The following is a 44039-nucleotide window of genomic DNA, read 5'->3' on the forward strand; positions in this document are numbered from 1 at the left end:
CTGCCCTGTGCCGACTCATTCCTGCCCGATTGCGCGATCACCCCATCGGGCGACACTATGCTCGCCTCTTCCTCCTGCGATACACGTCAATGCGCTGGCGCGGCGCTTCGCAATCCGCATCGACGGTTGCGGCCGAACGCGTCGCTTGTTAGCTTCGATCTTGTGAGCCATTGCCGACTGCGTCTGAAGATGTCATGCGCTTCCTGTCCGCTAGACGCCTACTGGCATCGGCACTAACGGTTCTCCTGCTCGCAGGCGGAGGTGTCCTGACCTCCACTTCGTCAGCCCTGGCCCAGCAATGCGTGGGGGTGAACGAAAGAGTTCCGCTGGATCAGATGCTGGTGACGTACTCCGTCAAGGTTGACTCCTGCAAGGTCGAGGAACTGGTCGGCGCGTACGGCCAGGTCATGAACGCATCCGGACTGGCGGGCCTGCTCGGAGCACGATGGTGGCGGTCGGAGTAGGCGCCGGGGCCTTCTTCGGATGGGCCTGGGACAATCAGAACAGAGTGCGCGAATGTGCGGCCGCTGGGTCGGGTATCGAATTCATTGAGACCCAGGGCTTCGTCAACGGTTGTTCGGCCCAGTAGTAGTCGGTTCGGCATACGAGGTCTCCCTGACAGCCAAAGGTTCCCGGCTCGAGGCGACGATGATCGAACACGCGAGCCGCGATGCGCCGTCGATTCTCGCTCTGACCAATTCGATTGTCATGTGGAAGGATCCGCGCCGACAGCCCGCATTCTCCGGGACGTCTGCGAGCGTCCCGGATGCAGTTCAGCCTTGAGTTCGAGCATCGCGTGTCCCGGCCACCGGCTGGAGCGCGCATGACGGGTATACGGCACGGTGGCACCATCGCCACTGTGCCGCAGACCGCGCTGGAACTGCTGCGCCTGCTCGCCCAGGATGCGTCCGCGGACCGCATCGCCGAGCAGGCGCAGCAGCATCCCGAGGCCGTCGAGCTCGCGCTGCGGGTCCGGGCCGGGATCGACGCGCACCGCCGCCGCGAGGCGGAGCTGTCGGCGCTCGTTGACACCGCCCGTGACCTGGCCTCGGCGGCCGACCCCCGCGGCGTCCTCGACGCGATCGTGCGGCGGGCCCGCACCCTGCTCGGCACCGACGTGGCCTACCTGACTCTGCACGACCCCGAGCGCGGCGACACGTTCATGCGGGCCACCGCGGGGTCGGTGTCGGCGCGGTTCCAGGCCCTGCGGCTGCCGCTGGGGGCCGGGTTGGGCGGGCTCGTCGCGCAGACCCGACGGCCGTACTGGACGCCCGACTACCCCGCCGACGAGCGCTACGACCACACCGCCGAGATCGACGGCGCCGTCGCGGAGGAGGGGCTGGTGGCGATCTGCGGCACCCCCCTGCTGGTCGACGGCGAGTTCGTCGGGGTGCTGTTCGCCTCGCACCGCACGCGGCGGGAGTTCCGGCGCGACGAGGTGGCGCTGCTGGGCTCGCTCGCGGCGCTGGCGGCGGTGTCCCTGGTGCAGGCCCGCCGCGTCGCCGAGACCGCCGACGCGCTCGCCGCCCTGTCGGCGGCGCACGCCGGGATCGAGCAGGCGGCCACGGCGCACGACCGGTTCTCCCAGGTCGTGCTCTCCGGTGGCGGGGTCGACGACATTGCAGCGGCCCTCGGCGAGCTGCTGGACTGCTGGGTCGCCGTGCTCGACGTCGACGACCACTGCCTCGCGACCCACGGCGACGCCCCGGTCCCGCGGTCCGTCGCCGTCGAGGACTCCGGGCGACTGACGCGCGTCGGCGACGGGTGGGCGGTCGCCGTCAGCGCGGCCGGGCAACGGCTGGGCACCCTCGCACTGGGCGGGATCGACGAGCTCGACCGCGGGCAGGGCCGGACCGTCGAGCGGGCCGCGATGGTCACCGCGCTGGTGCTGCTGTTCCGGCTGCGCGCCGCCGAGTCCGACCAGCGGGTGCGCAGCGACCTGCTCACCGAGCTGCTGGCCCGCACGGGCGGCGATCCGGAGCCGGCGCTGGTGGAGCGCGGTCGGCTGCTCGGGCTGCGGCTGGGCGTCCCGCACGTCGTCGCGGTGTGCCGGGGCCGGGTGCGCGGCCTCGCGGTCGCCGCGGGAGACGGCGGCGGGCTGGCCGGGCCGCACGGCGACGACCTGGTCGCCGTCGTGCCCGGCACCGACCCGTCGGCGGTGGCCGCGGCGCTGTCGCGGCGGCTCGGCGACGGCCTGACGGTCGGCGCCGCCGGGCCCGTCGTGCCGGGCGGGGGCCTGCGGGAGGTCCACGCGCAGGCCCGGCGCACCACCGACGCGCTGGTGGCACTCGGCCGGCCCGCCGGCTCGGCCCGCGAGCTGGGCTTCGCCGGGCTCGTCGGGGGGCCCGGCGACGTCGACACCTACCTGCTCGACGTCCTCGGCCCCGTCGGCGACTACGACGACCGGCGCGGCAGCGACCTGCTCGGCACGCTGGAGGCGTACTTCGCGGCCGGGGCCAGCCCCCGCCGGGCCGCCGCGGCGCTGCACGTGCACGTCAACACCGTCACCCAGCGCCTCGACCGCGTCGCGTCGCTGCTCGGCGAGGACTGGTCGACCCCCTCCCGTGCCCTGGAGCTCCAGCTGGCCCTGCACCTGCGCCGCCTGCGCCGCCCCTGAGACCGCGGTAGCGTGCGGTAGGTGATCGACTCCGACTCCGACGTCCGGCACCGCACCGTCGCCGTCAACGGGATCGAGCTGCACCTGGCCGAGTCCGGCCCCGACGACGGGCCGGTCGTCCTGCTGCTGCACGGTTTCCCCGAGTGCTGGTACTCCTGGCGCCACCAGCTCGACTCCCTGGGCGCGGCGGGTTTCCACGTCGTGGCCCCCGACCAGCGCGGCTACGGCCGCAGCGACGCACCCGCCGCCGTCGAGGACTACACGGTGCTGCACCTCGTCGGCGACGCCGTGGGGGTGCTGGACGCGGTGGGGGCCGAGCGGGCGGTCGTCGTCGGGCACGACTGGGGCGCCCCGGTGGCCTGGCACACCGCGCTGCTGCGGCCCGACCGCGTCCGCGGGGTGGCGGCGCTGTCGGTGCCCCACCTCCCCCGCACCCCGAGCCCTCCGACGCCCCTGCTCGCGCGCCGCTACGGGGAACGCTTCTACCAGCTGTGGTTCCAGGAGCAGGGGCCCGCCGACGCCGAGCTGGCCGCCGACCCGCGGGGCGCGCTCCGGCGGATCCTCACCGGCATCGGCGGGGCGGGGCCGCTGGTCGTCCCGCCCGGCGGCGGGTTCCTCGACACCCTGGCCGACCGGCCCGAGCTGCCCGGCTGGCTCACCGAGCACGACCTCGACGTGTTCGTCGCCGAGTTCGCGTCCCACGGCTTCACCGGCGGCCTGAACTGGTACCGCAACCTCGACCGCAACTGGGCCCTGACCGCCGCCTGGCACGGCGCCCGGATCACCCCGCCCGCGCTGTACCTCGCCGGCGACCGCGACACGGTCGTCGCCGGGGTCGACGTCGACGCGCTGACCGCCACGCTGCGCCGTACCTGCTCCGACCTGCGCGAGGCGCGTCTGCTCCCCGGCTGCGGGCACTGGACGCAGCAGGAACGGCCCGCCGAGGTCGGTGCGGCGCTCGCGGCCTTCGCCACGGATCCGGACCGCTACTCCCCCACGTGAGGGAGTGGCGCGCGGACCGCGCGCCGGTCGGCCGCCGCCGGTCGCTCGGCGGTGACCGTTGACCGCGCAACCGCCGCTCGACCGGTCACCGATCGTGATCAGCCGCTCGACGGAGAGCCAGAAAGCCCCGAATCCTCACGAACCGGGAGCCGTTGAGTTTCATGACCGGTACCGGCGGAACGGGGAGCCTCCGCCGGTGCCGGTCGATCCGTCCGGGCCCGGCCCGAGCGGCCGCGGACGATGCGCCGCACCACCGCGAACGCCCCGGCGGTGAGCACCGCGAGCACCCCGGCACCGAGCACGCAGAGCAGCGGGTTGCCGCCGGTGATCGGCTCCAGCACCCGGCCGACGACGAGCATGTAGGCCGCCCACGCCGCCGAGCTGGCCGCCGACCAGGGCACGAACCGCCGCAGCGGCAGCCCGAACCGGCCCGCCGCCGCCGTGCTGACGAGTCGCCCACCGGGGACGAACCGGGCGCCGACGAGCACCGTCCCGGGCCGTGTCAGCACGTGCCGGCGCACCCACCCCGAGCCGCTGCCCTCCGACGGTGCCGCGATCAGCCGGTTGGACGTGCGACCCAGCGCGTGCAGCAGCAGGTCACCGGCCAGCGACCCGACGACCGCGGCGACGAACAGGCCCGCGAGCAGCGGGACGTCGCCGTCGGTGAAGGCGACCGCGGCGGCCGTCATCAGCAGGGTCTCGCTGGGCAGCATCGGCACGGGGCCGTCGATCGCGATCATCAGGACAAGGACGGGCAGCAGCCATGCGCTGTGCACGACGGCCTGCAGGACAGCCACGACGTCCACTCCGGCCGTCCCTCCCGTGAACCCCCGCGACCCGTGCGGGTCCCAGCGTGACAGACGCCGTCGGCGCCCCACCACCGGTGTCGCCGGCCGGAGTCGCGGCATTACCCACCGGGGGAGGCGGTAGCGTCGGGCCCGTGGAGCAACTCATGACGATCCACCGCACGCAGGTCCGGGGCTTCGTCGTGGTGCAGGTCCGCGGCGAGGTCGAGGCGCTGACGGCCGGCCGCCTCGGCGACGCCGTCACCGAGGCGCTCGGCGACGGGCGGCCCGTGGTCCTGGACCTCACCGACGTCCGGTTCCTCGACTCCGCGGGCCTGGAGACGCTGGTCCGCGTCACGGAGAACAGCGAGCTGCGCCGCGGCGAGCCGCTGCGCATCGCCGTCGACCAGAACCGCCCGGTCGTCCGACCCATCCAGATCACCGGCCTGGAGGAACGGCTCGCGCTCTACGACTCCGTCGAGGACGCCACGTCCACCACGGCCTGACCTCCGTCCGGCGGCCCGCCGCGATCCTTGGCAGACTCCGCGGCGATGGGAGCCGGAGAGGTCGACAGCGCCACCCTGCAGGTCCGCCTGCTCGGGGTGCCCGCCGCCGCGTCGATCGTGCGGGAACGGCTCCGGGCCTGGCTCGACGGGCTCGGCTGGCCCGAGCACGAGGCCGACGACGTGGTGCTGGCCGTGCACGAGGCCGTCTCCAACTCCGTCGAGCACGGCTACGACGCGATGCCCGCGGGCGAGGTCGTCGTCGCGGGCGACCGCCTCGTCGACGGCGACGGGCAGCGGGTCCGGGTCGTCGTCCGCGACGAGGGGCGCTGGCGCACCCCCCGCGACCCCGGCTACCGCGGCCGCGGCCTCGCCGTCATGCGCGGGTGCATGGAGGGGGTCGACGTGCGGCCGGGCGCGGCGGGCACGGAGGTCGTGCTGCTCAGCAGGCCCGTGCCGGCGTCGCGGGCACGGGTGCTGCCGCTCGCCGTCACGACGGTCGAGGTGCACGCCCGCCTCTGAAATCCGGTCGCCCAGGCCGGTGCACGGACCTATCGTCGGGTCGTGCAGGTCAGGTTCACGCGCACCGGCGAACGGCGCTACTCGGTGACGGTGGCCCGCCCGGCGGGCGGTCCCGTGGCCGTCGACCCGGCTCCCGGTTTCCATCCGCAGATCCCGCACGACCTGGCGCACTTCGTCGTCGAGCGGCACCTGGGGCTGCGCGGGGGCATCTACGGCTCGCTCGCCGCCGGGGGCGACGCGGGCATGTTCCGGCCGGTGGACGAGCCGTACACGCGGAAGTGGGGACGCCGCAACGCCCAGCGCACCGACGGGCCGGACATGCTCCGCTCGGAGCGGCTGGCCGGGCTGCTGCAGGCGGCCTGGGAGGTACGCCACGGCGGCCGGCGCACCCCGCCCGGCGTGCGGGCGTGGATGGACGGCGCCGGGGCCGACGTCGACGCGGCGACGCTCCGCGAGCTCGTCGACCGGCTCGACGAGCTCGCCGCCCGGTGGCGCGCCCTTCCCGTCGGCGGGTCGCTCGACCTCGACTGGCCGGACGCTCCCGGCCGCCGGTAGTGGACCGGGGCGGGCGCCGCGGACACAATCGGGCACGTGCCATCCACCGTCCCGGGCGCGGTGCCGAACTCCGTCATCGGCCGGGCGATGACGCTGCTCGCGGCGTTCCGGCCCAGCGACACCGAGCTGACCCTCGCCGAGCTCACCCGGCGCACCGGCATCCCCAAACCCACCGCGCACCGGCTCGTCGCCGAGCTCGCCGAGTGGGACGTCGTCGAGCGCACCGGTACGGGCATCCGGCTGGGCATGCGCCTGTTCGAGCTCGGCGCGCTCGCCCCGCGCCAGCGCGACCTGCGCGACACCGCCGCCCCGTTCCTCGCCGACCTGTTCGAGGCCACCCACGAGACCGTGCACCTCGCCGTGCCCGACGGTGTCGAGGTGGTCTACGTGCAGAAGATCGACAGCCGGCAGGGGCCGTCGGTGCCGTCGCGGCTGGGCGGTCGCATGCCCGCGTACTGCACCGGGGTCGGCAAGGCGCTGCTCGCGTTCGCCCCGGCCGGGCGCGTCGCCGACGTCGTCGCCGCCGGGCTGGTGCGACGCACGCCCCGCACCGTCGTCGCCCCCGGGCACCTCGCCCGCGACCTGGCGCGCATCGCCGAGAGCGGCATCGCCGAGGAGCACGAGGAGTCGACGGTGGGCATCGCGTGCGTCGCGGCGCCGGTGCTGGGCGTCGACGGTGTCGCCGTGGCCGCGGTGTCCATCACCGGGTGGGCCCACCGTCTGGACACCACCCGCCTGGCCCCCGCCGTCCGCACCGCGGCGCTGGGGATCACCCGCATGCTGCGGTGACGGTGCGGGCGGGGCACGTCAGCCCGCGGACAGGATCTGCTGGGCGACGGTGGCGTGCAGCCAGTCCGCCATCTGCGGCTCGGTCCAGCCGCGCTCGTGCACCAGTGCGTGGTGGGTGCCGGGGTCGACGAGCAGCCACAGCAGGTCGGCGGCGGTGTCCGGCCGACCGATCGGCGCACCCCGATCGACCAGGAAGTCGATGACCCGACGGGTGGCCTCGGCCCGCCGCTCCTGGAAGTGCTCGTAGAGCGCGCGGACCCGGTCGTCGCCCGACGCGGCACGCAGAGCGGCGTGGATCGGCCCGACCCTGGCCCCGATGCCCAGGCACATGTCGACGTAGAGATGGAGAGCGGCGACGGGGTCGGGCTCGGCGACGATCCGTGCGACGGCAGGCCGGTCGGCCACGGGGACCTGCTCGTGGTCGCCGGCGAGCGCGGTCTCGTAGGCGAGCTTGAGCAGTTCGGGCTTGCCGCCGATGGCGTAGATGGTCCGGCGGGCGACCTGGGCCGCTGCGGCGATGTCGTCGATCGACGTGGCGGCGTAACCGCGGGCGACGAACTCGGCGCCCGCGGCGTCGATGACGGCGGCCCGGGTCCTGGCGGCCTGGTGCTCACGCACGACCGACCGGTACGGCCTCTTGACGTCACCCGACACGTGACTGCATTCTAAGTGCACTCAACACACTGCAAGTATACCCAGTGGAGGGTTCCCGTGGACGTCATCGCCAGGATCCGCGCGCAGTTCACCGCACTCGAGACCGGCGACGCCGACCTGGCGCGCGCGGCCGTCAGCCCGGACTGGGTCGACCGGGAGGCCTCGTTCGAGCACGGCCTGGGAGAGCTGCGCGGGCCGGCGAGCCTGCTCGCCACCGGCGTCTGGCTGCGCTGGGGGCTTCCCGACCTGCGTTTCGTGGAACAGTCGACGGTCGCCGACGACCGGCGGGCCATCTCCTACGTCCTGTTCACCGGCACGCACACCGGGCCCTTCATCGGCTTCCGCGACGGCAGGGTCGATCGGGTCATCCCGCCGACGGGCCGTCGGGTGGAGGTGCGCCACGCCCACGTGTACGAGCTGCGCGACGGGGAGGTCGTGACCCACGACGCCGTCCGCGACGACCTCGGGACGCTCACCCAGCTCGGCATGATGCCGCCGTCCCCCGCGATGATCGCCCGGATCGCGGCCTGGAAGGTGAGCGGGCGGGCGCGCCGGGTCGCCGACGAGATCGTCGCGGCCCAGCGGGCCGTCGTCGCGAGCCTGGTACCGGCGTGATCGGAGCGTGGAGCGGGCGACGGGAATCGAACCCGCGTAGCTAGTTTGGAAGACTAGGGCTCTACCATTGAGCTACGCCCGCGGTGCCCGGCCGACCGGGCGTCCGCCACTCTAGCGGACACCCCCGCCGCCGCCTCCCGGCGGCGCCCGGCCGGCCGTCCAGGCGGATCAGGCGAGCGGGTCGACCGGGAAGACGGCCGCGTCGGGGCCGGTCACGACCGTCTCCTGGTACCCGTCGCCGTCGGTGTCGATGTGCACCTCGTCGGCCACCACGTCGCCGTCGACGTCCACGGCGGTCACGTCGACCCAGCCGTCGCCGTTCGTGTCGTACTCGGCCACGTCGGCGTAGCCGTCCCCGTCGACGTCGGTGCTGACGGTGTCGACCCAGCCGTCGCCGTCGGAATCGATGACGGCGGTCTCGGCGCAAAGGTCGCCGTCGGTGTCGACGAGGTCGACCGTGACGATGTCGCTCATGATGTTCTCCCTGGTCCGTGGGTGTGTGGGACCAGCCTGGCGTTCCGCGGAACGCGATCGCAGGGCGTCATCATGCCGATCACCGGTGGTGGCAGCACCCGTCACAGGCGGGTGGCGTGCACGACCAGGTTGTCGGTGTAGCTGCGCTCGCCGCGGTCGAAGTCACCGGCACAGGTGACGAGCCGGAGCACGTCGTCGCGGGTGGCGCCGAAGACCTCGAACGTCGGGAACTCGTCCTTCGGCACCTGCTCGACGCGGTCGACGGCGTACCGGGCCACGGACCCGTCGCCCGTCGCGACCTCGATCGCGTCGCCCGGGCTCAGGTCACGGAGCCGGTAGAAGACGGCGGGACCGTCGCGGGAGTCCACGTGCCCGAGGAGCACCGTCGGCCCGCGGCCGCCCGGCCGCCCGCCCTCCCGGAACCAGCCGGCCAGCGCGTAGTCCGCCGGCACCTCGGCCGAGCCGTCGGCGGCGAGGCCGAGGTGCAGAAGGTCGGAGCGCACCCCGATCGACGGGATCGCGACGGCCGCAGGCTCGGCCGGGGCGACGACCGGGGGCGGGGTGAGGGCCGTGGGGGCGGTCGTCACAGGGACCGCCGGGGGCGCGGCCGGAGCCGCCCCGCACCCGGCGACGAACACCAGGGCGGCTACGACGACGCCGCCCGGGAACCCACGGGTCCCCGGGCGGTCGCCGGCCCTCGGATCAGTCCTGCGCACGCCGCCGGGCCACCAGAGTGCCCACGCCCGCGGCACCGACGAGTGCGGCGGCACCGAGCGCGACCGGCGCCCAGTTCTCGCTCGCGGCGCCGCCGGCACCGGTGGCCACCCCGCCCATCGGCACGCTGGTCAGCTGGCCACGGACCGCGCCGGCGGTGAAGTTCGCGGTGTGCGAGTCGGTGAAGAAGCTCGACGGGTCGGCCTCGATCTGGGCGAGCGAGAAGCCCTCCCCGGTGTCGGTGCCCTCGGGCGCCACGCCGGTGGTGAACGGTCCCTGCAGGCACCCCTCGCTGCGCAGGGCGCCGCTTCCGTCGTCCTCGGGGTTCGGGAACGCGATGCGCGGCGGGCCCGCCATCCCGGCCGTGCCCTCGTGGATGTGCGTCGCCGTGCGCGCCGGGCTCTCGTAGGGCGGCGTCACCCCGTTCAGGGTGATGTCGTAGCAGATGATCTCTTCGTCGCTGTTGATCCGGTAGTTGAAGGTGCCGGTGGCGCCCTCCTCACCGGGGGTGGCCACGCCGTCGGCATTCACGACCATGTCGGGTGTCGCCATCGCGGTGAACATGCTGGTGAACGAGCTGGGCTCGGGCACCTCGGTGTCCTGGGCGGAGGCGACGCCGGCGGACAGGGCGACAGAGACGGTGGTGATCGCGCTGAGGATCGCGATCCGACGAACGGTGGGGCGCATGGAGACGGTTCCTCCCGGAGACGGCCCGGCGACTGGTTCATGCCGGTTCACCCGGTGCTACGCGGTGCGCCGCACCGGCGTTCAGACCGGCGGAGAACTTTCCGTGGAGGCGCGCCTACACTCACCCCGACGGGGTGTGGCGCAGCTTGGTAGCGCACTCGCTTTGGGAGCGAGGGGCCGTGGGTTCAAATCCCGCCACCCCGACCAGGTCACAGGCAAGATCGACGATCTTGCCGACCGGTTGACAGCGGTCGTTGACAGCAATGCGGGTCATCGGAGTCCGTCCGTGAGCTGGTCGTCGAGCAGGGCGAGCGCGGCACGCTGGTTGTCCAGCGAGACGTGCGCGTAGACGTTCATGGTCATCTCGATGGCGGAGTGGCCGACGATCTCCATCACCACACGCGGACTGACGCCGAGCGCCAGCAGCAGGCTCACGCACGTGTGCCGCAGGTCGTGCAGCCGGACGCGACGCAGGCCGTGCCGCACGCACAGCGCGTGGAAGGTCCGGGTGAGCGTGCGCGGTTCGAGCGGCGTGCCCACCGACGACGTGAAGACGTACGGAGTGTCCTGCCAGTGCCGGGCGTCTGCCCGCTCTTTGCCCTGGCGCTCCCGGTGCTCGTCGAGGACCTGGACCAGGAAGGGCAGCAGCGGGACGGTCCGGCGAGACCGCTTGGTCTTGGTCGGCAGCTCCTGCAGCGCTCCGCCGGTGCGTTGCAGCCCGCGGGTGATCCGCACCGTGCCCTTGACCAGATCGACGTCCGACCAGTGCAGGCCGCACACCTCCGAGCGCCGCAGGCCGAGCAGGAGGACGGTCGCCCACAGCGCGTACAGGCGATGATCACGGGCCTTGCGGAGGAACTCCCGCGCCTCGTCGACGGTGAACGGCTCGATCACGGTCACCTTCTCGGGCGTCTCGATGCGCACGCCGCGAGCGACGTTGCGCGTCACGAGGTCCTCCGCGAACGCGTGTTGCAGCGCGACCCGCAACGTGGAGTGCACCCACTGCACCATCCGCGGGCTCATCTCCGATCCGCGCATGTCGTCGACCATGATCCGGACGTCCCGGACGGTGAGCCGGCTCAGCTTCTTGGACCCGATGCGCGGCACGAGGTGCAGCCGGACGTTGTTCTCGTAGCCGGCCACGGTCTGCGGGCGCACGCGGTGCGCCATGTGGGCGAGCCATTCGGCGAGGAACTGCTCGACCGTCAGCGTCGTCGAGCCGGCCGCCATGCCGTCGTTGTGGCGCTTCTGCAGCTCGGCCAGCTTCGCCGTGGCCTCCTTGCGCGTTCGTCCGTAGACGTAGCGTCGCTGCACCTTGTTGCCGACGGTCCGGACGTAGGCACCGGCGCACCAGCGGCCGTCCTTGCGCAGCCACACACTGCCCTCGCCGTTGGCGTTCGCCTTCCTCGTCACGCGCTCCTCCGCTCGTCGAGCAGCCGGCGCATGAACGCGTGCACGGCGTCCTCGGGGACGCGGCGGAGACGGCCGATCTTGACGGAGTCCAGCTCCCCGCACCGGATGAGGTCGAAGACCTTGCTCCGCCCGATGCGCAGCGCGTCGGCCGCTTCCTCGACGGTGAGGAGCAGGCGCAGCGGCGTGGTCGTGCGCGGTTCGGGCATCAGCTCTCCTTGGTGGCGGTGACGATCGCGTCCCAGTACTCGGAGTAGTCCGGCATCCACGGCGTGCGCAGGCGCCCCGCCTGGCCGGGCGCGTCGTACAGCGCGACGCCGGGCCGGCCGTTGCGCACGTGGTCCTCGGCGGCCGGGACGGACACGGCCGGGTGCAGCAGCCGGACCGCGTCGACGTTGTCGACGGGCAGCGAGACCCGGTAGGCGAACTGGCCGCGCAGCAGACCGCCGCCGACCTCGTTGGCCTCCGCCCGCTGCGGCAGCATGATCACGCGGATGCCGACCTTGCCGCCCTCGGCCGCGAGCCGGCGCGCGGCGACGGCCAGGCGCTCGCGCAGCTTGCGGTCCGCGCCGGCCATGCCGAGCAGGGCGAGCCATTCCTCGAGGACGACGAACAGCAGGGGCGTACCGGCGTCGAGCGGGAGCACGTCGGCGCGCTGCGGGATGCGCGCGAGTCGGCCGTCCAGCTCGGCCACCAGGGCGTCGAGCATCCGGGCGTGTGCGTCGACGTCGGCGCCCAGCGACTGCCACCGGGCGTGCCGCGAGCCGACGAACGGACGGAGCAGCACCGACGACGGGTCGCAGCCGGCGATGAGCGCGTCCGGCGCGGCCGCGAGCTGCTGCAGAACCGCGTAGGACAGCCGCGACTTCCCCGACCCGGTGCGGCCCTGCACGATCAGGTGCACGCGGTCGGCGAAGGAGATCGTGACCGGCTTGCCGAACTCGTCGGCGCCGAGCAGCACGGGCGCGGTCGCCGACGTCCCCGGCGGCCGGTACGGCAGCGGCATCGGGGTCGTCAGCGGGTCGCGGACGAGCAGTGCGACCCGCACCCAGCCGTGCCGGAAGGGGGTCACGCGGACCATTGGCACGCCCATGCCCTCGGCGAGCCGGTGGGCCTGGGCGCGGTAGTCGTCGACGACCTGGCCCGGCAGCATCCGGACGACGAGCGTCAGCGGCGGGCCGGCCTCGACCGCAACGAGCTGCGGGACCGACGTGTGCGGGATGCGCGCGGCCGTCACCGTGTGGTGGACGAGATGGGCGCCGTCGACGGTGTCGGTCCACTGCCACCCGAGGTAGCGCGCGTACTCGTCGAGCTCGCGGGCCTCGCGGCGACGGCGCCACCAGGCGACGGGTCCCCGACCCTGCTCCGGGACTGCGGATCGGGCGACAACGGCGGCCGTGTGCGGTTCCAGGCTCATCGCTCCGCCCCGCTCTCGACCAGCTCTCCTAGCCAGACCCAGCCGCCGCAGTCGGGACAGCCGGCCCGCACGAGCGCGGCGAACTCCGTCGCGGTCGTGCGGGCCGGCTCCCACACGTGTGGGCAGTCCTGGCACACCAGGACGGCCGCGCGCTCAGGCATCGACTCTCTCCGCCCGGTGCCGGGCCAGCGCACGGAGCCTGGCGAGGGACAAGCGGTGCGTCTCATCGTCGAGCGGGAGGCTCAGGAAGCACGCCGTGTCGTTGAGGTCCGGGCCGCGCAGGTGCGCCCACACCGTGATGCGCACGCCGCCGACGAGGCCGCTGACCTCCAACCGGATGTAGTCCTCGCACTCCCGGCCGGCCGCAGCAGGTTCGGGAAGCGCGTCCGCCCAGGCGATCAGCGCGTCGACCCGGTCGCCGAGGCCGACCATCGACAGCTGCAGGCGGACGGCCAGCCGCTCGGGCCAGCAGGTAATCACCTGCACCGCCGCGATGTCGGGCAATTCGTCCAGTGGCAGTGCCAACAGCCCGGAGCCGATCTCGGCCATCGCCCGGGCCATGTCGGGGATGCGGTGCTCCATCACGCCGCCCCCTCGGTCGCGCGCGGCTTGGGCGCCTGGCCGGTCGCGGCGGTGGAGCGGATCGCCCCGGCTCGGTACCAGACCTGCACGCCAGTCACCTGGCCCTCGCGGTTCTTGCGCTCCATCACCCCGACCTCGAAGTCCAATAGCTCGACCGGCGTGCCGGGGGCGAGCCCCTCCCCCGGGTCCTTCTCGCTCGTGACGCCGACGTTGATCAGCTCGCGCTGCGGGCGCCCGAACGCGCGGAACTCCGCCGCGAGCTGGGCGACCCACTTGGGCGTGCCGTCCTTGGCCGTCTCCTGTCGATAGGGGTCCCCGAACGCCGTCTTCGGCTCGACGCCGAGCAGCAGGACGGAGCTGAACGTGCGGGTCTGGTCGACCTTGAAGTTCTGGATCACGGTAACTGCACTCCTTGACGAGTGAGACTTCTCTGTCCTCGACCGAGGACATCTACGTCCGTAGCGTGGAGGACGTACACGTCCCCTGTCAAGGACAAGTCAGACCTCTAGCTGCGGACGGTAGCGTCCGGCTCGCAGGACACGACCGTCCCCCTGCTCAATGGATGAACAACATGGAGATGAACGAAGTCATCCGGCACCGTCGCAGCGAACTGGGCATGTCCCAGGGCGACCTGGCCGCCAAGGTCGGCGTGGACCGTCGACAGATCCGCCGCTACGAAGCCGGCGAGACACAGCCGACGCTGTCGGTCGCGAAGACCATCGCCCGAGCCCTCGGCATCTCGATCGACGAGCTGGCCGGCGACGAGACACACCGCATCGACCTCACCGGCGACTGGTGGGCGTGCTGGCAGTCCTGGAAGGACGGCGTGGAGGTGCTCAACCCCCACGAGATCCGCATGAGCCAGCGCGGCGACACCGTCGAGTTTGTCGCCGTCACCCGCGGCACCCCCGTCGAGGGCGGCGGCTACACGTGGCAGGGCGAGATGCGCGTGTGGGACAACGAGGTCCTCATGGGCTGGTATGTCGCGAACGAGGGCGCCATCCGCTCGAAGGGCACGGTGTATTTCACCCTCCACCAGCACGGTGTTAACGCTGTGGGTCGCTGGGTCGGACTCAGCTACGACGGGCCGATCATCACCGGGTGGGGAGCCCTCGCGAAGACCAAGGATGAGGTCGTGGCCCTCATGGACAAGCTGCGGAGCGACGAGAAAGCGAGTGCGTCATGACCGAGCCGGCCCCTGAGCAGTTGGAGTGCGTCGAGGTCGTCATCACGGCCGAGAGCGCGGAGTGGTTGGCCGAGTTCACACGATCGCTCGTACAGGAGCGCTTAGTGGCATGTGGGCATAACATCGAGCGAATCCGGGCGATCTACCGATGGGATGGAGAGGTGCACGACGAGGCGCAGGCGAGGGTGGGACTACACACTCGCGCGAGCCTTGTCCCCGAGATCGTTGCACGAGCCGACCGCAGCCATCCCGACGACGTTCCCTGCGTCATCGCGTTGCCGATTACATCTGGTCACCGCGACTATATCACCTGGGTTTACGAACAGACTGCAGCCAGCCATACTAGAACAGAATAAGGAAAGCTGCACATGAAGATCACTATACAAAACCTCGGACCAATTCGGGCAGCCGAGATCCCATTAAGTCGCCTGCTAGTTTTTGTCGGCTTTAACAATACCGGTAAGTCGTTCGCGGCGGCAAGCATTCATGCCTTACTGTCGAGATTCGCGCGCGACGATTCCTTTGTCCAGTACGGAAGAACTAGTCTGCGCCTGAACGAACTAGACCCTGAGATGACCGAAGCGGCAAATTCGCTCATGGGCAGCAAGTCCAGAGTCAAGTTCGACACATTGCAGCCAGACCTGCAACGATTCTTTGCCGATCACTTAAACGAAAGCTTGACACGCTACGCCTGGTCTCTTATTCCAGAAATAGAGCGGGTCACCGCTACCGAGGCAACAGAATTGCGCCGACGGAGACTGGGCAAGGCGCCTAGATCTGCGTTCAGACTGGACTTTGATCGGCCACAGTGGGGCATCCGGATCGGCCTGGGAGCACACCGAAATTCTATGCAGATCCGGCACCCCGAAATCGAGTCAGTTTGGAACGAACTGAGCGCATCGAGATGGCGACAGATTCAACTTCGCACGCGACGGTTTCAAGGCGCATCCCGGCGAGGACAGTTCCATCTGCGCGAGATATTGCGCGAGTTGAACTTCGCCTGCTTCCAAGAGATGCCGGCAGCAACCAGCTACTTGCCTGCAGCGCGGTCTGGTCTTATGCAGTCGCAGAAGGCCTTGTCAGGTGCAATTATTCGACAGTCTTCACTCGCCGGCATCCGTGCCATGAATATTCCGGCACTCAGTGGTGTAGTGGCGGAGTTCTTGGGCAATCTCACCGAGCTAGAAATTGAGCCGCGCGGCGACTTCGAGCACCAAGCCGAGCGACTTGAAAGTGAACTGCTCGACGGAGAGATCGTCTTACAGGAGGCAAGAAACAGCCTCGAAGTCTACTACAAGACACCTGTCGGCGCTTATCCCTTATCTCGAACCAGCTCGATGATCTCCGAGATCGCGCCGATCGTTCTATACCTGAGAAACATCGTTCAAACCGACGAGATGCTCATCATCGAGGAGCCCGAAGCCCATCTTCACCCTTCAGCACAGATAGTCCTGGCGCGAATCCTAGTAGAACTCGTTAACTCAGGACTTATCGTAGCTCTTACAACACACAGCGAATACTTCCTTCAGCAACTTAGCAACAGCATGCTTGCTGCTGCAATGCCGGACGACACCGCAAGCATTGCCGGGTACTTAGACGTTGAACAGCTCGACACTTACGCGGTGTCCGCATACAGATTCGAGCCATCGGCGGATGGTACCGTTGTCGAGCAAATTCCTACTGATCGGTCAGGCATACCAAACGCATCTTTTGAGCGAGTTGCGGAGCGCCTGTACGACGAGATGGTCGTCTTCGAGCGCAGGCTCTCGAATGGCTCGTAACTCTTTCCCGGGTTCGCTGTTTCAAGATCCCTGCTGTCGCTTGCCGAAGTTCGACGAGGGCGGCTGCCGCATTATACTTCCGCGCGACAACGCAGTTAATCTTTCTGGGAGTGCCCTGCAGTCGAATCATGACATTGACGGGAAGCTCTGCGACGTACTCACAAGCAAATCAGCAGCCGGTGGCACCTCATACGTTGTCGCTGAGGCGAAGGGAGGCGGCGCGAGTGCAAGTCATGTGCGCGACCAACTCCAGGCTGGCGTCAGCCTTATCGAGATGCATGCCAGACCAAGCCAGAATGCGGAGTTGCGGGCTTTCCTAGTGCATCAACGAATGAGCCCTGTCGAGCTGCGTCAATTTCAGCGGCAACGCCTTCAATTTCAAGGGCGTAAGATTGTCATAGAGCGCATCAAGTGCGGCGGGTCAATTTAGCTTTCAGGCATTGCTCACTTGTACGTAGATTCGTACCTAGCGCCCGGGCACCGCTCAGGAGAGCCTGGGCTCTCCCTCACGACCCACCCAAGGGCTATCAGGACCGGTGCCGGGCGCATCGGTCGTTCGTCCAGCGGGGCGCTCCACCGATGCGCCCGACCCCGCTCCTGATCGGGCGTTGCCTGCGCCGCGAGGGAGAGCCAGCTCGGGCACGTGGTCAGGAAGAACCAGCGGTGGTGAGGTCGGCGAGGTAGCGCGCGAGCTGGGAGGCGAACTCGGAACCGTCGTTGACGCAGACGAACCCGCGCCCATGCTTGAGCAGCTCCTTCCGCACGGTCGAGCGCCGGTAGGTCACACGGCCGGTGGACTGCTCGACCCGCTGCACGCTGATCGTCTTCCGGAGGCCCTTGGCCCGGTACCAGCGCCGGGCGATGCGACCGGCCGCGATCCCGACCGCCGGCGTCACCTGCCGGATGGCCAACTCGCGGTGCAGGCCCCGGTAGCCCCAGAACCGGCCCACGCTCCCCTCCTCGGTCACGTCGGCGTCGGGGCAGCCACAGTCCGGGCACTCGTCGCGGTAGGAGTTGTAGCCGGCCCCGCACTCCGTGCAGATGCAGACGGTAGTGAGCCACTCGCGCGGCACCTGGTGTTGGTATTCCTTGGCCCCGCCGGTGCCGTACTTGGCGAAGTACATCGCCATCCGCCGCGGGTCAGTGAGCTTGATGCCCTGGGCGTAGTCCACCCCCGTGCCGGCGAGCAGGTGGCGGCGGCGCTGCTCGGGGTCGGGGTGCCCGACGATGTCGGCCCAGGTGATTGAGAGCCAGCGCTTGAAGTCCACCCGGATCGGCTGGCCGGTGGCCGGGTCGTGGAGGAGGGTCGTGCTCATCGGTGGGGTGGTCGAGAGGTGGAAGTGCGGAGCGCCCCGACGCTGGAACTCCTTCTTCCACGGCCCGCGCAGCGGCTCACCCCACGTCCGCGCGTAGCGCTTGCACAGCGCCTGGAAGTGCTTGGTGGCCACGTCGGCGGTCGGGGCGACGGTGAGCCAGTCGCCGGGGTAGGTCAGCGTGAGCATGGCCGGGAGCCGGCCGCGCCGATCCTCCGTCGTGCGGCCGGCGTGGCGGCAGCGGGGGCAGCGGTCGAGCTGCTCGTCGTACTCACGCCGGCAACCGGCGCAGACGTGGAACCGGCCGTAGAGGTAGGTGTAGTCCAGGTCCGAGAGCCGTTCGACCAGGCGGGCGCGGGAGCGTCTCGTCCAGGCCGTGATGGTGCCGCGTGTGGGCAGCGGTTCGGGCATGTCGCCCTCCCAGGTGGCCGCGATGTCGACGTGCTTGCGGCGCCGCTCGACGGCCCGCTCGTGGGTGCGCTCTGCGCGGGCGTAGTCGCGAGTGCGGACGCGGAACACGCCGGGGCTGACGACGATCTCCCAGCGCGGTCCCTCGGTGAGCACGCTCGACTCGCCGACGGCGCTGGCCGTGATGTGCGGGATCAAATCGGCCGCGTGCTGCACGAGCTCGGCGCTCGGGAACGAGGGACACCAGAGCGGAGCCGGCTCGATGTCGAGGGCGTTCATGTCCTTGGAGCGGACAGATATAGCACATGTGACAAGCCCTGGCCGGGCCGCCAGGCTCGGCCTGGCACCGGCCGCGCCCCGGGCGTCGCCCGGCCTGCCCGCCGCTCCTGCCTCCGGCCCGCGGCGGGCGGCCGGCGCCGCCCGGCGCGGCCCGTTGCAGTCGGGCACGGCGGCCCGGAGAGAGGTTGTCATGCGCTCTGCCCGCGCAGGACGGACGCGCCGTCGTCGAGGTGCTCCGCGGTGTGCTCGGCCGGCGCCGCGTGCATAGCGTCGACCTTGCCGACACCTCGACGAGCTGACAGCGAACCGTGACAGCAACGACCCCGTACGGAGCCGCATCCGGGAGCACTCCCCTGCACCTCGTGCGGCTGGTGGCGGACGGTGCCGGACCCTGTGGCCTCGGTTTGGGAGCGAGGGGCCGTGGGTTCAAATCCCGCCACCCCGACCAGGTCACAGGTAAGATCGACGATCGTGCCGGACGCCTGATCGGCCGATGTGCAGCAGCCGGTGGCAACGGCGTCGGACCCGGGACGTCGAGCACGGCGGTGGCCCCGCCTCAGACGGTCGGCACCGTCCCGCCGTCGATCACGTACTCGGCGCCCACGATCGCGGAGGCGCGGTCGGAGACCAGGAACCCGACCAGGTCCGCGATCTCCTCGACGTCGGCGAACCGGCCCAGTGGCACCCCGCCGAGGGAGTCGAAGATCGTCTGCTTCGCCGCCTCCCGGGTGAGCCCGTTGCCCTCGGCGATCCGGTCCACGAACCGCTCGTAGGCCGCGGTCTCGATCCCCCCGGGACTGATGGCGTTGACCCGCACGCCCCGCGGCGCGAGCTCGTTGGCGAGCCCCTTGCTGTAGGTGCGCAGCGCGGCCTTCGCCGCCGCGTAGGCCAGGGACGCGTCGTACTGGGGCAGCTCGCGCTGGATCGAGGTGAAGTGCAGCACCACCCCGGCCCCGGACCGGATCATCGCCGGGAGCAGCGCCCGGTCGAGCCGGACCGCGCCCAGGAGGTTGAGCTGCAGCTCGGTGAGCCACTGGTCCTCGGTGATGACCGCGAACCCCCCGGACGGCGTCGACGCCCCGCCGACGACGTGCACCAGGATGTCGAGCGGTCCGGCCTCGGCGATCCGCGCGGCCACGGCGGCCGCGCCCTCGACCGTCGAGGTGTCGGCCTCGATGAACCGGTCGGGGTGCTCGTACCCGTCGGGCATCGTCCGGGCCGTCGCGTACACGTCGGCCCCCATCTCCCGCAGCCTCGTGACGACGGCCGCGCCCGAGCCCTTGGACCCGCCCGTGACCAGCGCGCGGCGCCCGTCGAGGCGATCGCGATCCCTGCCGGACATCTCTCTCCTGACGATCGACGGTGCGCGGGCGGTCAGGCCGCGTGGTTGGCGATGACGAGCTCGGCGACGAGGTCGTCGCGCAGCGTGAACCGGTAGTCGAGCTCGGCGACGCCGCCGGGGAAGGAGCCCTCGATCCGCACGGTCACCACCCAGTGGGTGTCGTCGACGCGGTGGGCGCCGGTCTGCTCGGTCGTGTACTCGAACTCGGACCCGGCGTCCCGCAGGAACGTGTGGGCCTGCGGGCCGCGGACGGTCTCGCCCTGGTCGACGACGACGACGTCCTCGGCGAGGTACGAGGAGAGGCCGGCGTCGCGGGCGATGTGGGCGGCCATGAAGCCGCGCACGGTGGCCGGGAGGAGGTCGGAGGTCAGGTCGGTGTGCTGTGTCATGAGGACACCGTGCGTCCTCCCGGCGCGGGAGGGTCAAGCCGTGGACCCTCCCCCGGGTGGAGCGTCCAGAATGCGCGGGTGCTGACCATCGGGGAGTTCTCGCGGTTGACCCACCTCAGCGTGCGGACGCTGCGCCGGTACCACGAGGCGGCCCTGCTGGAGCCCGCCGTGGTGGACGGGACCACCGGCTACCGCTACTACGGCGTCGACCAGATTCCGACCGCGCAGGTCATCCACCGGCTCCGCGAGCTCGACGTCCCCCTGAACGACGTGCAGCGGATCCTGCGGACCCCCGATCCCGGTGTCCGGGCGGCCCTGGTCGCGGACCACCTGCGCCGCCTGGAGGACGCGCTCGACCGCACCCGGGCCGCGGTCGTGTCGCTGCGCCGCCTGCTCCGGCCCGATCCCGCGCCGATCGAGGTCGAGCTGCGGGCGGAGCCCGCGCGGACGGTCGCGGCGGTGGAGGCCGTGGTCGGGCACGGCGACGTCGCGGCCTGGTTCGCCGGGGCGATGGCCGAGCTGGAGGCGGCCGTCGGCGCCGCCGTGACCGGGCCGCCGGGCGGCAGCTACGACAACGCCCTGTTCGAGCGGGAGCGCGGGCACGCGCTCGTCTACCTGCCGACCGCGGCGCCGCCCAGCACCGGACGCGTGCACCCCGCGGTCCTGCCCGCCGCGGAGCTGGCCGTCACCACCCACGCCGGCGAGCACGACGGCATCGAGGTCACCTACGGCGAGCTCGGGACGTGGGTGGTGGAGAACGCGATGTCGGTGGCCGGGCCGGTGCGCGAGGTCTACCTCGTCGGCCCCCGGGACGCGCGCGATCCCGCGGCGTGGCGCACCGAGATCGGCTGGCCGGTCTTCCGCGTCTCCTGACGGGTCGGCGCAGGGCAGATGAGTTCCGATCCGCCCCGACGTCTCACCGGTATGACGATGACGACGAGGGTGCCGAGCGTGCCGGTCCCGGCGACGGACCAGGACTGGGCGTCGCGGTTCTCCACCGGGGTGCCGGGGTGCGGGCTGCGCACCGACGTGGGGGCCCGGACGGTCTCGGGCGTGCCGACCGGCGGGCCGGCGTCATGAGCGCCGGGGACCTGGACATCACCTTCACCGCCCGGCTGGGCCGGGTACGCCCGGGCGACACCTGGACCTGCGTCCAGCTGCCGGACTCGGCCCGGATCTTCGGCACGCGAGGCCTGGTCAAGGTCGCCGGCACCGTCGACGGCCACCCGTTCACCGGTGCGTTCATGGCCCTGGGCGACGGGACCCACAAGCTCCCGGTGGCCGCCCCCGTCCGCCGGGCGATCGGCAAGGGTGACGGGGACGACGTGGAGGTCCACCTCACCGCGCGTCTGAACTGATGCGGGGTGGTCAGCTGCGGGCCAGGAACCCGAGCATCCGCCCGACGACCAGGTCGGTGGCCGCCGCGTCGTGCACGGGCAGGCTCGCGTCGGTGAACAGGTGGTCGCCGCCGGGGTAGAGGTGCAGCTCCGCCCCGTCGACGCCGGCGACCAGCTCGCGCGCCTCGTCGACGTCGCCGAGCTCGTCGTCGGCCATGACGTGGACCTGAAGCGGCAGCCCCGGCGGCCACCCGCCGAACTCCGACGGCGGGACGCAGCCGTGCAGCAGCACCGCCCCGAGCGCGCCGGGGCGGGTCTGCGCCAGCTCCTGCGCGGGCAGCGCGCCCAGCGACATCCCGACGGCGACGAGCCCGGCCGGCAGCCCCTCGACGGCCCGCCGACCGCGCTCGAGCACGGTGCCGAAGCCGATCCCGTGGGCATGGGCGACGCCGGCGTCGAGCGTGTCGAACACCGCGCCGTCGTACAGGTCCGGGACGGTGACGGCACGTCCCGGGCGGGCACGTGCGGCTGCGCTTCGCCGACGCCGCGGCGCTGGAGCGGGCCGCGCGCGCCGTCGACGGGGCCCGCGACGACGACGCGCTCACCCTGGACGTGCCCGGCGACGGCGACGTCCGCTCGCTGCGCGCCCTGCTCGACCGGCTCGACCCCGACGCGGTGGCCGGCCTGACCGTGCACACCCCCGACCTCGACGACGTCTTCCTCGCCCTCACCGGGAGCCACCGATGATCACCGACTCGCTGACCATGCTGCGCCGCGACATCACGCACTCGCTGCGCAACCCGCTGATCACCGTCAGCGGGCTGCTCGTGCCGGTGTTCTTCCTGCTCATCTTCGTCGGGGTGTTCGGCGGGGCGCTGGGCACCGCGCTGCCCGGCGGCCTCACCTACGTCGACTACCTGGCGCCGGGCATCCTCGTCATGGCGATCGCCTCCGGCGTGGCGAGCACGGCCGTCGGCGTCAGCATGGACCTGACCGAGGGCGTCATCGACCGGTTCCGGACGATGGCGATCGCGCAGTCCGCCGTGCTGCACGGCACCGCGGCCGGGGCGGTGCTGCGCACCCTCGTCAGCGTCGCGCTGACGCTCGCGCTGGCCCTGCTGCTCGGCTTCCGGCCGGACGCCGGGCCGCTGGGGTGGCTCGGCGCGCTGGGGCTGACGGTGCTCCTGGCGACGGCGATGACGTGGCTGGGCGTCGCGTTCGGGCTGGTCGGGGGCAGCCCCGGGGGCGCCAACGGGTTCGCCCAGATCGGGCACTTCCTGCCGGTGCTCTCCAGCGCGTTCGTACCGGTGGGGTCGGTGCCCGCCGGGATGCGGTGGTTCGTCGAGCACCAGCCGTTCACCCCGATCAACGAGACGATGCGCGGGCTGCTCACCGGCACCCCCGACGCCGGCACCGCGCTGCTCGCGGTGGCGTGGTGCGTCGCGATCGCCGTCGCCGGCTACGCCTGGTCGACGTGGGCGTTCCGGCGCGGGCCGGGCCGGGCGACCACGCGCACCGCCGCACAGATCCTGAGCGGCTGAGCCGCGCCGCCGACGCGGTCCCGGCCCGACCGGTGCGGATTTCCGCGCAGGGATGTCGGGGGTCGGCGGTAGGGTCGCCGACGTGACGACGACCACCCCCGCCGACGTTGCCCCCGAGGAGCTCGAGCGCTACCGCCGCGAGCTCACCGGCTACTGCTACCGGATGCTCGGCTCCGCCTTCGAGGCCGACGACGCGGTGCAGGAGACGATGGTCCGCGCCTGGCGCAAGGCCGACGGCTTCGAGGGCCGCTCGGCCGTGCGGTCCTGGCTCTACCGGATCGCCACCAACGTCTGCCTCGACATGCTGCGCAGCCAGAAGCGCCGGGCCCGCCCGGTCGACCTGGGGCCGGCGTCGCGGGTCGAGTCGTTCACCGACACGAAGCGGGCCGACCACGAGTGGGTCGGCCCGATGCCCGACGACCGGGTGCTGCCCACCACCGCCGATCCGGCCGAGCTCACGGCGGCGAAGGAGAGCGTGCGGCTCGCCTTCGTCGCCGCGCTCCAGCACCTCCCGGCCCGGCAGCGGGCCGTGCTGATCCTGCGGGAGGTGCTGGCCTGGCAGGCGAGCGAGGTGGCCGAGCTGCTGGAGACGTCGGTGGCCTCGGTCAACAGTGCGCTGCAGCGGGCGCGCGCCACCCTCGCCGCGCGCGACGTCGAGCGCACCGCACCCGTCACGGCCGACCAGCAGGTGCTCCTGGGTCGCTACCTCACCGCGTTCGAGAGCTACGACGTCGCCGGGCTGGTCGCGCTGCTGCACGAGGACGCGGTGCTTTCGATGCCGCCCTACGAGCTGTGGATCCAGGGGCGCGACGAGCTGGCCCGCTGGTTCGTCGGGCCGGGGGCGGGCTGCGAGGGGTCACGGCTGCTGCCGGTGCGGGCCAACGGCCTGTCCGGGTTCGGCTCCTACCGCCCCGACGGCCGCGGCGGGCACGACCCGTGGGGCATCCAGCTGCTGGAGTTCCGCGGCGACCTCATCGCGGCCCAGCACAGCTTCATCGACCCCCGGCTGTTCCCGGAGTTCGGGCTGCCGACCCACCTCGACCCCGGGCAGCCCTGGCCCGCCTGATCCGGCGCCGCCCCGCCGTCCCCGGCACAGGGCCGAACCGGTGACACCGTGCGGCCCCCGGGTGAACCCGGACGGCCGCGGTTGCGACGTTCGGTTGCTCGTGTCCCGGTGCCCGAACCGGTCGGCCCGCAGTGCACGGACGTCGACGACCGGGTGCGGGTGCACCCACGAGGGAGTCGGCATGGCGATGGATCTGTTCACCGAGTGCGCGGAGCAGCTCGCCGGCTCCCCCGCCCTCGTCGCGCAACTGCTCGCCGAGCACTCCCCGGCTGCCGACGGGTGGTGTCGCGGCCACTCCGCGCACCGCGAGCGGTTCCCCTGCTCCATCCGCCATCTCGCCGAGCTGGCGACCGGCGGGGTCCCCCCGGTCCCGGCGTAGCCGCGCTCCGGACCGGCACGCACGGCCGGACGGACGGTCGGTGCCGTTCACCGGTCGTCGGGGCACCCCGGCGCCCGGTCACTGCGTGTCGTCGTGGCGGGCCGTCCGGAGGTAACGGTGCGATCACCGTCGCCGAGTCACGGTCGGGAAGTCGGGCAGCGGTTCCCGCGCCCGTTCCCGGCCGGTGGCGGCCCCCTCTCGTCACCGGCCCGGGTCCGCGCCGTCCGTGCCCGGGCGGCGCGGACCCGCCCCGTCCGGCATGCCGGCGCGGCGCGAACCGATCACGGAGCGTGACCGTTCGGACGGGTCACGCCGCGCCGGTGGACGGCTGACAGGTGGGGCACCAGAACAGGTTGCGCGCCAGGTGCTTCTCGTGGGCGATCGGCGTGCCACAGATGAGGCACGGCCGCCCGGTGCGGCGGTAGGCGTACACCCGCCGCGCGCACAGGGCGCCGCGGTCGGGCACGTCCTGCATGCGCGGGTCGTCCTCGGGCCGCAGCGTCTCGATCTTCCCGCGCCGCACGCCGTCGCGCAGCATGTCGACGAGATCGGCCCACAGGGCGTCCCAGGTGGGGCGGTCCAGCGCCCGGCCGGGCAGCAACGGGTCGAGGCCGAGCCGGAACAGCGCCTCGGCCCGGTAGACGTTGCCGACGCCCGCGATCACCGTCTGGTCCATGAGCAGCGTGGCCAGGGGCGCGCGGGAGCGGGAGATGCGGGCCCAGGCCCGGTCCGGGTCGGCGTCGGCGCGCAGCGGGTCGGCCCCCAGCCGGGCGTGCACCGCGTCGGCCTCGTGGTCGGCGATCAGCTCGCAGGTGGTGGGGCCGCGCAGGTCGCCGTAGTGCGTCGGCCCGACGACGCGCATGCGCACCTGCCCGCGGGGGGCGTCGGCGGGCACCTTGACGCTGCTGAACTTCCCGTACAGGCCGAGGTGGACGTGCACGACCAGGTCCGGGCCGTAGTGGTGGAACAGGTGCTTGCCGTGGGCCTCGGCGCGTTCGAGAACCCGGCCGTCGACGATCTCCGCCCCGGTGGCGAACCGGCCCTGCGGGCTGCTGACCGCGACCTCGTGGCCGACCCAGCGCCGGTGGTGCGTCCGGGCCAGCCGGTGGAGCGTGTGGCCCTCGGGCATTACTCGGGCACGCCGGGGGACTCGCCGGTGCTCTCGTAGGCGGTGAGCATCTCGATGCGCCGACGGTGGCGGGGGTCGTCGGAGAACCCGGTGGTCAGGAACGTCTCGACGATGGAGAGCGACTCCTCCAGGATGTGCATCCGCGCCCCGATCGCCACCACCTGGGCGTCGTTGTGCTCGCGGGCCAGGCGCGCGGTCTCGTCGTTGTAGGCGAGCGCGGCGCGGCAGCCGGGCACCTTGTTGGCCGCGATCTGCTCCCCGTTGCCCGACCCGCCGATGACGACGCCCAGGCTCTCGGCGTCGGCGACGGTCTGCAGGGCCGTCTCGATGCAGAACGGCGGGTAGTCGTCGTCGGGGTCGTAGGTGAACGGGCCGATGTCGATCGGCTCGAGGCCCAGCGTGCTCAGGTGCTCGATGAGCTTGCCCTTGAGCTCGAAGCCGGCGTGGTCGGAGCCGAGGTAGACGCGCACGGGATGATCCTGCCCCATGAGCGCGGTGGCCGGGGTCGACGGGGTTCCCGGGGGGTGGGTGGTCGCCCGGGTGACGGGCGGGCGCGTGGAGTGGTCGGTGGTGCCCGACGCCGCGGCCGTGCTCGCGGTGACCGCCGGGTGCACCGCGGTCGGCGTCGACATCCCGCTCGGGCTCCCCGCCGGTGGCGGGCGCCGGGCCTGCGACGACGCGACGGCCCGGGCGCTGGGCCGGGCCCGCTCCTCGGTGTTCCCCGCCCCGCCACGGGAGGTGCTGGCCGCGCCCACCCACGCCGCCGCGTGCGCCGTGGCGCGGCGGCTCACCGGCCGCGCGATCAGCCTGCAGAGCTTCCACATCGGACCGAAGATCCTCGACTGGGACGCCGTGGCCGACCGGCCGCCGCACGTCGTCGAGGTGCACCCGGAGCTTGCGCTGCGCCGGATCGCGCCCGACGTCGCGTTCGCGTCGAAGAAGACGGCCCGCGGCGGCGGCCAGCGGATCGCGGCGCTGCACCGCTGGCTCGACACCCCCGCCGCGCTGGCCGACCTGCCCGCGGGCGCCCGTCTCGACGACGTGCTCGACGCCCTCGCCGCGGCCTGGTCGGCCCGCCGCTTCGCCGACGGCACCCACGAGGTGCTGGGCCCGGGCACCGACGACCGGGGCCGCCCGATGCGCGTGGTCGTGTAGCTACCGGCGGCCACCGCCCAGCAGGCCGCCGAGCAGGTCGCCGATGTTCGGGGCGCCGCCCTGGCCGCCGCCACCGGCCAGCACGCCGCCGAGGATGCCGCCCAGGACGTCGCCGATGCCACCGCCCGCGGGGGCCTGCGGAGTGGGGGCGGGCGCCGCCGCGGCGCCCCCGGTCAGCTTCGAGGCCAGCCACGACATGACGATCGGGGCGAGGATGGGGAGCAGCTGGGCGATGAGGTCCTGGCCCACCTTGCCACCGGGCGCGCCCGCGCCGAGCTGCTGGACGACCTGACCGCGCTGGGCGCCGAAGACGTGTCCGACGATCTTGTCGCCGTCGGCGGTGTCGACCTGCGCCAGGTCGACCCCGCCCGCCACCAGCCCGGCGTCGTGGCGGGCGACCGCGTTCGCGAACGACGACGCGCCGCCGGGGTCGTCGGTGTTGGCCTGGATACCGCCCAGCAGCGCCGGCAGCGCCTGCCGGGTGGCCTGCTCCGCGGTCTTCTCGTCCACCCCGAGCCGGCCGGCCAGCTGGCTCATCGGGATCTGCGACAGGATCTCGTCCACCGGACTCATGACATGCGCCCTTCGCGCGGGGCCACCCCCGTGGGCGGCGACGCGGGGAGCCTAGCGGTGATCACCCGGGCTTCTCGACGGCCTCGCCCGGCTCGTCGTCGGGGGCGTCCACCGCGTCCTCGGGGGGCGTCGGGCCGTCGGTGTAGGTGGCCGGGCCGGGGTCCTCGGACGAGGCGTCCGGCGTGCCCGCCACACCGGTGCGCTCGTCGACCCGTTCGCCCAGATACCGCAGGACCACCGCCGCGGCGGCCACCGCGGGCACCGCGAGGAACGCGCCCGCGATCCCGTAGAGCGTGCTGCCACCGGTGACGGCGAGCAGCACGACCGCGGAGTGCAGGCCCAGGCTGCGCGACTGCAGCATCGGCTGCAGCACGTTGCCCTCGATCTGCTGCACCGCCACGATGATCACCAGGACGATCAGCGCGGTCGTGAACCCGTTGCTGACCAGCGCCACCAGCACCCCGAGCGCCCCCGCCACGATCGCGCCGACGATCGGCACGAACCCGGCGAGGAACGTCAGCACGGCCAGGGGCAGGGCCAGCGGCACCCCGAGGATGAACAGGCCGGCCCCGATCAGCACCGAGTCGACCAGGCTGACGATCGCCTGCGTGCGGATGAAGTCGCCGAGGGTCTTCCAGATCCGGCGCAGCACCTCGGCGACGTGCCCGCCCGCCCCGTCGCCGGCGACCGTGCGGATCCAGGGCAGGAACCGCGGGCCGTCCTTGACGAACAGGAACGCCAGCACCAGCGTCAGGATCGCCGTGACCACGCCCGAGGCGACGCCGCCGACGCCGGTGACCACGCTCGTCGCGATCGTCGACACGCTCTGCTGCAGCTGGGCGGTGGCCTGCTGGATGTACTCGTCGAGCTGGCTCTGGCCCAGGTCGAGCGGGGGGCCGGCGAGCCAGTCGCGGATGGCCTGGATGCCCGTCGTCGCGCTGGCCGCGATCTGGGAGACGCTGCCCGCGACCGACGTGCCGATCAGCGTGATCAGCAGGCCCAGCAGCACGATCCCGACCAGCAGGACGGTGGCGGCGGCGAGCGCGGGCGGGAAGCGGTGCCGGCGCAGCCACGCCGTGGGCGGCCACAGCACCGTCGCCAGGATGACCGCCAGCAGCGTGGGCAGCACCACCGACCACAGCGCCCCCACCAGCAGCCAGACCAGCACGGCCCCGCCCGCCACCAGGATCAGCCGCAGGCTCCAGCGGGCCGTCCAGGTCACGCCGTCGCCGATGGCGCTGCCTCGGCCCCGGGAGGGGCGCTCGCTCGTCGTCACGGCGTCAGGTTGTCAGAGATCGCGCGATCCCGGTGGACCGGAACTTGACCTGAACCGCGGTTCAGGTCCTAGAACTGTCAGGGTCCGCGGCCACACTGGGCCCGACCACCACGCAGGGGAGCCCGACATGAGCATGGAGATGGTGGCCTGGCACTCGATGTACCAGGCCGCGCACGCCCACGACGAGCGGCGGCCGTTCTCCCGCGCCACGCTGCGCCGGATCGCCGGGTTCGCCCGGCCGCACCGGCGCCGCCTGGCGCTGTTCCTGGTGCTCAGCGTCGTGGGCGCGGCGCTCGGTGTGGCCACCCCGGTGCTCGCCGGGCGGGTCGTCGACGCGATCGTCACCGGCGGCCCGGCCGGCGTCGTGGTCGGGCTGGCGGGGCTGATCGCGGTCATCGCCGTCGCCGTGGCCGGGTTCGGGGTGGCCCAGCGCTGGCTGTCGTCCACCCTGGGCGAGGGGCTGATCCTCGACCTGCGCGCCGCGGTGTTCGACCACGTGCAGCGCCAGCCGGTCGCCTTCTTCACCCGCACCCGCACCGGAGCGCTGGTGAGCAGGCTCAACAACGACGTCATCGGGGCGCAGCGGGCGTTCAGCGACACGCTGTCCGGGGTGGTGGGCAACCTCGTCACGCTGGCGCTCACGCTCGGGGTGATGCTCACGCTGTCCTGGCAGGTCACGCTGCTCGCGCTGGTGCTGCTGCCGGTGTTCGTGCTGCCCGCCCGCCGGGTCGGGCGGCGGCTCGCGGTGCTGCAGCGCGAGGCCGCCGAGCACGACGCGCGGATGGGCACGCAGATGACCGAGCGTTTCTCCGCGCCCGGCGCCACGCTGGTCAAGCTGTTCGGCCGCCCGGCCGAGGAGACGGCGGAGTTCGTGGCGCGGGCGGCGCGGGTGCGCGACATCGGCGTCCGCACCGCGATGGTGCAGTGGGTCTTCGTCACCGCGCTCACGCTGGTCTCGGCGCTGGCACTGGCCCTGGTCTACGGCCTGGGCGGCGTCCTCGCCCTCACCGGCTCGATGGCCACCGGCGACGTCGTGGCCCTGTCGCTGCTGATCACCGGCCTCTACGCGCCGCTGACGGCCCTGGCGGGCGCCCGGCTCGACGTCATGACCGCGCTGGTCAGCTTCGAGCGGGTCTTCGAGATCCTCGACCTCACACCCCTGATCGCGGAGCCCGCCGACCCCTCCCCGCTGCCCGACGGGCCGCTGTCGGTCGAGTTCGACGCGGTGCGCTTCGCCTACCCCTCGGCCGACAAGGTGTCGCTGGCGTCGCTGGAGGAGGTGGCCCGGCTCGACGCGCGCGGCGGCGAGGAGGTGCTGCACGGGGTCTCCTTCCGGGCCCCGGCCGGGGCGATGATCGCGCTGGTCGGCTCGTCCGGGGCGGGGAAGTCGACGATCGCCCAACTGCTGCCCCGGCTCTACGACACCGACTCCGGGTCGGTGCGCATCGGCGGGGTCGACGTGCGCGAGCTCTCCTTCGACGACCTGTGCGGTGCCGTCGGGCTGGTCACCCAGGACGGGCACCTGTTCCACGAGTCGATCCGGGCCAACCTGCTGCTCGCCCGTCCCGGCGCCGACGAGGAGGAGATCTGGTCGGCGCTGCGCCGGGCCCGCCTCGCCGACCTCGTCGCGTCGCTGCCCGACGGGCTCGACACCGTCGTCGGCGAGCGCGGGTACCGGCTCTCCGGCGGGGAGCGCCAGCGGCTCACGATCGCCCGGTTGCTGCTGGTCTCGCCGCGGGTGGTGGTGCTCGACGAGGCCACCGCCCACCTCGACTCCACCTCGGAGGCCGCCGTGCAGGAGGCGCTGGCCGCGGCGCTGGAGGGCCGCACCGCCCTCGTCATCGCCCACCGGCTGTCCACGATCCGCGCGGCCGACCTGATCCTGGTGCTGGAGGCCGGCCGGGTCGTCGAGCGCGGCACCCACGGCGAGCTCCTCGCCGCGGGCGGGCGCTACGCCGAGCTGCACCGCACCCAGTTCGACTCCCCCGCCGTCGCCGCCCCCTCCGACGAGCCGGCCCTCGTGCAGTGACGCGCACACCCCACGGTGGCTCGCTCTCGCACAGGTTCCGGGCGGTCGCACACGTCCCGGCCTGTGCGAGGGCCTGGACCGTGTGCGACGGCGGGGGGCGTGACCACCGTGCGTCGGTGATGCGCGCCGAGCACCGCCGGCGGGCCCATCGCGACCGGCTGGAGTGGTGGCCGGAGGGGGTCGCTCTGCTGCGCGCGGACTGCGCCGCTGTGGTCGTCGTCGCTGGTGGGTCTGGCCCCGGGGGCGCGCATCGCGCTCGCCTCCCCCAACGGCGCGACGCTGTGCGCGGCGGTGCGGCCGGGCGTCGAGCTGGTCGCCGGGTGCCTGCGCAACGCCACGGCGACGGCCGCGGCCCTGCGCGAGGTCGACGGGCCGGTGGCATCGTGGCGGCCGGGGAGCGGTGGGCGGACGGCGCGATGCGCGTGGCCGTCGAGGACGCACCGGGCGCCGGGGCGATCGCGGCGTCGCTGGACGACCGCTCCCCCGAGGCCGACGCCGCCGTCGACCTGTTCGTCGCGGCCCGGGCCCGTGGTCTGCGCGGTGTGCTGGGCGGCCTGGCCTCCGGACGCGAGCTGGTGGCCGACGGGTTCGGCGCCGACGTCGACCTGGCCGCGGAGCTCGACAGCGGGGTCCTCGCACAGGTTCCGGGCTGTCGCACACGTCCCGGCGTGTGCGAGAGCCCGGGCGGTGTGCGACCGCACGGGCGGTGTGCGACCGCGCGCGGTGTGACTAGCGTGCGCCGGTGTGGACGGGCGGTGGGTGGAGGTCGGTGACGGGGTGCTCGCGCGGCGCTACCGCGAGCTGGACCTCACCGTCGGCCTGGTGCTCGGGGGCGAGCGGGCGCTGGTCGTCGACACCCGCGGCGACGCGGTCCAGGGCCGGGAGTGGGCCGCGGCGGTGCGGGCGGTGACGGCGCTGCCGCTCGCCGTCACGATCACCCACGCCCACTTCGACCACTGCTTCGGCACCGCGGCGTTCCTGCCGTGCCCGGTGTACGCCCACCCCGCCTGCCGGGCGGCGATCGCCGCGACGGCTGCGGCGCAGCGGGCGGAGTGGTCGGCGTACTACCGCGACCGGGGCGACGACGCGACCGCCGACGCGCTGGCCCGCACCGACCCCCCGCTCCCCGACGCGGACGCCCCGGCCGTGCTCGAGCTCGGCGGACGCGCCGTCGCGCTGCGGCGGCCGGGCCGCGGCCACACCGACCACGACCTGGTGGTGCACGTCGACGGCGTGGTCTTCGCGGGCGATCTCGTCGAGCAGGGCGCCCCGCCGTCGGTCGGGCCGGACTCGGTGCCCGCCGAGTGGCCCGCCACCCTGGACGCCCTGCTCGCGCTGGGCCCGGCGGTGGTGGTCCCCGGCCACGGCGACCCGGTGGACGCCGCGTTCGTGGCCGCGCAGCGCGACACCCTCGCCGGTGCCTGAACCACCCCGCGGGGATCAGGCCGACACGACCGTCCCGTCGGTCACCATGACCGCCCGCTCGGCCAGCGGGCTCGGGGCGGGGCCGGCCACCACCGAGCCGTCGGCCACCGCGTAGGTGCTGCCGTGGCAGGTGCAGTTGATCGTGTCGGTGACGGTCGCGACCAGGCAGCCCTCGTGCGTGCAGGTGGCCGAGAACGCCCGGAACTCCCCCTCGACCGGCTGGGTCACCACGGTGTCCCGGTCGGCGAGGATCACCCCGCCGCCGACGGGGACGTCCGCAACGGCCGCGAGCGGGGTGCCCGGCGGCGGCGGGGGGACCGCCCGGGGCCGGCCGGGACCGTACCCGGCACAGCCGGAGAGCGCGGCGGCGCAGGCGATGCCGCAGGCCGAGGCGAGCACGGCACGGCGGCCGACCGGGGTCGTCATGAGCGGCTCCATCAGAACCTGATCCCCCGGGTGCCGAAGTACCACACCGACGACGTCAGCCAGAGCACGACCAGCGCGGTGAACACCGCGCCGCCGAACACCGGCAGCGACCACTTCGGGGTGTCCTTGCGGGTCAGCAGCAGCATCTTGGTGATGAACACCCCGTAGAAGAAGCAGCCGAACAGCGAGTGCACGAGGATCCGCGGCTCGTGGTACTCGAACCCGAGCGCGTAGAGGCAGTGCACGGCGACCGGCACCGTCACCAGCACCGCCGCGCGGCCCGACCAGCGGTGCAGCGCACCGGTCCAGGACGGGGCGCGGACCGGGATCCGCCCGTACATGACCAGCGCCGAGACGAGCTGGACCAGCGCGAGCACGAACGCGATCGTCGCCAGCCACGACTTGGCCGCGAGGCTGCTGGAGAACCCCGCGATGTTGACGGCGAACAGCGCGGGCTCGTGCAGCCGCCCGTACACCCCGAGGCCGACGGACACCAGCGCGCCGGCGGCGATCGCGAGCACCCACCCGGTCGCCGACGGCGGCGTGGCGGCGGGCACGGACGACGGGGGTGGAGCGGCGAGGGCCGGTTGGGTGACCGGGTCCGCGTAGGGGTCGGGCGCGGCCGGGCGTTCGGTCATCGGAGGACTCCCTCGGACGCGCCGTCGACGGCGGTGACGGTGACGGCCTCGCCGTCCAGGACGGTCGAACCGGGCGCCGCGGGGTCGAACGGGGGCGCCGCGACGACCTCGCCCGCGGCCCGGGCGCCGCCGGTGACGGTGCCGTCGAGGGCGATCCAGCCGATCCGGACGGCGACGCCGTCGATGTTGGCGCGCCCGTCGTAGAGGCCCTCGGGGGCCTGCACGACCTGTGCCGCGTAGGGCCACTGCGCGCCGCCGACGGCGACCTGGCCGAACGCCGCCGTCCCGTCGACGGTGCCGGTGAGCTCGGCCCCGTCGCCGCCGGTGAGTGCGAGCTCCGAGCCGGTGAGCGTGCCCTCCAGCCAGGCCTCCACCCGGTCGCCGTCGCAGACGTAGGCGACCGCGCGGCCGTCCTTCACCGCGATCGCGACGGTCACCTCGTCGCCCGAGGAGCGCCCGGCCCAGACCGCCTCCGCGACGGCGGGGGCCTCCGGCGCCGGTGGCGCCTCGGCCGCGGGCGCGGCGGCGGGGGCGGCCGCCGCCGCCGGGGCGGGCGGGGCCTGCGCGGGATCGTTGAGCACGTCGACGGCGAACAGCACGCCGCCGAGCACGGCGACGGCCCCCAGCGTGAGCAGTGGTGCGTACCTCGTCATCTCGTCCGTCCCCTGGCATGTCGGCGGGTTCCCGCACACGGTCCCGCCGCGGCCCGCGGCCGCGGCGGTAGGACTACAGCTGCGAACGTGTACATCGACACGGAGCCCCGCCTACGCGTCGACCGGTGCGGGGGCCGGCGCCCGCAGCCGGAACGCCGTGACGGGCCCGGTCCGGCCCTTCACCGTCAGCTCCCCCATCGGCTCGACGAGGACGTCGTCGGGCAGCAGCAGCCGCGTCGACTCCCCGATCACGACCTGCCCGGGCTCGGCCGCCGACTCCAGCCGGGCCGCGACGTTCACCGCGTCGCCCATCGCGTTGAAGTTGCGCAGCGCCGTGCTGCCGATGTTGCCGACGAGCGCGGGCCCGGTGTTGACCCCGATGCGGAAGGTCGGGCCGTCGTCGTCGGCGATCCCGGCGATGCCGGACTGGATGGCGAGCGCGGCGCGGGCGGCGCGCAGCGCGTGGTCGGGCTGGCGGGTGGGGGCGTTGAACAGCGCCATCATGGCGTCGCCGACGAACTGCACCACCGTGCCGCCCTCGGCCAGCACCGCGGCGGTGGCGATCTCGAAGTAGCGGTTGAGCAGGACCACGATCTCCTCGGGCGTCGCCTGCTCCGAGAACGTGGTGAACCCGCGCAGGTCGGCGAACACCGCCGTGACCTCGACGACCGCCCCGCCGAGCGCGGCCTGCGTCGGGTCGGCGAGCAGCGCGGTGGCGACGTCGGGCGACATGTACTGGCGGAACAGCCCGTCGAGCTGGTGGTAGAGCCGCGCGTTCTCCAGGCCCATCGACAGCTGGCTGGCCAGCGAGGCGAGCAGCGAGCGGTCGCGGTCGGTGAAGCCACCGCTGCGCCGGACGAGCAGCACACCCGCCGGCAGGTCCTTGACGGTCAGCGGGCAGGCGAGCACGTCGTCGCCGGTCTCGACCGGGTCGAGGCCGTCGGGCAGCGCGACCTCCGCGGTCCAGGCGGGATCGGTGGACAGGGCCTCGGGGTAGGTCAGCTCGCCGTCGGCGAGCAGGCCGATCCGCACGGCGTGGCCGTCGAACCCGTCGGCGACGCGGGTGACGGCGCGGCGCAGCAGGTCGTCCTCGGCCAGGCCGACGCGCGACTCGTGCCCGATCGCGACCAGCACGCCGAGGCGCCCGATCTGCTCGCGCTCCCCGCGCAGCGCGGACGCGGCGCGCCCCAGCACGGCCGTCTGGCCCTCGGTGAGGCCGAACCGCGCCGCCATGCCCGCGGTGATCAGCGCCATCTCGTCGGCGGAGATCTCCCCGGCCTCCTGCCGGCGCACCGCCGACACCAGTGCCTCCAGCGCGGCGCCGTACTCCTGGCGCACCGCCTGCACCGTCTCCTCGGTGCGGACGCCGTCGAACAGGCCGGTGGTGGCGCCCTCGGCCTGGTAGCCGGCGTAGGCGCTGTAGGCGATGTAGCCGAAGGCGACGGCCATCAGCACGTGCCACAGCCACCAGGTGAGGTGCCAGCTCGGGCCGAGCACGACGGCGATCATCGACTCGGCCAGCAGCACGTTGGCCGTCAGGATCGACAGCAGCATCACCGAGCGGCGGCGCCGGTAGAGCTGCAGGTAGCGCACGGCCACCACGGCGTACAGCAGCACGGCGACGGCGGCCACGGCCACCAGCGGGCCCGACAGCTCCTCCGCGATCGCCGGGTCGGCCAGCGGCGGCAGCCCGGCCAGCGACACCACGCCCCACAGCGCGGCGACGCCGAGCAGGCCGCGGCGCAGCCAGGGCGCGAGGCGCAGCACCGTGGCCCACGGCAGGTCCAGCGCCGACGCCGCGGTGAACAGCGCGGCCAGCGCGAGCCCGACCGGGGTGGCGAGGGCGAACCCGCCGTTGCGGCTGCCCAGCAGCACCCCGGGCGTGGCCAGGGCGTGCAGGCCGAGGAACAGCGCAGCGGCGAGGAAGGCCAGACCGACCAGCAGCAGCCGGGCGTCGTCGTGGCGGCGGGCGGCCCGCGCGACCAGCACGGCGAGCCCGACGTTGAGCGCGGCGGCGAGCGCGATCAGCCAGAAGTGCGTGGGATGGTGTTCGAGCCGGACGTCGGCGGCGGGCACCGCGAGCAGCAGCCACAGCCCGGCCAGCGGCAGCGCCAGGTGGAAGGCCCACACCACGACCCGGGCGGGAACCCCGCGGGAACGGTCAGCCACTGGCCCTCCTGCGCAGTCCGTCGAGGTCGAGGACGGTCATCGTGCGCCGCCCGGTGGTGAGCAGGCCGCGGTCGCGCAGCACCCGCAGCGCCTTCGCGACGGCCTCCCGCGACGCCCCGACCCACCCGGCGAGCTCGTCCTGCGAGAGCGGCACGGGGATGCGGACGCCGTCCGGCGCGGGCTCGCCGAACCGGTCGGCCAGCTCGACCAGGCGGCCGGCGACGCGCGCGGCGATGTCGAACGCCCCGAACTCGACGCGCTTGCGGTCGGCGTCGCGCAGGCGGGAGGTGACCAGCCGCAGCAACACCATCGCGGCCCCGGGATGGGTGTTCAGGAACGCCTCGAAGTCCGGCCCGGGGACCACGAGCGCCACCACCGGCTCCAGCGCGGCCACCGAGGCGCCGCGCGCCGACCCGTCGACGGCGGAGAGCTCGCCGAGCAGCGCACCCGGCCCGCGGACGGCGAGCAGAACCTCCTCGCCCTGCTCGGTGATCGAGAAGACCTTCACGCGCCCGCTCACCACGACGACCACGGTGCTCGACCGGTCACCCTCCAGGAACAGCGACGACCCGGCCGGCCAGCGCCGGTGCCGGCCGCGCGCGGCCAGGGCGGCGCGCCCGGCGTCGTCGAGGCTCGCGAGGAACTCCTCGGGCTCGGGCATGCGACCTTCCCCGGGGGAGATGGGCAGCGACAGGTGCCGGAGTCTCCCACCCGATCGGGTGACGGGGCCAGATCCGATCCGGACCTCAGGCCGCCCCCTCGGCGACGGCCGCCGCCGGGTCCCCGACGCCGAGCGGATCGGTCCCGCCGACGCCCGCACCCTCGGTGCCTCCCGCGGCCGCCGACGTGGTCGGCGCCTCGGTCGTGGGCGGGGCCTCGGTGGTCGGCGGCGCCTCGGTCGTCGGCTCGGTGGTGGGGGGCTGCGTCGTCGGCGGGGGCGGGGCCGGGGTGGGCGGCGCGGCGGTGCGCTGCGTCGTCCGCGGGGCCGGCGCGGGGGCCGGGGCGGGCGCGGGCGCGGGCGCCGGGGCCTCGACCGAGGTCGAGGGCAGCAGCGACGGCGACGGCGTGGCCGCCTCCGAGCGGCCCGCGGGAACCGGTTCGGGCGTCGCCGCGGCGGCGCCCGAGGCCGGGCGGCTCGCGAACGCGATCGCCCCGCCCGCCACCGCCGCGGCCAGCACCGAGGCGGCGACGACCGCGAGCAGCCGGCGCGGGATCTCCCGGCGGGCCGCTCCCTCGGAGATCGGCCGCACCGGGGGCGGTGGGCGCAGGGCCGTGGTGGGGGGCAGGCCGTCGCCCGGGGCGGGCGGCCGGTCGGCCGAGCGGTCGCGGAACAGCGGTGCCGCGCCGCCGGGGGCGGGGCCGAGCCGGGTGTCCATCGCGGCCCGCCGGGCCACCTCGTCGCGGACCGTCGCGTCCCGGGCGCCGGGCGCCGCGGCACCGGTCGCGCCTACGGCCCGGTGCCCCCCGGTCCCGGCGGCCGGACCCCCGGGCACCGCACCCCCGGGCACCGCACCCCCGGGCACCGCACCCCCGAGCGCCGCACCACCGAGCGCCGCACCACCGAGCGCCGCGGCAGCGCCCGCCCCCCGGGCAGGCGCGCCGCCCCGCGACACCGCCTCCCGGCGCGTCGCGGCCTGCCGGTAGGCGGCGTCCCGGAACGTGGCGTCGCGGACGGCCCCGTCGCGCAGCGCGGCCTCCCGCGCCGGCGGCCGGTCGTCCAGGGAGACCGCGCCCGCACCGTGCGCGTCCAGCGCCTCGGCCACGGGCGCCAGGCCCCGCGCGACCAGCGCCGCACCGGCCGCGATGACGCCCTTGGGATCGGCGTCGACGGAGGCGGGCCGGCCGATCCCGGCCGACACCAGCTCGGTGACCAGCGGGATCCGTGACGATCCGCCGACCAGCAGCAGGGCGGCGAGGTCGGCGGGGGCGACGTCGGCGGACTCCAGGGCCCGCGCCAGCGCGTCGACGGTCTCGGCGACGGCGGGACGGATCATGTCCTCGAACTCGGCGCGGCCCAGCCGCACGCGGGTGTGCAGCCCGGGCAGCATCACCGGCACGTGCACGACGGTGTCGACCGAGAGCCCCTCCTTGGCCGCGGTGCACTCCCGGCGCAGCCGCGCGACGGCCTCCAGCACCGAGGGGTCGGTGCCGTCGAGCTCCGCCCAGGCCTCGCCGAGGGCCTCGCGGACGTGGGTGAACACGGCCTCGTCGAAGTCGATTCCGCCCAGGCGCTCGATGCCCTCGGGGCTGCCGAGCAGGGCGAACCCGCCGCGGGGGTCCTTGCGCACCACGGCCGCGTCGAAGGTGCCGCCGCCCAGGTCGTAGACGGCGACGACGGAGCCGGGCTCCACCCGCTCGGCGCTGGCGTAGCCGACGGCCGCGGCCTGGGGCTCGGTGAGCAGCACCACCGGCCCGACGCCGTGGTCGTCGAGCGCGGACCGCAGAGCGGTGATCTTGTGCGGGCCCCAGCCCGCCGGGTGGGTGACCGCGATCCGCGACGGCGGGGCGCCCTCGCGCTGCGACACCTGGCGCACCAGCGCGGTGATGAACCGGGCCGCGAGCACCTCGGCGGGCACCGGCTCGCGCCCGACGAGCACGGGCGTCGGGTCGCCGATGCGGCGCTTGAACTCGCGCACGACGCGGTCGGGGTCGGACAGGGCGCGCCGCTCGGCGGCCTCGCCCAGCAGCAGCGACCCGTCGGCACCGGCGAACACGGCGGAGGCGACGGCGTGGCCGTGCTCGCCGAGCGGGACCGGCTCGGCCGTGCGGGCGCCGTCCCGGCAGACGGCGGCCGCCGACCACGTCGTGCCCAGGTCCACACCCAGCTGGTACATCGGTTTCCTCCGTGCCCGTTCGCGACTGGTACGCCGGGGAGCCGACGTCATGGGGAACAGACGTCAGCATCCCGGCGCGAGGTACACCGCGGCCGGAAATACCGGGGGGATCCCCTAGTACGCCCGGGGTCCGGGCCGGGATCCCGGTACGCGGCGGCGGCGGAACAGGGGGGCGCCCGGATCCGCGGGGGTGCCCCCGGAGCCCATCGTTCTCGGCAACCGGACGCAGCGCCGGTGGGCGCAGACGGCGCCACCGCAAGTGCGAGACACCAGACACCGCAGGACACCAGACACAGGGAGCACACCATGACCGGCTCGTTCAACGTCGAGAGCTTCATCGCCAACCTCAACGAGGACCTCGACCTCGACCAGAACCTCCTGCAGGACACCGACCAGGAGAACCAGAGCGCGCAGGTCTCCGACCAGGAGACCACGCAGGTCGGCGACCAGGACCAGGACGTCACCACCGCCACCAACACCGAGGGCGGCAACGCCGGTGACGGCGGCATCGCCGTCGGCGGCGACGCCAGCGGCGGGGCCGGCCTCGGCATCGGCGGCACCTCGGGCGGCATCTCCCAGGGCGGCGGCGACGGCGTCAACATCAACTTCGGCGACACCGGCGACGCCAGCGGCACCGGCGTGGGCGGAGCGGGCGGGGTGGGCGGCAACGCCGACGCCTCCGGCGGTGACGGCGGCGACGCCGACTCCGACGTGGACGTCGACGCGGACGCCACCCAGGTCTTCGACTCCGACCAGGACAACGACCAGGACTCGGACCAGGACAACGACTCCGACCAGGACGCCGACGCCGACGCCGACCTGGACCTGACCAACTTCATCAACTGATGCGACCCCACCGGCCCCGCCCGCGACGAGCGGGCGGGGCCGGTGGCCGACCCGGAGGTGAACAGCCGTGATCGCGCTGTCGCAAGTGATCGACTTCCTCCTCGGCCTCATGGGCGACGAGGGCAAGCGCCTGGCGTTCGAGCAGAACCCGCATCAGGAGCTGACCGCCGCCGGCCTCGACGGGCTGACCGGCCAGGACGTGCGCGACGCGCAGCTGCAGATGTGCGACTCCGGGGTGATCAGCTCCGGAGGCGGCGGCGGCGGTGGGGGCGGGGGCGGCGGGGGCGGTGGCGGTGCGGCCGGGGGCGGCCGGCACACCGCAGGGGACGACCCCGTCCAGGCCATCCAGCACACGACGGCCACCTTCCACGTCACGGAGGTGACCGAGACCACCATCGTCACCATCGACGACCGCGACGTCGTCTTCAACAACTCGTTCAACTCCGACGACGACGTGACGATCATCGACGACTCGTTCAACGACAGCTCGTCGGTCGTCAACGACGTCACGGCGATCCAGGACAACGACACGATCATCAACGACAACGACACGATCAACGTCGAGGACAACGACACCCAGGTCGGCGAGGTCGTCGTCGGGGGCCCGGGCGACCCGCAGGACCCGGACGCCCCGCAGGAGGCGACCGAGCCCGCCGACGCGGGCGCGGCGAACCCGCCGCTGGGGATCGCGACCGAGGACATCGTCGGGCCCGACGCGGAGCCGGCCGACGAGACCGGGGACGGGGCCGAGGAGGCCGGCACGACGGAGCCGGCCGACACGGCCGAGCCGGAGCCCGAGGTCGACGACGCGCCGGACTTCACGACCGACGTCGAGCCGGACCCCGACCCCGTCGACGCCGCGATCGTGTAGGGGGGACCGACGCCATGAGCGGCACCGACCCGGCCGGGGTGGTCGACGAGGCCCTGTCCGTCATCGCCCGGTACGACCGTCCCGACCTCGACGAACGGCTGCGGATCTCGCGGGCCCGGGTGCTCGACGGCCGGGTGCGGGTGCTCGTGGTGGGCGAGTTCAAGCAGGGCAAGTCGATGCTCGTCAACGGGCTGGTCGGGGCCCCGGTGTGCCCGACGTTCGACGACGTCGCCACCGCGGTGCCGACGGTCGTGCGGCACGCGGAGACGGTGACGGTGACGCTGGTGCGCCGCGGCGGGCCCGACAGCGAGCCCGTGCGCGTCGACATCCCGGCGGCCGACCTCGCCGCGCACGTCTGCGAGCAGGGCAACCCGGGCAACCGCGAGGGCTGGAGCCACGTCGAGGTGGGGGTGCCGCGGCCGGTCCTCGCCGGGGGGCTGGAGCTCGTCGACACCCCCGGTGTCGGCGGGCTCCAGTCCGTGCACGGCGCGGCGACGATGTCGGCCCTGCCCTCCGCCGACGCCGTGCTGCTCGTCTCCGACGCCTCGCAGGAGTACACGGCCCCGGAGATCGCGTTCCTGCGGCACGCCGCGTCGGTCTGCCCGACGGTGGCGTGCGTGCTGACCAAGATCGACCTCTACCCGGAGGCGGGGCGCATCGCGGAGCTCAACCGCGGGCACCTCGCCGCGGCCGGCATCACCGCCGAGCTGTTCGAGGTGTCCTCGACGCTGCGCTGGCACGCCGTGCTGACCAGCGACACCGAGGCCAACGCGGAGTCCGGGTTCCCGGCGCTGGTGGGCTACGTCCGCAAGCGCGTGCTCGGGCAGGCCGACCGGATCGCCCGGCGCGGCGTCGTCCACGACGTGCTCGCCGTGACCGAGCAGGTCTCGGGCAGCCTGCGGGCCGAGCTGACCGCGCAGGACCCCGAGGCCGCCGCCGCGCTGATGGCCGGGCTCACCGCGGCCCAGGAGCGCGCGACCGCGCTCAAGGAGCGCTCGGCCCGCTGGCAGCAGACCCTCAACGACGGCGTCGCCGACCTCAACGCCGACATCGACTACGACCTGCGCGACCGGATGCGCGAGATCAGCCGCCTCGCCGAGGACGAGCTGGCCGCCGTCGGCGACCCGACGAAGGTCTGGGACCAGTTCTCCGGGTGGGTGCAGCAGGAGGTCGCCAACGCGGCGGCGGCGAACTTCGTCTGGGCCACCCAGCGGGCCCGCCACCTCGCCCACAAGGTCGCCGAGCACTTCTCCAGCGACCGCGACCAGCTGCTGCCGGCCCTGCGCAACGACCCCTCCGACGCGCTGCGCTCGGTGCGGGCGCTGAAGATGCCCGAGGCGGAGACGTGGTCGATCGGCAACAAGGCGCTCACCGGCATGCGCGGCGGGTACATGGGCATGCTGATGTTCGGGATGATGGGCACCTTCCTCGGCTTCGCCTCGCTGATCAACCCGCTCGGCATCGGCGCGGGGCTGGTGATGGCGGGCAAGTCGGTGGGCGACGAGCGCAAGCGGATCGTCACCAAGAGGCAGAACGAGGCCAAGACCGCGGCGCGCCGCTACGTCGACGACGTCACCTTCCAGGTCGGCAAGGACTCCCGCGACCGGCTCCGTGCCGTGCAGCGCGATCTGCGCGACCACTTCACCCAGCAGGCCGAGCAGCTCAAGCGCTCGCTGGCGGAGTCCCAGCAGGCCGCCGAGCGGGCGGTCAAGCAGTCGCAGAGCGAGCGGGCGGCGCGCCAGGCCGAGATCAACGCGCAGCTCGCGGAGCTGGAGTCGGTGCGCCAGCGGGCCAGGGCCCTGCTGACGGCCGCCGCCACGACACCGGCGAAGGCCGTGGCGTCGTGAGCCTGATCGCCGCCACGCGCCGGGTGCTGCTGCTCGCGATCGACACCCACCGGGGCGACCCCGCCACCGTCGCCCACCTGCAGGGCCAGCTCGCCCGGCTCGACGAGCCGCTGCGCGTCGCGATCGCCGGGAAGGTCAAGGCCGGCAAGTCGACGCTGCTCAACGCCCTCGTCGGCGAGAACGTCGCCCCGACCGACGCCGGGGAGTGCACGCGCGTCGTCACCTGGTACCGCGACGGGCACGTACCGCGGATCGTGCTGCACCCGCACCGGGGCGCCGCCGAGCCGCTGACCGTCCGCCGGGAGGAGGGCTCGCTGGTCATCGACCTGGCCGGCACCCCCGCCGACGACGTCGAGCGCCTGGTCGTCGACTGGCCCTCCGAGAGCCTGCGGGCGGCCACGCTGATCGACACCCCCGGCATCGCCTCGACGTCGGCGTCGACCTCCCAGCGGACCGTCGCCTTCCTCGACCCCGACGACGACACCCCCACCGAGGCCGACGCCGTCGTCTACCTGATGCGCCACCTGCACGCCGCCGACGCCGAGTTCCTGGAGTCCTTCCGCGACCGCGGCGTCGCGCGGGCCACCGCCGTCAACACCGTCGCGGTGATCTCGCGGGCCGACGAGATCGGCGGCGGCCGCGTCGACGCCATGTTCTCCGCGCGCGGCATCGCCCAGCGCTACCGGGCCGACCCGACGGTGCGCGGCCTGTGCCAGGACGTCGTCGCCGTGGCGGGACTGCTCGCCCAGACCGGGCGGACGCTGCGCCACGCCGAGTACACCGCGCTCGCCGACCTCTCCGCGCTCCCCCGCGAGGAGCTCGACGGCGACCTGCTGTCGGTGGCCCGTTTCCGCCGGGGCGGTGACGCCGAGCAGCGCGACCGGCTGGTGCGCCGCTTCGGGCTGTTCGGCATCCGCCTGTCGGCCATGCTCATCCGGCAGGGCACGAACAACCCCGACGCCCTCGCCGCCGAACTGGTGAACCGCAGCGGGCTCGCCGAGCTGCAGAACGTCCTGCACACCCAGTTCACCGGCCGCCGCGACCTGCTCAAGGCCCGGTCGGCGCTGCTCGCCGTCGACCGGTTGCTGCAGGGCACACGGCGGGACGGCCCGCTGGCGCGCGAGGTGGAGCGCGTGCTCGCCGGCGCCCACGAGTTCGCCGAGCTGCGGCTGCTCGGCGCCCTGCGCTCGGGGGTCGTGGGGCTGCCCCGCCCGGTCGCGGAGGAGGCCGAACGCCTGCTCGGCGACGCCGGCGCGTCACCGGCCGCGCGGCTGGGCCTGCCGCCCGGCACCCCCGCTGCGGAGCTGCGCCAGGCCGCGTTCGGGGCGCTGGAGCGCTGGCAGCGCCACGCCGCCAACCCGATGCTGTCGCGCTCCGCGACCGCCGCGTGCCACACCGTCATCCGGACCTGCGAGGGAATCCTCGCCGCCGGCCCCCACCCCGTCCGCACCCCTTGAACCCCCAGGACGGACGGAGTATCAACCCGTCGGGGTCGTCCTCCTACGTAGCGGGTCGCGACGGACACATCGGAGCGTGTCCGCGTACACGGACCGGTGGCCGTCGCCGCACCAGCATGGGCCTGACACCGCTTCAGAGGGGTAGTAGCCATGCCGAACACCGCAACCCGGGACACACCCGTGACCGCGCCGTCGATCGACGACACGGGTGACGCGGCCCTGGCCGAGCAGGCCTGGGCCCGCGGTGACGCCGTCGCCGCCATCGAGGCCGCCGACCGGGTGCTCGCCGAGGGGAGCGACCCGGGGGCCCGGGCCGCGGGCGTCGCCGCCGCGGCCGCCGCCGCCGACGGCGCCCTGCTCGACG

The 44039-nt window shown here is 73.6% G+C and carries 50 protein-coding genes, 2 tRNA genes and 1 pseudogene; 27 read left to right on the top strand and 26 right to left on the bottom strand.

Going from position 1 to position 44039, the window contains the following annotated elements; genetic code table 11:
• Positions 1 to 859: 859 nt before the first annotated feature.
• Complete coding sequence (locus tag PHY01_RS06635) at positions 860 to 2617, top strand: helix-turn-helix domain-containing protein (RefSeq protein ID WP_246085741.1); 1758 nt, start codon at positions 860 to 862, stop codon at positions 2615 to 2617.
• A 21-nt stretch (positions 2618 to 2638) separates the two neighbouring features.
• Positions 2639 to 3619: an alpha/beta fold hydrolase gene (locus PHY01_RS06640; protein ID WP_246085742.1), complete on the top strand. Its 981-nt coding sequence runs from the start codon at positions 2639 to 2641 to the stop codon at positions 3617 to 3619.
• Between the two features lie 98 nt (positions 3620 to 3717).
• Here the strand turns inward: PHY01_RS06640 and PHY01_RS06645 are convergent, their stop codons facing one another.
• Positions 3718 to 4416 carry a DedA family protein gene (locus PHY01_RS06645; protein ID WP_170183668.1) on the bottom strand — a complete coding sequence of 233 codons (699 nt, stop codon included), beginning with the start codon at positions 4414 to 4416 and terminating at the stop codon, positions 3718 to 3720.
• Positions 4417 to 4559: 143 nt separating this feature from the next.
• On the opposite strand from PHY01_RS06645, the gene PHY01_RS06650 reads away from it, so the two are divergent.
• The 4 genes from PHY01_RS06650 to PHY01_RS06665 all read left to right on the top strand — a co-directional run bounded on the left by PHY01_RS06650 (position 4560) and on the right by PHY01_RS06665 (position 6773).
• Entirely contained in the window at positions 4560 to 4910 is a 351-nt protein-coding gene (locus tag PHY01_RS06650; protein ID WP_141277651.1) for an STAS domain-containing protein, read from the top strand.
• 45 nt (positions 4911 to 4955) lie between these two features.
• On the top strand, positions 4956 to 5429 hold the full coding sequence (locus tag PHY01_RS06655; protein ID WP_141277652.1) for an ATP-binding protein: 474 nt from the start codon (positions 4956 to 4958) through the stop codon (positions 5427 to 5429).
• A 42-nt stretch (positions 5430 to 5471) separates the two neighbouring features.
• Positions 5472 to 5984: a hypothetical protein gene (locus PHY01_RS06660; protein WP_141277653.1), complete on the top strand. Its 513-nt coding sequence runs from the start codon at positions 5472 to 5474 to the stop codon at positions 5982 to 5984.
• Positions 5985 to 6071: 87 nt separating this feature from the next.
• Positions 6072 to 6773, top strand: a complete 702-nt coding sequence (locus PHY01_RS06665) for an IclR family transcriptional regulator (protein ID WP_141277690.1) — start codon at positions 6072 to 6074, stop codon at positions 6771 to 6773.
• An 18-nt stretch (positions 6774 to 6791) separates the two neighbouring features.
• Here PHY01_RS06665 and PHY01_RS06670 read toward each other — a convergent pair whose 3' ends face one another.
• Entirely contained in the window at positions 6792 to 7391 is a 600-nt protein-coding gene (locus PHY01_RS06670; protein ID WP_170183669.1) for a TetR/AcrR family transcriptional regulator, read from the bottom strand.
• A 93-nt stretch (positions 7392 to 7484) separates the two neighbouring features.
• Between PHY01_RS06670 and PHY01_RS06675 the strand changes: the two genes are divergently transcribed.
• Positions 7485 to 8042, top strand: a complete 558-nt coding sequence (locus PHY01_RS06675; RefSeq protein ID WP_170183670.1) for an ester cyclase — start codon at positions 7485 to 7487, stop codon at positions 8040 to 8042.
• A gap of 8 nt (positions 8043 to 8050) precedes the next feature.
• Here PHY01_RS06675 and PHY01_RS06680 read toward each other — a convergent pair.
• From PHY01_RS06680 to PHY01_RS06695, 4 genes are all read right to left on the bottom strand, one after another.
• Positions 8051 to 8124: transfer RNA gene (locus PHY01_RS06680), tRNA-Gly, on the bottom strand.
• 86 nt (positions 8125 to 8210) lie between these two features.
• A complete protein-coding gene (locus PHY01_RS06685; protein WP_141277656.1) occupies positions 8211 to 8516 on the bottom strand; it encodes a hypothetical protein in 306 nt (101 codons plus the stop codon).
• A 101-nt stretch (positions 8517 to 8617) separates the two neighbouring features.
• A complete protein-coding gene (locus PHY01_RS06690; protein ID WP_246085744.1) occupies positions 8618 to 9103 on the bottom strand; it encodes a class F sortase in 486 nt (161 codons plus the stop codon).
• 115 nt (positions 9104 to 9218) lie between these two features.
• Positions 9219 to 9917, bottom strand: coding sequence for a CHRD domain-containing protein (locus PHY01_RS06695; protein ID WP_141277658.1), 699 nt, complete (start codon positions 9915 to 9917; stop codon positions 9219 to 9221).
• A gap of 130 nt (positions 9918 to 10047) precedes the next feature.
• Here PHY01_RS06695 and PHY01_RS06700 point away from each other — a divergent pair.
• Positions 10048 to 10124 (top strand) — tRNA-Pro (locus tag PHY01_RS06700).
• A gap of 63 nt (positions 10125 to 10187) precedes the next feature.
• Here the strand turns inward: PHY01_RS06700 and PHY01_RS06705 are convergent.
• The 6 genes from PHY01_RS06705 to PHY01_RS06725 are packed head-to-tail and all read right to left on the bottom strand — an operon-like array spanning position 10188 to position 13724.
• The gene (locus tag PHY01_RS06705) at positions 10188 to 11330 is read right to left on the bottom strand and encodes a tyrosine-type recombinase/integrase (RefSeq protein ID WP_141277659.1); all 1143 of its coding nucleotides are present in this window, start codon (positions 11328 to 11330) and stop codon (positions 10188 to 10190) included.
• Positions 11327 to 11536, bottom strand: coding sequence for an excisionase family DNA-binding protein (locus tag PHY01_RS06710; RefSeq protein WP_141277660.1), 210 nt, complete (start codon positions 11534 to 11536; stop codon positions 11327 to 11329). Before PHY01_RS06710 ends, PHY01_RS06705 begins: the two co-directional genes overlap by 4 nt.
• Positions 11536 to 12744, bottom strand: coding sequence for an FtsK/SpoIIIE domain-containing protein (locus PHY01_RS06715; RefSeq protein ID WP_141277661.1), 1209 nt, complete (start codon positions 12742 to 12744; stop codon positions 11536 to 11538). Before PHY01_RS06715 ends, PHY01_RS06710 begins: the two co-directional genes overlap by 1 nt.
• Positions 12741 to 12905 carry a hypothetical protein gene (locus tag PHY01_RS26255; protein WP_170183671.1) on the bottom strand — a complete coding sequence of 55 codons (165 nt, stop codon included), beginning with the start codon at positions 12903 to 12905 and terminating at the stop codon, positions 12741 to 12743. The genes PHY01_RS06715 and PHY01_RS26255 overlap by 4 nt, the downstream gene beginning before the upstream one ends.
• The gene (locus PHY01_RS06720) at positions 12898 to 13329 is read right to left on the bottom strand and encodes a hypothetical protein (protein WP_141277662.1); all 432 of its coding nucleotides are present in this window, start codon (positions 13327 to 13329) and stop codon (positions 12898 to 12900) included. The genes PHY01_RS26255 and PHY01_RS06720 overlap by 8 nt, the downstream gene beginning before the upstream one ends.
• Positions 13326 to 13724, bottom strand: a complete 399-nt coding sequence (locus tag PHY01_RS06725; protein WP_141277663.1) for a hypothetical protein — start codon at positions 13722 to 13724, stop codon at positions 13326 to 13328. The genes PHY01_RS06720 and PHY01_RS06725 overlap by 4 nt, the downstream gene beginning before the upstream one ends.
• Positions 13725 to 13888: 164 nt before the next feature.
• On the opposite strand from PHY01_RS06725, the gene PHY01_RS06730 reads away from it, so the two are divergent.
• The 3 genes from PHY01_RS06730 to PHY01_RS06740 are packed head-to-tail and all read left to right on the top strand — an operon-like array spanning position 13889 to position 16293.
• A complete protein-coding gene (locus PHY01_RS06730) occupies positions 13889 to 14512 on the top strand; it encodes a helix-turn-helix transcriptional regulator (RefSeq protein ID WP_246085745.1) in 624 nt (207 codons plus the stop codon).
• A complete protein-coding gene (gene cutA / locus PHY01_RS28175; protein ID WP_141277664.1) occupies positions 14509 to 14868 on the top strand; it encodes a divalent-cation tolerance protein CutA in 360 nt (119 codons plus the stop codon). Before PHY01_RS06730 ends, cutA begins: the two co-directional genes overlap by 4 nt.
• A gap of 12 nt (positions 14869 to 14880) precedes the next feature.
• On the top strand, positions 14881 to 16293 hold the full coding sequence (locus PHY01_RS06740; RefSeq protein ID WP_141277665.1) for an AAA family ATPase: 1413 nt from the start codon (positions 14881 to 14883) through the stop codon (positions 16291 to 16293).
• 647 nt (positions 16294 to 16940) lie between these two features.
• Here PHY01_RS06740 and PHY01_RS06745 read toward each other — a convergent pair.
• The 3 genes from PHY01_RS06745 to PHY01_RS06755 form a co-directional block, all read right to left on the bottom strand.
• On the bottom strand, positions 16941 to 18293 hold the full coding sequence (locus PHY01_RS06745) for a rolling circle replication-associated protein (protein WP_141277666.1): 1353 nt from the start codon (positions 18291 to 18293) through the stop codon (positions 16941 to 16943).
• A gap of 556 nt (positions 18294 to 18849) precedes the next feature.
• Entirely contained in the window at positions 18850 to 19635 is a 786-nt protein-coding gene (locus PHY01_RS06750; protein WP_141277667.1) for an SDR family oxidoreductase, read from the bottom strand.
• Positions 19636 to 19667: 32 nt separating this feature from the next.
• Positions 19668 to 20024: a nuclear transport factor 2-like protein gene (locus tag PHY01_RS06755; RefSeq protein ID WP_141277668.1), complete on the bottom strand. Its 357-nt coding sequence runs from the start codon at positions 20022 to 20024 to the stop codon at positions 19668 to 19670.
• Positions 20025 to 20102: 78 nt separating this feature from the next.
• Between PHY01_RS06755 and PHY01_RS06760 the strand changes: the two genes are divergently transcribed.
• The 3 genes from PHY01_RS06760 to PHY01_RS06765 all read left to right on the top strand — a co-directional run bounded on the left by PHY01_RS06760 (position 20103) and on the right by PHY01_RS06765 (position 21382).
• Positions 20103 to 20897 carry a MerR family transcriptional regulator gene (locus PHY01_RS06760; RefSeq protein ID WP_141277669.1) on the top strand — a complete coding sequence of 265 codons (795 nt, stop codon included), beginning with the start codon at positions 20103 to 20105 and terminating at the stop codon, positions 20895 to 20897.
• 78 nt (positions 20898 to 20975) lie between these two features.
• Complete coding sequence (locus tag PHY01_RS27900) at positions 20976 to 21104, top strand: hypothetical protein (protein WP_281283598.1); 129 nt, start codon at positions 20976 to 20978, stop codon at positions 21102 to 21104.
• On the top strand, positions 21101 to 21382 hold the full coding sequence (locus PHY01_RS06765; protein WP_141277670.1) for a DUF1905 domain-containing protein: 282 nt from the start codon (positions 21101 to 21103) through the stop codon (positions 21380 to 21382). Before PHY01_RS27900 ends, PHY01_RS06765 begins: the two co-directional genes overlap by 4 nt.
• A gap of 10 nt (positions 21383 to 21392) precedes the next feature.
• Here the strand turns inward: PHY01_RS06765 and PHY01_RS06770 are convergent, their stop codons facing one another.
• Positions 21393 to 21833, bottom strand: coding sequence for a dienelactone hydrolase family protein (locus PHY01_RS06770; protein ID WP_218030042.1), 441 nt, complete (start codon positions 21831 to 21833; stop codon positions 21393 to 21395).
• A gap of 29 nt (positions 21834 to 21862) precedes the next feature.
• On the opposite strand from PHY01_RS06770, the pseudogene PHY01_RS06775 reads away from it, so the two are divergent.
• The 4 genes and pseudogenes from PHY01_RS06775 to PHY01_RS06790 all read left to right on the top strand — a co-directional run.
• Positions 21863 to 22108 (top strand): annotated as a pseudogene (locus PHY01_RS06775) (ABC transporter); the annotation flags it as partial.
• Positions 22105 to 22902, top strand: coding sequence for an ABC transporter permease (locus tag PHY01_RS06780; protein ID WP_218030043.1), 798 nt, complete (start codon positions 22105 to 22107; stop codon positions 22900 to 22902). The pseudogene PHY01_RS06775 and the gene PHY01_RS06780, both read left to right, overlap by 4 nt.
• A gap of 82 nt (positions 22903 to 22984) precedes the next feature.
• Positions 22985 to 23968: a sigma-70 family RNA polymerase sigma factor gene (locus PHY01_RS06785; RefSeq protein ID WP_246085746.1), complete on the top strand. Its 984-nt coding sequence runs from the start codon at positions 22985 to 22987 to the stop codon at positions 23966 to 23968.
• 181 nt (positions 23969 to 24149) lie between these two features.
• The gene (locus PHY01_RS06790; RefSeq protein WP_141277673.1) at positions 24150 to 24347 is read left to right on the top strand and encodes a hypothetical protein; all 198 of its coding nucleotides are present in this window, start codon (positions 24150 to 24152) and stop codon (positions 24345 to 24347) included.
• Positions 24348 to 24654: 307 nt separating this feature from the next.
• Here the strand turns inward: PHY01_RS06790 and PHY01_RS06795 are convergent, their stop codons facing one another.
• The gene (locus PHY01_RS06795; RefSeq protein WP_141277674.1) at positions 24655 to 25476 is read right to left on the bottom strand and encodes an Fpg/Nei family DNA glycosylase; all 822 of its coding nucleotides are present in this window, start codon (positions 25474 to 25476) and stop codon (positions 24655 to 24657) included.
• The gene (locus PHY01_RS06800) at positions 25476 to 25946 is read right to left on the bottom strand and encodes a ribose-5-phosphate isomerase (RefSeq protein WP_141277675.1); all 471 of its coding nucleotides are present in this window, start codon (positions 25944 to 25946) and stop codon (positions 25476 to 25478) included. The genes PHY01_RS06795 and PHY01_RS06800 overlap by 1 nt, the downstream gene beginning before the upstream one ends.
• A 16-nt stretch (positions 25947 to 25962) precedes the next feature.
• Here PHY01_RS06800 and PHY01_RS06805 point away from each other — a divergent pair, with 16 nt between their 5' ends.
• Complete coding sequence (locus tag PHY01_RS06805; protein WP_141277676.1) at positions 25963 to 26631, top strand: DUF429 domain-containing protein; 669 nt, start codon at positions 25963 to 25965, stop codon at positions 26629 to 26631.
• Here PHY01_RS06805 and PHY01_RS27905 read toward each other — a convergent pair whose 3' ends face one another.
• Together PHY01_RS27905 and PHY01_RS06815 are read right to left on the bottom strand one after the other, a co-directional pair.
• Positions 26632 to 27204, bottom strand: a complete 573-nt coding sequence (locus PHY01_RS27905; protein WP_141277677.1) for a DUF937 domain-containing protein — start codon at positions 27202 to 27204, stop codon at positions 26632 to 26634. It abuts the gene before it with no gap.
• Between the two features lie 61 nt (positions 27205 to 27265).
• Positions 27266 to 28480: an AI-2E family transporter gene (locus tag PHY01_RS06815; protein WP_141277678.1), complete on the bottom strand. Its 1215-nt coding sequence runs from the start codon at positions 28478 to 28480 to the stop codon at positions 27266 to 27268.
• Positions 28481 to 28607: 127 nt separating this feature from the next.
• Between PHY01_RS06815 and PHY01_RS06820 the strand changes: the two genes are divergently transcribed.
• From PHY01_RS06820 to PHY01_RS06830, 3 genes are all read left to right on the top strand, one after another.
• Positions 28608 to 30509 (top strand): ABC transporter ATP-binding protein, encoded by a 1902-nt coding sequence (locus tag PHY01_RS06820; protein WP_141277679.1) that lies wholly within the window; start codon positions 28608 to 28610, stop codon positions 30507 to 30509.
• Between the two features lie 383 nt (positions 30510 to 30892).
• Positions 30893 to 31282 carry a 2-phosphosulfolactate phosphatase gene (locus tag PHY01_RS26840; protein WP_141277680.1) on the top strand — a complete coding sequence of 130 codons (390 nt, stop codon included), beginning with the start codon at positions 30893 to 30895 and terminating at the stop codon, positions 31280 to 31282.
• Complete coding sequence (locus PHY01_RS06830; protein ID WP_141277681.1) at positions 31254 to 31934, top strand: MBL fold metallo-hydrolase; 681 nt, start codon at positions 31254 to 31256, stop codon at positions 31932 to 31934. Before PHY01_RS26840 ends, PHY01_RS06830 begins: the two co-directional genes overlap by 29 nt.
• A 15-nt stretch (positions 31935 to 31949) precedes the next feature.
• On the opposite strand, the gene PHY01_RS06835 is transcribed toward PHY01_RS06830, so the two are convergent.
• The 6 genes from PHY01_RS06835 to PHY01_RS27030 form a co-directional block, all read right to left on the bottom strand.
• Complete coding sequence (locus tag PHY01_RS06835) at positions 31950 to 32360, bottom strand: Rieske (2Fe-2S) protein (protein WP_141277682.1); 411 nt, start codon at positions 32358 to 32360, stop codon at positions 31950 to 31952.
• Between the two features lie 11 nt (positions 32361 to 32371).
• The gene (locus PHY01_RS06840) at positions 32372 to 32998 is read right to left on the bottom strand and encodes a DUF6529 family protein (protein ID WP_170183672.1); all 627 of its coding nucleotides are present in this window, start codon (positions 32996 to 32998) and stop codon (positions 32372 to 32374) included.
• Positions 32995 to 33651, bottom strand: coding sequence for a hypothetical protein (locus PHY01_RS26265; protein ID WP_170183673.1), 657 nt, complete (start codon positions 33649 to 33651; stop codon positions 32995 to 32997). The genes PHY01_RS06840 and PHY01_RS26265 overlap by 4 nt, the downstream gene beginning before the upstream one ends.
• A gap of 111 nt (positions 33652 to 33762) precedes the next feature.
• The gene (locus PHY01_RS27025; RefSeq protein WP_218030045.1) at positions 33763 to 35820 is read right to left on the bottom strand and encodes an adenylate/guanylate cyclase domain-containing protein; all 2058 of its coding nucleotides are present in this window, start codon (positions 35818 to 35820) and stop codon (positions 33763 to 33765) included.
• Positions 35813 to 36481 carry a Crp/Fnr family transcriptional regulator gene (locus PHY01_RS06855; protein ID WP_141277683.1) on the bottom strand — a complete coding sequence of 223 codons (669 nt, stop codon included), beginning with the start codon at positions 36479 to 36481 and terminating at the stop codon, positions 35813 to 35815. Before PHY01_RS06855 ends, PHY01_RS27025 begins: the two co-directional genes overlap by 8 nt.
• A gap of 85 nt (positions 36482 to 36566) precedes the next feature.
• A complete protein-coding gene (locus PHY01_RS27030) occupies positions 36567 to 38654 on the bottom strand; it encodes an Hsp70 family protein (RefSeq protein WP_218030046.1) in 2088 nt (695 codons plus the stop codon).
• 306 nt (positions 38655 to 38960) lie between these two features.
• Between PHY01_RS27030 and PHY01_RS06865 the strand changes: the two genes are divergently transcribed.
• The 5 genes from PHY01_RS06865 to PHY01_RS26270 form a co-directional block, all read left to right on the top strand.
• Positions 38961 to 39500: a hypothetical protein gene (locus tag PHY01_RS06865; protein WP_141277684.1), complete on the top strand. Its 540-nt coding sequence runs from the start codon at positions 38961 to 38963 to the stop codon at positions 39498 to 39500.
• A gap of 67 nt (positions 39501 to 39567) precedes the next feature.
• Complete coding sequence (locus PHY01_RS27910; RefSeq protein ID WP_218030047.1) at positions 39568 to 40371, top strand: IniB N-terminal domain-containing protein; 804 nt, start codon at positions 39568 to 39570, stop codon at positions 40369 to 40371.
• Between the two features lie 14 nt (positions 40372 to 40385).
• Positions 40386 to 42218: a dynamin family protein gene (locus PHY01_RS06880; RefSeq protein WP_141277686.1), complete on the top strand. Its 1833-nt coding sequence runs from the start codon at positions 40386 to 40388 to the stop codon at positions 42216 to 42218.
• Positions 42215 to 43675 (top strand): dynamin family protein, encoded by a 1461-nt coding sequence (locus PHY01_RS06885; RefSeq protein ID WP_141277687.1) that lies wholly within the window; start codon positions 42215 to 42217, stop codon positions 43673 to 43675. The genes PHY01_RS06880 and PHY01_RS06885 overlap by 4 nt, the downstream gene beginning before the upstream one ends.
• Positions 43676 to 43855: 180 nt before the next feature.
• A partial coding sequence (locus tag PHY01_RS26270) for a hypothetical protein (RefSeq protein ID WP_218030048.1) occupies positions 43856 to 44039 on the top strand: 184 nt, incomplete at its 3' end.

Origin of the sequence: Pseudonocardia hydrocarbonoxydans (assembly GCF_006539565.1) — a bacterium.
Taxonomy (GTDB): Bacteria; Actinomycetota; Actinomycetes; order Mycobacteriales; family Pseudonocardiaceae; genus Pseudonocardia; species Pseudonocardia hydrocarbonoxydans.

Coding starts and splice junctions, on each gene's coding strand:
- PHY01_RS06655 (WP_141277652.1), top strand. CDS start 4,956: ATGGGAGCCGGAGAGGTCGACAGCGCCACCCTGCAGGTCCGCCTGCTC.
- PHY01_RS06665 (WP_141277690.1), top strand. CDS start 6,072: ATGACGCTGCTCGCGGCGTTCCGGCCCAGCGACACCGAGCTGACCCTC.
- PHY01_RS06685 (WP_141277656.1), bottom strand. CDS start 8,516: ATGAGCGACATCGTCACGGTCGACCTCGTCGACACCGACGGCGACCTT.
- PHY01_RS06695 (WP_141277658.1), bottom strand. CDS start 9,917: ATGCGCCCCACCGTTCGTCGGATCGCGATCCTCAGCGCGATCACCACC.
- PHY01_RS06710 (WP_141277660.1), bottom strand. CDS start 11,536: ATGCCCGAACCGCGCACGACCACGCCGCTGCGCCTGCTCCTCACCGTC.
- PHY01_RS06715 (WP_141277661.1), bottom strand. CDS start 12,744: ATGAGCCTGGAACCGCACACGGCCGCCGTTGTCGCCCGATCCGCAGTC.
- PHY01_RS26255 (WP_170183671.1), bottom strand. CDS start 12,905: ATGCCTGAGCGCGCGGCCGTCCTGGTGTGCCAGGACTGCCCACACGTG.
- PHY01_RS06730 (WP_246085745.1), top strand. CDS start 13,889: ATGAACAACATGGAGATGAACGAAGTCATCCGGCACCGTCGCAGCGAA.
- cutA (WP_141277664.1), top strand. CDS start 14,509: ATGACCGAGCCGGCCCCTGAGCAGTTGGAGTGCGTCGAGGTCGTCATC.
- PHY01_RS06740 (WP_141277665.1), top strand. CDS start 14,881: ATGAAGATCACTATACAAAACCTCGGACCAATTCGGGCAGCCGAGATC.
- PHY01_RS06745 (WP_141277666.1), bottom strand. CDS start 18,293: ATGAACGCCCTCGACATCGAGCCGGCTCCGCTCTGGTGTCCCTCGTTC.
- PHY01_RS06750 (WP_141277667.1), bottom strand. CDS start 19,635: ATGTCCGGCAGGGATCGCGATCGCCTCGACGGGCGCCGCGCGCTGGTC.
- PHY01_RS06755 (WP_141277668.1), bottom strand. CDS start 20,024: ATGACACAGCACACCGACCTGACCTCCGACCTCCTCCCGGCCACCGTG.
- PHY01_RS06765 (WP_141277670.1), top strand. CDS start 21,101: ATGAGCGCCGGGGACCTGGACATCACCTTCACCGCCCGGCTGGGCCGG.
- PHY01_RS06780 (WP_218030043.1), top strand. CDS start 22,105: ATGATCACCGACTCGCTGACCATGCTGCGCCGCGACATCACGCACTCG.
- PHY01_RS06790 (WP_141277673.1), top strand. CDS start 24,150: ATGGCGATGGATCTGTTCACCGAGTGCGCGGAGCAGCTCGCCGGCTCC.
- PHY01_RS06795 (WP_141277674.1), bottom strand. CDS start 25,476: ATGCCCGAGGGCCACACGCTCCACCGGCTGGCCCGGACGCACCACCGG.
- PHY01_RS06805 (WP_141277676.1), top strand. CDS start 25,963: ATGAGCGCGGTGGCCGGGGTCGACGGGGTTCCCGGGGGGTGGGTGGTC.
- PHY01_RS27905 (WP_141277677.1), bottom strand. CDS start 27,204: ATGAGTCCGGTGGACGAGATCCTGTCGCAGATCCCGATGAGCCAGCTG.
- PHY01_RS06820 (WP_141277679.1), top strand. CDS start 28,608: ATGAGCATGGAGATGGTGGCCTGGCACTCGATGTACCAGGCCGCGCAC.
- PHY01_RS06835 (WP_141277682.1), bottom strand. CDS start 32,360: ATGACGACCCCGGTCGGCCGCCGTGCCGTGCTCGCCTCGGCCTGCGGC.
- PHY01_RS06840 (WP_170183672.1), bottom strand. CDS start 32,998: ATGACCGAACGCCCGGCCGCGCCCGACCCCTACGCGGACCCGGTCACC.
- PHY01_RS26265 (WP_170183673.1), bottom strand. CDS start 33,651: ATGACGAGGTACGCACCACTGCTCACGCTGGGGGCCGTCGCCGTGCTC.
- PHY01_RS06855 (WP_141277683.1), bottom strand. CDS start 36,481: ATGCCCGAGCCCGAGGAGTTCCTCGCGAGCCTCGACGACGCCGGGCGC.
- PHY01_RS27030 (WP_218030046.1), bottom strand. CDS start 38,654: ATGTACCAGCTGGGTGTGGACCTGGGCACGACGTGGTCGGCGGCCGCC.
- PHY01_RS06865 (WP_141277684.1), top strand. CDS start 38,961: ATGACCGGCTCGTTCAACGTCGAGAGCTTCATCGCCAACCTCAACGAG.
- PHY01_RS06880 (WP_141277686.1), top strand. CDS start 40,386: ATGAGCGGCACCGACCCGGCCGGGGTGGTCGACGAGGCCCTGTCCGTC.